Source organism: Pseudomonas sp. HK3 (genome assembly GCF_052920985.1).
In genome coordinates, this window is the sequence record NZ_JBREXD010000001.1 from 1,908,585 (window position 1) to 1,966,255 (window position 57,671).

Below are 57,671 nucleotides of genomic sequence, written 5' to 3' on the forward strand. Positions count from 1 at the left end.
ACCGACAAACTATGGACCTGATTTTAAATCAAGTATTTGAGTATTATCAAAACACTGGGGTTGCGTGTGAAGATAAGCGCTCTTGGGTGGCCCTTTTAGATATTGATTATTTTAAGTCGGTTAATGATACCTTTGGTCACCTTTATGGTGACGAAGTGCTGATTCTCTTTGCTGGTCTAATGGAAAAAACGTTTCGTCACACCGATTTTCTGTTTCGTTTCGGCGGTGAAGAGTTCCTTGTCATCATTAACCGAGTATCTAAAGAAGGCGTGTCGCAAGCGCTTGAGCGTTTTAGGCAAGAAGTTGAGCAGTGTGACTTCCCATTTGGCAAAATTACCGTCAGTATTGGCTATACATTTGTGAACCCGAATGTTGATCAGCGCAGTTTATTAGAATATGCGGACTCAGCATTATATTCAGCTAAAACAAAAGGTCGTAATCGCATTGAGTATGAAGATCAAAAACAGCCATCGGTAAGCAATGCCAATGATATTGAGTTCTTTTAGGTTACCAAAACAATAAACTCCCCCGTATAATCCTCGTCAGTCTATGGCAACCTGTTTCATTCATCGCGCACTTTAATTTGGATTCTTTTATGTCTAATACGCTTCGAGCTCATTTTGCGTTGCTGATTGCCATGATTTTATGGGGCAGCTCTTTTATTGCTTTAAAAATAGCCGTGACGGATATGCCACCCATGATTGTGGTTTTCTTGCGTATGCTGGTGGGTTCCATCGCATTTTTGGTATTAGCCATCTGGCTGCGTCCTCGTATTCAATATCAAACAGGCGACTGGAAGTATTTGCTGGGGATGGCGTTTTTTGAACCCTGTTTATATTTTTTGTTTGAGGCCAAGGCATTGCAATACACCAGTGCAGGGCAAGCGGGTATGGTGACTGCGCTATTGCCGTTAATGGTTGCGGTTGCTGCTTTTTTTATATTTAAAGAGCGCAATACAGTAAAGCAATGGTTTGGATTTTTAATCGCACTCAGTGGCGTGTTATGGATGAGCCTTACCACCGAAGAATCGGATCAAGCATCAAATGCTCTATTGGGTAATTTTTTAGAGTTAATGGCCATGGTCACCGCGGTGGGGTATACCTTGCTCGTTAAACATTTAGTGCAGCGCTACAATGCATTTGTGTTGACGGCGATGCAGAGTTTTATGGGGGCGATATTCTTTTTTCCTTTAGCGCTTATGTCTGATTGGCCAGAGCAGGTGGCGTTGTCCAGCGTGGGGATGATTGTGTATCTTGGGCTGGTGGTCACGTTAGGCGCATATGGGCTTTATAATTACTCATTAAAATTTGTTAAAACAGCCACAGCCGCGGCCTATGTGAATTTATTACCCGTGATGGCATTACTGTTTTCGATGTTATTCCTAGGTGAGCGTTTAGTCATGGTGCAATGGTTGGCAATCGGAGTGATATTCATCGGTGTCTATTTTAGCCGTGAGCCAAAAAGTATTGTAAATAAAGAAATTCCACCGGCCGTTACTGGTTAAATGAACATAGATATCTATTAAGGAAATAAGCGTGAAATTAACATTGAATTGTTTGTTGTTACTATCGTTGAACGCGATTTCTTTTAATGCCATGGCCCAAGAAATTGTCTTCCCCAATTCAGCCGTAGTGGCTGAAGATGATCAATATTTTATGCAGGAATCACCCAATACACGGTTGATTTATACGCAAGAAACGAAAACCCATGCAGAGCATGCTGCTGCCATGGAAAAAAAATTACAGCCGTTATATGACGCAACGTTTGGTTATCAGCTCGATACCCCTTTGTCTGTCGGCTTGATCTCTTCAAATAATCAAATTGCGAATGGGTTTTCCACCCAATACCCAACGAATCGTCAAATTAATTATATGGGCGGCGCGCAAATACCAGACTACTTTTCGTCAAGTTCATGGTTAGACACTCTGCTACTGCATGAAACGGCTCATAACTATCAAACCAATGCGAAAAACAATCCTGTTTCCCGTGGGGTTTATAGTGTGTTTCGCAATGGGAGTATCTTTTTGCCGTTTTTCCCCGCGGTGACGCCTAATGTTTTTGAATCCAGTTTTATCTTAGAAGGGAATGCGGTACTTAATGAGTCATGGCATGGCCGTGGCGGGCGACTTTATAGTGGTCGTTATCGGGCTATGACAAATGTACAAGCCAATGCAGGTCACTTAAAAAAAGAAAAACTATATAACCAGTCGCTGTCTTTTCCATATGGTGAAGGGCATTATATTTTTGGTGGTCACTACCAATACTTTCTTGCTGAAAAATATGGCTTAGATAAAACCAATGAATATTTTAAGAACCGTTCTAAGAATTGGTATTTTCCGTTTAGTGTGAATAAACCCACACAAAAAACATTTGGTCAAAACTTTGATACAACATTTGATCAGTGGGTGAGCGCTACCAAAGCCTCAGCTAAATCAATGGTTTTAGCCGGTGGTGAGGTATTGGGGCGTTCTAAATATTATTCGGATATGAATACTCAGCAAGGTAACGTACTTTTTTTAGCGGCACCAGAGGGAGTAAGGGCACCATTGCTACATCAATATAATATTGCAACACAATCAGTTAGCAGTGAACGCAAAGCACTGGCGTATGGGCGCGTCTTTTTACAAGATAATGACGTTTATACGGTTAATGGTCGTGCAACATCACCATGGCATATTACTCAAGGTTTATTTGATGATGCAGGCATGATTAAACCGGGTACTGAAGGGAAAATTATTCAAGGGTATATGAATGATGGGCGAGCGGTTTATTTTGATGTGCCATCATCGTTTGTAAGCCCACAATTATATATTGATGGCGAATTTTACCAATCAGTTAACTCATCGGTTATCGTGAAAGATGATCATCTTTACTACTTCAAACAAGACGGTAAAAAGCGAACGCTTTACCGTGACCAAGACGCGCTGTATACCCTAGAGGGTTTTTATAGCATCGTGGCTGATATTGATGAAAGCGGTGCGGTTTACTTTATTGCTAATAGCCCATTAGGCAGCTCTATTTATAAAGTAAAAGATAATAAAGTGAGTCGGGTTAATCATGGCGATAATATTGTTTCTGCAAAGCTTGCGGGCAATAATCAATTACTTATTGAGGCGATCTCAGCCGATGATTATTACTATGCACTAACGCCCTTGGTTGAAAAAGAAGAGCCTCCGTTTGTGGTAACACTCATGTGGGATAGCCCTGATCACCCGCTTCATTCGCAGTTAAGTTATTTTGATGATGTTAAAAAAGCAAATTTAGAGAATGAAGAAGCGTATGGTTTTTTCAATACGCTCGATTACACCGCCAGCAATGTATTGCTAACCAAGAATGATGACGATGAATCCGTTTATGATGTGTCGGTTGTATTCGCAGACCCGCTAACTTATCACGAAGTAACCTTAAGAGCGCAGCGTGATAAAGAGCAAAGCATATTGCTAGGGGCACGCTACAGCAATAATGAACACTTTTTGTTGTATGGTTTTGAAAGTTTTTATGTGGCCAAAGATGGCCTAGAAGAATATACCAACTTGAATACTCGTGATTACGGCGTGGCCGTTGATTTAAAGCTGCCCTTTTTAAGGTCTGGTTTTTGGAATGCATCACTGGATGCCGGATATTATCAAGATTATAAAAACGTCGACAGAGAGCCCTTATCACTTAACCTTGGTTTAAGCCGAACACAAGCATTTGGCCACAGCTTTTATTTTAATGAGTTGTTTACATTGAATGCTTACGGCACTGAAGATCGAGGTGATCATATTACCGGTGGCGCTTTAAATGTCAGTACGTCCTTTGCCCATGAATTTTTCGCAGGTTTTAAAGCTAAGTACTCTGAAAGTGATGGGGATACATCACCGAGTCAACGACGTGGTGTTGAGCTGAACGATGAGGTTTCTTTTTTAGGTAAAGACCCTGGCGCATTTGTTATTACCTCGCTTAAAGGTGATGTTTATGCACAGCGTGTTCAATTTGCAGAGGTGAATGTTTCAAAGGTTTTTAATCTTTCTAATTATTATTTTAAGTTTCCATTATCATTGCAACGCGAAGCGGTCACTCTGGCTTATCGTCATTATAATATTGATATAGCATCAAACTTTAAACCGATCGAAGTCAATCAAACGGCGGTAAAACTAAGCTTCGATTCTGTCTTGATGAATATTCTTCCTGTGCGCTTTGTGCTTGAATCGGTATATAACGATAATGATGTTATAACCGATGAAACCCGCACTACGTTTGGGCTTGAGGTCTCGCTTTAGGTGGTATAAAAGTCTCAGAAACGCATCATAACGTGATTCAAAAAAAACGCTCATATTGAGCGTTTTTTTATGCACACAACTATCAGGTGTCGGCTTTTATATTCAAATAATCAAATGGAGTATATGAGAGTACTGGTTTTTTCTCATTGGCCGTTTTCACAACATATTTTGATTAAGGGAATGTGGATGATTATTGATTGATCTATCAAATTTTAAATGGTAAATTATCACAAATGATAATCATTAGCATTAGCAGGCATGAAAGGTCTGTATGACGGAGTTAGGTCTATGGCCGCCTGTGACGAAAATAGCATGAATCTATTTGTCAGCGAAAATCATGGATGGTTAGTACGGTTTTTAACAGGCCGTTTAGGCAGTGCACAAGACGCACAGGATATTTCACAAGATACATTTCTGCGCATTATTAGTGCTTCGGTTGTATTACCCGATGTTCGTGAATCAAAGGCTTATCTTGCGACCATTGCCAACCGTCTTATTATTGATAAGGCTCGTCGTAAAAAGTTAGAGCACGCTTATCTTCAGCTGCATATGCATAGTGATGACGTGGCTCCATCCGCTGAAGAAATTCACGTTAACATCGAGCGGCTCGAACAAGTGGCGAGTTTATTAGAAGGCCTAGCGGACAAACCGCGTAAAGCATTTTTAATGGCGCGCATAGATGGCCTAGCATACAAAGACATTGCTCAAGAGCTGGGTGTATCAGTCAGTATGGTTAAAAAATATATCGCTCAATCGTTATTGCACTGCCTTACTCACCTTGATTTAGACTGACGAGAGCTCATCGGAAACACTATGACGTTTCTTCATCGCAAGCAAAAAGCCACCCCAAGACAAGAGCAAGCGGCTTACTGGTTTGCGGTTATATCGTCTGATGAAGCAACAGATGTAGAGCAAGATGAGTTCAAATGCTGGATGAATGAAAGCGAAGAAAATCGGCATTCCTATCAAAAAATCCAACAAGTTTGGCAATGTTTTGATGACATTGACCAAAATAACCAATCCAACAATAGTCAAATACTTAACCAAGCGCTAGACGGCTGTGCGGACTCCAAAAAATACGCGTCTACAATTCGCAATAGCGCTATCAATTTATGTTTACTGTTTGTGTGCTTATGGATAGGACTAGATAGTAATATTTATTACAAATTTACTTCTGATTTATCCTCATTTGATGGTCGGTTATCCACGCACATCTTAGAGGATGGCAGTCAAATTATTTTGGATGCCGGTTCTGCGATTGATATTCAATATAGTCAAAAAGAGCGACGACTCTTTTTATATCGCGGGCGAGTGCATGCAACGGTTGCAAGTAATCCTAATCGGCCATTTATTATAGAGACAACATCGGCTGTGGCCACGGCTTTAGGCACTGCATTTTCTGTGTCTACCGAGTCTGATGGTACTCAACTGGCCGTTACTGAATCAAGGGTGAAGTTTTGTTCGTCAGCTGATGACAACCAAAGAACAACAGTTCATTGTGTCAAAGCCATAGAAGGCGAAGGCAGTAATGTAAACAAAGGTTATTTATCGTTGGCTAAAAATATTGACTTGTCAGTTGAAACAGCCTGGTTAAACAATCGGCTTGTTGTAAATGATCAGCCGCTTGCGTCTGTATTAGATCAGCTAGATAAATATAAGTCTGGGCTGCTAATTTATAATAAACATAACTTAAAAGGCGTGAATATCTCAGGTGTTTTCCCCACCAATGACATTACCACTGTCATCAGCATGTTGAGTCAAAATCCCAATGTGAAAACCATTCGTCTGAGTGGTGTTTCAATTATTGTGTCAAAAATTTAAATTTAAATTTTTCTTTACTGTCCCTTTCTTATTTCACTTCGTCTTACTAATACATAAAAAATAAACAAGAATCATTCGTATTATGAGGCCTGTGTGAAAAGACAAAAAATACTCAGTTTGCATGTGCTGATCGCATTGCTGCTATACGCAGTCGTGTCGTTTGCTGAGCCCATGTACCAGTTGGATATTCCTGCGGGAAAACTTTCACAAGCATTAAACACGCTCGCTTTGCAGGCGGGCATTGTTCTGCACTATGACCCCGAGAGTGTCGGGGATTTAAAAACGCCAGGCTTGCGCGGTGAGTTTAGTCTACTAAGCGGGTTTGATGCATTGCTTGTCAATACACCATTGGTTGCCGTGCAAGGTGAGCGTGGTGAGTTTTTGGTGAAATCTAAAGTGGCGTTGAATGATGTTGATGGGTATTTATTAAATTCACTGGATGTCATTGCAAAAAATACCAAGCAAGTTGAGGTGTACCAACAAGCGCAATCCATTGCATACATACCTTCAGAGCAATTAAATAAAATCACACCGCGTAATACATCAGATGTGTTTAGTAATGTGACAGGTGTTAGTGCAGGTCAAAGTCGTCAAAACCCAGGAGTCGCGGTGAATGTTCGTGGCTTGCAAGACTTTGGTCGAATCAACGTCATGATTGACGGTGCTCGCCAAAATTTTCAACAAAGCGGACACGGGGCTAATGGTGTGGTCTACATTGATCCGCAATTACTCTCAGGGGTATCGATTTCAAAAGGCCCTGTGGCAGGTAAAGACGGCGCAGGGGCCATTGGTGGTGTTGTAAACTTTAATACATTGGCGTTTGGAGATCTTGTTGAAAAAAAGGATGAAGTGTCCGGAAAAAAAGAAGGCGGCCGTGCAAGCATAACAACAGGCACAAATGGCTATGACTTTTCTGGACACGTGGCTGGGGCAATAAAACTGAACGAGGACATCGATTTAGTAGTGGCCGCTGGACGTAAATCTATTGGCAACTTTGATAAAGGTCAACATGGTGGTAATTCTGGGCATGGTGGATATTTTGAAGAAATAAGCCAATTCACAGGACAAGACCAATGGTCTGCATTATTAAAAAGTAATTGGAAAATAAATGAAGCATCTTCTTTAAAGTTTAGTTTTGTCGGGTTTCAAGCTGAATTTGAAGAAGGCAGCAGCACCAGTACAGAAGGGATTGCGGCATCGACCAGTGAGGTAACCAATGAGGTTTACAAAATTGATCACGCCTATCAGCCAGGTGGTGACTTAATTGATTTATCATCTTATGTGTATTTCACACAAACGAAAAACAAGCAGCATCAATACGATTCATCAGAGGGATATGGTGAATTTGATTTACGTTATGAAATAAACACAACGGGTATAGGGGTTGATAACGCAAGTAACTTTGTATGGGAAGATGCACAATCATTTTTTACCATTCAAACCGGAATGGAATTTTTCATAGATAAAACCGTACCTAAAGCAACTAAAACAACGGTCGGCAGTGGTAATGCGGACTGGTATTTAGGGGGCACACCAGCTGGCGAGCGCAGTTTATTGAGTCTGTACACCACTAGCGAGTGGCTACATGATTCAGGATGGTCGTTGTTGACAGGTATTCGTTACGAACATTTCTTTTTATCAGGCGATGGTGAAATTTTGTCTGGCAAGATCAAAAATCCAACCGGTATTATGCCAGCCGTGACGGATGTCTATAGTGATTTTGATGTTTCAAAAAATGAAGGGTTTTTCCTTCCGTCTGTGCGTTTGTCTTATCCCATCAATAACATGATTCAAGTTTTCATGAGTGCTGCCAGTGGTGTGCGCCCGCCCTCTATTACTGAAACATTATTATTTGGCGCGCATGTTGGTGATTCGTTTCCGTTTTATCCTAACCCTGGGTTAGATGCAGAAAAATCCGTAAATGTAGAAGTCGGATTTAATTTTCAAAAAAATAACATATTGACTGAATCAGATTCATTAATGTGGCGTTCGGTTATATTTCAAAATACGGTCGAAAATTTCATTGTTCAAGGTTTTGTTATGAGCCCAACAGCCGTAAGTGATAAGGACATGATACTCAGCTATGTGAACCTATCAGATCGAATGGTTTTTGAGGGTTGGGAGTGTCAGTTTGATTATGACGCGCTTCATTTTTTTACCACATTATCTTATACAAGAAACGCAATAGATAAAGGCGATGGTGGTTATGACCCTTACCCATTAGGCAGTGTGGTGGGTTACCCAGAAACGTCTTTGGGAAAAATAGAAACGGGAGGCACACTTTATATTCCACCACCTCTTCACAGCTCCGCACTGACAATAGGCGCGAAGTGGTTTGACTCATCTTTGAATGTGGCGGCTCGCATGCGCCTTGAAGATAACAATGGACGAGGAGGGCAATCCTATGAATCCGTGGTCGATTGGAGGGTGTATGACAGCTGGGTGGAGTATAAACCGAGTCATGCAATTAAGTTACGTTTAGCAATTGATAATCTTACAGACTTAAATTATGCGGAATCCAATGGCACATCATACTGGATTGCTCCGGGGCGTACGTATACCGCCACTATGGCATTTAAATTTTAATTAATAAGGAGAAATAATAATGTTTTTTCAAACATCTAAAAAAATACTGTGCGCGAGTGTTACGGTTTTAAGTGTCTTGTCTATACATGCTCAGGCGGATACAGAAATTAATTTCATACATAAATTTGCAGGCGGCCTACAAGAATTCATGGCGGGGAAAAAAGGTATGGCGCCCGCTAAACCGCCCGTTTTTATTCCCTCTAAAAATGCACTATTTGGCTCCGTGACAGCCGGTGGTGGGACGGTAACCAACCCGACTGATATTTCAGATATCTATAAGAAAATGCAAAAATCAGGCTTTGTATTGCTAGAAAACCTCGGGCAAACCGAGCAAATTATTAGTGTGACAGAAAATCCACTGACGACAGAAAACATGAGTTTTGATTCTACATCGGTGGTTGATAGTTTAGGCAATGTATATGGTGCAAGTAAACGTGATGCGCGCGGTGATTTAAGCGGAGTCTCCACATTATATAAATGGAATGCAGCCGATGGCATAGTGGATTTGCTAACGAATGTTGATCTGACAAATTTTAATAATGGCGATTTTAATATTTCAGGCCAATTAGCGATTGACGATAACGATGACATTTATTTCTCTGGTTTAAACCATGTTAGCGGTTATTACGCACTACTTAAATTCAGTGCGGCAGGTGAGCTATCAACGGTTGTTGATTTTACGCTTGATGATTACACCTTAGGTGATGGTGATGAGGTTGTGTATTTAAAAGGGCAGGCGCCTGCTGCAATTATTTTTAGTGCGCAAGACCAAGCTTTATACGGGTTAGGGCAAAAAAATACAGGGACGTTTGGTTCTGGTAATCCAGAGGATTTAGACGCAGGCGATACGGCATCAGGTACTGTGTTTAAAGTAGCGTTATCCACTATGACTAACGATGGCACGTCTCCGGTTGATGTATTAGGCACTTTTTCTGCTAACAATCACGGGCCTATTGATGATCATATAATTAATACACACAGTTTGGCTGAAGCAGGTGATTGGTTATATGGCACATCACCTAAAGCCATTTGGAAAGTTAAAAAATCAGATGCGTCTACCTTCGCGTCATTACATACTTTTGGTCAAGGTGAAAATGGTATAGCGACCGTTGATGATGGCAAAGAACCTATAGGCCCTGTTGTATTCGCGGCTGATGGGAATATTTATGGCACAACACGCTCAACTAATACGCAAAATTTATCCGGCACGTTATACCGCATAAATGTCAGTGCCGATACGGTGAGTGATGCCGAGCGAAATAATGACAGTATTGAAATATTAACCGCGTTTGCACCGCTAGCGAGTGTGACGCCGATGGGATTATCACTGGGGGTAACCAGTGACCATATGCAAACACTTTATGGTGTAACGGCAGGGAATAATAAGGATGAACTAGGTGCTTTTTTTAGTTTCAGTGTCGAGCCGCAATCACTACAGTTATCAGCATCGAACACCAACATCACACTAGGTGAAACATTGGTATTGAACTGGAACACAGTGAACGTATCAGGTTGCACGGCTTCTGGTGATTGGTTAGGTGAAAAAACGGTCGACGCCAGTGAAGCGATAACACCGGCTAACACAGGTGAAAAAATATTTTCATTACATTGTGAGAATACCGCCGGAAAAATTTTCAGCCATTCTGTGCGCGTAACCGTTGAAGAAGACGATGCTAAGAATATACCTGACACCGACACCGACACCGACACCGACACCGATACTGGTACTGGTACTGGTACTGGTACCGATTCAGTCAAAGGTTCTGGTAGTTCAGGTGGATCAAACAGTCCTTGGTTATTATTAGGGCTAGCCTTGCTGGCAATAATCCGCCGTGAAACGCATTAAGCCCACGTTAGTTTGTGGCAAAAATATTGATTGGGTGTGAATCCTAGGTTGTTTTAAGCACCTAACCAGTATAACCAACCTCAACTTTTAAGGAGACAATTATGTCTATTGACGTAACGTACAGCGAATCGTTTTTTAATCTTGATTTAAATGGTTCAACCGACCAAACAGGTAACGTATATACGTTAGGGAATTTTTTCACTTGGGCCGACGGTATCTTGACCTCAACCGACTATGACAAAAGTGTGGGTGATTTTGCTGGTGAAGAAAACCCAGATCCAATTGTAGACCTTGGTTTCTGGGGCGCATTTGGCACCTTCTCTGGCACACAATACACGTTTAGTGGGACAGATAGTGCCAGCGATACAGAACTTGGTTTCATTATCGAAACCAGTGATGGAAGCTATTTGGATTACACCTTTTTTGCGGGCCCAACTCACACACTTTATGGCGAAATTACGTCTATTACATTTGGTTCTGGTTTGGTAAAAGACGCAAATGGTGAGTATTCATTCAGTGATGAGCTCGTCACGATTGATGGGTTAGACACCATTGGTTTAAACAATGGCGTAGATGCAAACGGTGATGTGATTGGTCGTAATGATGCAACGCAAACAAATGATACTCATGAAATTGTAAATGCATTAATGAACACAGATGTGAGTACATTAATCGATGCTATTGATGATTTTGTGGGTCTGAATGACGTAGTCACACCAGATGTCAGCGCTGATCTATTGCTAGCGGCTTAATCCATTAGCACTTACGTCTTTTGGCGTAAGTGCGTTTTATTTTAGGAGTACATGGTGACATTTATCTTACTTATAAAACGTATGTTTATGGCCGGTGTGATGGTGTGTGGTTTTATAAATATGACCATGGCAACCACATTAGTGGATGATATTAAAGTGAATTATCTCACGTCATTTCACACATTACCTTCAACGAGTCAATGGCCTGCTCCTGGTACAGGCTATCCTTTAAGCCCCCCATGGTATGACAATGAGCGAGAACAAATTATTGGGCTGGCTGGTGGCAGTATTTACACGATGCCGCCCACAAGGGGGCACCATACTAAAGTTGATGGTTTTGCTATGTCTGCGCCTTCAGGTTTTGTAAGGCATCCATTAACACATGAAATTTATGTGGTGGGCTCAAAAGGTGATGTGGCCAAAGCGAATCCTGATGGCGCGTCTCCTCAAATATTATATAAGGATTCTGAGAGCGGTAATATAATTAACGACGTATACGTCTTACCTGTTTTTGATGACGTAGGGCGTTTGTATTTTATGGATTCCAATGGTGAATCGTTATCACGGCTTTGGCGGTTTGAAACAGACCAAACATTCACACTCGTATATGAATTCCCTTCTGGCCCTGTGGGGCAATACAGCCATGCTAATGGATTTATGATTAGCAACGGCGTTATTTATGGTTTATTGGGTTATCGTCGGGGTATCCCTTATTTTGATACGTTATCTGCGGCGGATGATTTTGTAGTTGGGGCGTTATATCGGCTAGACCCCAACAGTAGTGCAATAGATAAAGGGTTTACGCTTTTACATGAATTTACGTTAGATCAAGGGGAGATACCTTGGGACTTAAATAATAATTATATCAGTGCGTATTTGAAAGAAGATGATCAAGGCTACTTATACGGTGGCACCTCAGTGGGGACATGTAACACCAAGGGCGTGACTCCCTTGGGCACGATAATGACTTACTTGAACGGTGTATGCGGCGGTAAGTATCAGTTTTTTTCATTTAAGAATGCTCACCTTATTCAGACACCTTACCCGCATATTGATGGTTCTAATCCTCATGGGTCCTTATACCGCATTAAAAAAGACGGCACAGACTTTTCAATTTTACATACTTTTTCTGATAGTGATGGTAGCCAGCCTCGCGGACCCATGACGATTGCTGATGGCTACCTGTACGGCACCACGATGGGCGGAGGTGATCATAAAACATATATTAGCACCAGAACAATAGAAGGGAATGAGTATCCTAAAAAACCCTTAAACATGACCTTAGATGGAACCATTTATCGGTTAAAACTGGCCGACATTCAAGTGGTGAACGGTGCCGTGATAAACAGTGGTTTTGAACATGTGCATAATTTTAAAAGCGGCCCCGGTGACGATACAGACGGTAAAGTCCCCTCAGGATTAATGTTGGCAGACAACGGTCGCCTGTATGGAACAAGTCGATTTGGCGGTCGTGGCTATGTTTCAAATAATTTTAAAAAATATCAGTTTGATATCCATGGCACGTTGTTCGAAGTGGATTTAAATGCCCGCGTAGTCGGTGGCAGCGTGAATATAAGTGGTACACCTACCTCTATTAAAATAGGTGAAAGCACCGAATTGGTTTGGAGCTCGGTCAATACATCGGATTGTATTCCAACAGGCGGAGCACAGGGGGATGGCTGGGCGCAAGACGCAACCATTACACCATTTGGCTCTTTAATATTGACGTTAGAAGCCGGCACGTATTATTACACCTTAAACTGTCATGATGATATTAAAGGTGGCCGTATTGGTGCTGTGACCACCATTAATGTCAGTGTTGAGGGTAAGGTTTCTAATTCAGAGCGCTTGTCATATGGCAACGGAGGCTCAATATTTTATCTTTTATGCATAAGCCTCCTTTTGCTTAGGCATAAAAAAGGATGCACTCATGATATCGAGTGATCCCTTGCGCCCTGTTCTTGATATGGCGCTTAAGCATAAATCAGAGTTTATTCATGCTGCGGCATTTAGCGCATTAATTAATTTGCTGTTATTAGCGCCTGCGATTTACATGTTACAAGTTTATGATCGTGTATTAACATCGGGCAACGAAATGACCTTGTACATGTTGAGCGTCATGGTGATTGCGTTACTTTTTTTAATGGGATTTTTAGAGTGGATTCGCAGCCAAGTCATGGTGCGTATCGGCGGTGCATTTGATGAGCAAATAACTGAAAAAGTATTCAGCGCATCTGCGGCTCATCAAATCACGACAGGGCAAAATAATGCAACGGTGTTATTAAACGATACGCAAACATTGCGTAATTTTATGACGGGCAGTGCGGTGTTTGCATTCTTTGATGCGCCTTGGGTTATCGTCTATTTACTTTTATTATTTTCATTCAATGCACTGTTAGGTGGTGTGGCGTTAGTAGGGGCCGCATTGTTATTTTTGTTGGCATTTGCGAATGATTTGTGGGTAAAAAAACCACTCACGCAGGCCAGTAAAAAATCCGATGAGTCTATGAAACAAGCGGAAAGTTATATTAGTAAGGCGAATACCGCTAAGTCATTGGGCATGCTGGGTGTGCTGCAACGTCGCTGGCAAGACAATTATCAATATGGCCGCCAGCAACAAATATTAGCCAACGAACGCAGTGGACTATTAGTGGCAATGGGGCGTTTTTTAAGGGTGTTATTACAGTCATTAATTTTAGGTTTGGGGGCTTGGCTTGCACTTCAGGGTGATATTACACCGGGTATGATGATCGCGGGTACTATTCTGATTGGTCGAATGCTGTCCCCGGTTGAACAGCTTGTCAGTAGCATGCGACAGTGGGAAGGCGTTAAGCGATCGGCTAATCGTCTCAATACATTATTGGTTACGTACCCGCCTGAAAAAGAAAAATTACAATTGCCAGAACCAACAGGAAAATTGGTAGTAGAAGGGGCCACCGTGCTGCCACCTAATGCACAAAAACCGACATTAACCAGTATTAATATGACGATAAACGCTGGTGAGATGCTAGGAGTTATTGGCTCGTCAGGATCAGGAAAAAGTTCATTAGCTAAATTATTGTCAGGGGTTTGGCAGCCACGTTTAGGTCGTGTACGTCTAGATGATGCCGACCTACAGCAATGGCAATCACAGCAGTTAGGCTCACACATCGGTTACCTTCCGCAAAATGTAAACTTATTTGCTGGCACAATAGCCGACAACATTTCACGTTTTGGCGATCGCAATGACGAGCAAATAATAGCGGCGGCAAAATTAGCCGGCGTGCATGAAATGATTGTCGGTTTGACACAAGGGTATGACACCATTCTTGGGGATAACGGCAGCGGTTTATCTGGCGGAGAACAGCAACGAATAGGATTTGCTCGTGCGTTATACGGCAGCCCTAAATTACTTATTTTAGATGAGCCAAATTCTAATCTTGATGATGCAGGTGAAGCGGCGCTTATGCTTGCGCTAAAAACGTTAAAGCAATCAAAGACAACGGTTGTACTGGTTACGCATAGGCGCGCTGTTTTGAATGCAATGGATAGAATTTTAATTCTAGATAACGGCATGGTAAAAGCGTGCAGTACTAAGCAACAAGTTTTGGATGTGATGCAACAAGCATCAAATGCAGTAAAGACAACGGCTCACATGCCATTGGCGGTTTAGATATGAAAAATATGGCAACACTTAATAGCACCAAAAAAACCGTTTATTTAGGCTGGCTCGTAGTTGGTATGACCTTTGGTATATTCATAGTGTGGGCATCGTTCGCACCTTTAGATAAAGGTGTTGTTGTGGATGGTAATTTAATAGTTGCAGGTAACCGCAAAATTATTCAAGCGCAAGAAAAAGGAATTGTGAGTGATATTTTAGTAGAGGATGGGCAGTGGGTTAAAAAAGGGCAGTTACTGGTGCGCTTGGATGGCTCTGCAACTCAAGCAGAATATGATGCGGCTAGGCTTCAATACTATTCTAATATTGCTCAAAAACTGCGTTTACAGGCTGAGCGAAACGGCACACAAATTATATTAAACTCAACGTTATTAGCTGTCATCGATAATGATGACTCTGTCAAAGAAGCATTGCAGTTGCAAGAACGATTTTTATTGGACTCAAAGCGAATAATAGAAAGCGATAAACAGGTTTTCGTGGAATCCAGACTCAGTACCTCAGCAAGAATAGCGGGATTAAAAAATGTCATAAATAGCTTAGATGAACGCTTAGCACTTTATGATAAACGCATAAATAATGTGAATGAATTAGTCCAACAAGGTTTTGCAGCAAAAGATAAATTAGATGAATTGCAACTTATCGCATCCGAGGCGCGTACTGAGCGTGCAAGTGCACAAGCAGACTTACAGTACCAAGTCGCAAGAATTCGTGAGATTAATGCACAACTTACGCAATTAGTTTCCAATCATAACCATCAATTAAGTAAGCAGTTGATAGACAGTCAGATGACACTGGATGCCTCATTTCAAAAGTACAAAGCGGCTGAGTTGATTCAACAAAGTCGTGATGTTGTTGCCAGTGTGTCAGGTCAGGTGGTTAGTCTGAATATCCATAGCCAAGGAGGCGTGGTTAAACCCGCTGAAATACTCATGGAAATTGTGCCTCATAACAAGCAGTTGGTGGCTGATGTTCAAATCCCTGTTGATGTGATTGATAGTATTCACATGAACCAAGTGGTAGAGCTAATGTTTACGTCGTTTAATCGTAGCCAAACCCCAAAAGTAGACGGGAAAGTAGTGAAGCTGGCCACAGATCGGCAAATTAATGAAAACACAGGCCAGCCGTATTATGCCGCGAGTATCGCATTTGATAGTGGTCCAACGAATCAACTAGTGTTGCAGCCTGGCATGCCTGTGCAGGCATTTATGAGCAATGGTGAACGTTCTATGCTGAGTTACTTGTTTAAGCCTGTATTTGATCGCATTCCTAAGGCATTGGCTGAAAATTAAATTTTCAATAAAAAACGGTACTTTTATCAGTGCTGTTCGTCTTATATATAAATGGATAATTTAATATAGGAAATATCATGACTCAAGATGCTGTAGAGCACTTGTCTGAAGTGACTCATCCCCTTACGGTTCGATTGAAAATGAGCACACATGACAGCCATGAATCTCTTGATCAACTAATCATGAAAAGTAAGCCGTTTGCTAGCTTGGGTAATTATGCGCGATTTTTGCGTATGCAGTATTGCTTTCATTGGTTGGTGCAACCTTTGTATCATAACGAAACGTTAAATAAACAGCTTTCTGGATTAGAAGGTCATTGCCGTCTTGAGCAAGTCATTAATGATTGCTTAGATTTAATGAAAGACCCAGCCGAGCTACCTCTTTTCGTCAAAAATATTCCTGTCCTTAATATAACCAATGCACAGGCTCTTGGTTGGCTTTATGCAATAGAGGGTTCAAATATTGGCGGTGCATTTTTGTTTAAATTTGCTAAAGAGCTGGGTTGTCATGAAGAGTTTGGCGCGTCACATTTAGCGGGCCATTCTGATGGAAGAGGAAAACATTGGCGTGAATTCAAACACAAAATTGATGCTTTATCATTAAATGAAACAGAACAGCTACAAGCGTGCGAAGGCGCAGCGGCTGCATTTTCATTTGTTCGTGATCAGGCTCGCGCTGCTTTTTTGGAGTTCTAGTCTCGTGTTGAAATGGCCGTATTTATGCCTTGCCTATATTTGTATCGCCATTGCGTTTCTTGGTGTCGTGACACCAGGGTTACCAACCACAGAGTTTGTTTTAATCGCGGCATGGGCCGCGGGAAAAAGCTCTCCGCGACTTCAGCAATGGTTACACAGTCATAAATTGTTTGGACCCCCTTTGAAGGATTGGCATAACGATCGAGTTGTCGCGTTGAAATATAAAATTATATCTGCGTGTACAATGATTATTGGGTTAATCGGTATGTGTTTATTTGTTACACATATACCATCTGTTGTGTTGGCCGCATGTGGCATGGGAATAGGTGCTATCTGGATTTGGAGTCGCCCGAGTCGTTCGTCATCGAATAATGAGAATCAAAAATGTCAGTAAAAAAAATATCATCACTGCTAGTACTTTTCTTATGTGTGATCTCAATGGATGCGTTTTCAGAAAATAGTAGCGGTGAATTGAGCATAGATGCACTGCTAAACCAAGCTGATTGGGTTGTAAAAACTGTGATGGGCGCATTGATGTTTGCATCTGTTGTATGTTGGAGCATTTTATTTGTCAAACAAGTAGAGCTGACATCGGCCATTAAAAACAGTAAGGCGTTAAATATGAGCATCGTTAATGCCCAGCAGCTTGGTGAAAGTGTCATGATGAATAAGAACACGCCGGAATATGAATTATTAAGTGCAGCCAAGCAAGAATACGATTGGACAGTCCATCACACGGGGGATGATGAAAAAGCGAAGTCCCGCATTATAGAAAGATTAAATACAATCACCGTCGCACTTGTTTCTGAGCGATTAACCGGGACGGGAATTTTAGCTTCCGTGGGTTCGGTTGCACCATTTATAGGCTTGTTTGGTACTGTATGGGGGATCATGAATAGTTTTATTGGAATTGCTGAAAATGAAACGACTAATTTAGCCGTGGTCGCACCAGGGATAGCTGAGGCGTTATTAGCAACTGCATTTGGCTTAGTAGCCGCAATACCTGCCGTCATTTTTTATAATTACTTTAGCCGTAAAGTAACTGGATATCAAAAACATTTAGATGTCATATCGTCAAATATATTATTAATAGCAAGTCGACAATTAGAATTGCATTTAAAACAATATCACGGTTCTTTGCTTGACGATAATGCCGCTATAGCAGCGGTTAAAAAATAAATATGATGCCAAGTCCTTCACGTCAATCCAGTAGCCCAATCGAAGAGATATCAGAAATAAACATGACCCCCTTTATTGATGTTATGTTGGTATTGCTTATTATTTTTATGGTGGCGGTTCCGCTTTCTAAAGTCGAAATTCCACTCGAATTACCATCCTCATCGTCTGATAAAAAGGTAGAAGAAGACGATCCAATTGTTATATCTTTAACACCAGAATTAGATGTTTACATTAATGATGATAAAATAAAGACAAAGAAAGAAAATTTATTATCTGAAATTATGACGATGACGAACAATGATACTGGGCGTGTTATTTATATCCGAGCAGATAATAAAGTGGATTATGGCAATTTTGTAACCTTGCTAGATGACATTCGGTCTGCAGGTTATACAAAAATATCGTTAATCAGCAATAAGGCAGAGTAATAGCATGCGAATAGGAGGTCATTCGGTTCGTATGCTGTGGCCGATATCGTTACTGATTGCTTTTTTATTACACGCTGGTGTCTACTTTATGGCGATTCATTCATTTGAAATTTCGGTAATTCAGCCAATAAAAAATACGGCCCCTATTGCGATTACTATTGCACCGGCATCTTTTAATAACAGTATAGCGAATGACATATCAGAGAAATCTAGGCTATCAAATAAAAAGCAAGAAAAACCAGATAAAACACATGATATTCATGTTAGTCAGTCTGATAACGGACAACTTAAAAAATATATTGTAAAGAAAAAAGATGCCGTCATTGATAAAAAAGAAATAAATGAATTAGAGCTTAATGATCAACCGGACGTAAAAGAAGAATTTAGAGCAGTTGAAATTAAAGAAGAAAAAAATGAAAAAGAAAACAGTCAAGAAGTCCAAGGTGATAGCGCACTTGCGAATACAAAAATAGTTGCTGATTGGCAGGCAAAAGTACTCGCACATTTAATGCAATACAAGCGCTACCCAATAGCGGCTAGAAAAAAATATCAGCAAGGTAGTGTTTTGGTCAGTTTTGATGTTGATGTTTCTGGTTTTGCAACCAATATAAAAATTTTAGATGAATCTAAATTCCCGCTATTAAATCGGGAAGCGAAGGCGGTGATCAATCGAGCATTGCCCTTACCTTCGCCTCCTCATGTCTTTATTGCAAGTAATAAGAATGTGGTTGTACCTATTAATTTCTTTTTACTTTAATATTTTATTCTATGTTTTCATGTGCACTTTGTGCTTGAATCGGTATATAACGATAATGATGCTATAACCGATGAAACCCGTACTACGTTTGGGCTTGTGGTCTCGCTTTAGTATGAATGTAATACGCTCAATTATTTGATTGATATAATTAGGCTGCTTTTATGCGAGTAGAGAAGGCCAATAATAGTTTCCTATATACTCGGGTATATTGACTTTTGGTAATTATCTATTTTCTGACTGTGTTTCATGGTTCACTCTTCTAGATCTAAGTAAACCAATTATTCTGTTACCCAAAACGCGACTTATTTAGGGAATTATGTCGATATCATTGCTAATTTAGGGGATTCTGCCTATTTCATCACGAACGACGTTTATATTGTTTATTTAAAATACAGCGTATGTATAATCCGCCAACTTTTAATTTTGCAAAGGAATATTTGTGAATACGTTGTTAAGAATGTTTGTTTCTTGTTTGGTGCTTTCTAGTTCGTTTAGCGTAATGGCGGATGAAGATAATGATCACATATACTTGGGTTTTGGGTTTTCTACTGGCTCAGGTACGATTGAGGCAGAATCACGTGGGATGATGACTGACACTGATGTTGATCAAGATCAAACTAGGCTTATAATCGGATATCAATTTCGATCCCAAAAACGTGTTCAGTTAAGTTTTACCTCTATTGATCTCGAAACGAAATCTTCTGGTGGGGAAACAGAATACTCTGGCGTTGATATCGATTGGCACTTCCCTTTTCTAAAGGATGCTACAGTACAGCCTTATTTAGGTGTGGGTTTTGGGTTGTATGAATATGAAGATACTGGCGAGCTTTTTTATAATAACGGTGATTTAGAAGGTGTGGCTTTCAATGTAATGGCGGGTCTATTGATCCCTGTTAATGAGCACATAGAATTTGAAGTGGCTTATCAGGTTAAAGTGATTTCATGGCAAACAATCGAATATCAGAATAACTATAGCTATGATTATGGTTATTATAGCGGTACTGAGGAGATTGAACTCACTTCAGTGTTAAGTTCTGTTGCTCTGTCTGCCCGTTATAAATTTTAATTTGTAATTTTCAATAAAAAAACCGCTCAATGAGCGGTTTTTTTATGCCTACTTATTTTTAAACTAATGTGTTTAAGGGTTGTGATTAATTACACTTGCTTTGTTTTGCGCAAAGGCATTAAAAGCAAAGTCATCTACCGTTAACATTTCCAGTACATTCGCTTCATATTTTGCCATGAATTCGGCTTCCCCTTCGCTGTAGATTTTAGCCTTGAGTGCTTCACTAAAACGTTGCTCTGGGTGAAGTGCTTCCATAGGAATATCCCCTTTGGCATAGGCTTTATTGGCTCGGCGATACAGCTCTTCTGCTTTTTCGTAGTCTTTTAATAGCTCGTTGTATCTTGCAACAGGGTTATCGACTTTGTCATTGCCGGGCGTGGTCCAACATCCGGCTAATATTTTATGACGAATGGCAGTATCGTTAGAGCAGCTAACAGCAATTTCACGCGTTAAGTCATCATGGGGTTTGTCCCAGCGACGACCTAGCGGCATGGTGAGTACGCGTAATGTTTGGGCGACGATTCGGTTGGGTAAGTTTTGTAAAAACTCATCTAATGAATTTTCCATGTTATATAACAGCAGATTAAGACTGTATTGCATGAGCGCTTTTTCGCCGTCTACTTTGTCTGATTCGTGCCAGTTTTTTAACACCATAGAGGCCAAATACATATTTGAAAGTATGTCGCCTAATCGAGCTGAAATAAGCTCACGCATTTTAAGCTCGGCGCCAAGTGTGCTCATGGCGGCGTCGGCACATAAGCCAAAGGCTGCGCTAAAGCGAGCAACGCCCTGAGCATAAGGTTTTGCGGCGTCATCAAATGGCACTTGTGCTTTACCAATGCGTAAACCAAGGGTGAGTGCGCGAGCGGCGTTACCAAAAATTAAACCAGCGTGTTTGAAGAAGGCGATATCAAACGCTTTGATATCATCATTATTTTTAGCGACCAGTTCATCCAATACATATGGGTGGCAACGAATGGCACCTTGACCAAAAATCATCAATGAGCGAGTCATGATGTTAGCCCCTTCTACCGTAATCGATACAGGGTTGCTGCTGTAACCAATGCCAAGATAATTACGAGGCCCAAGGGTAACGGCTTTGCCACCATGTACATCCATGGCGTCACTCAAAATACTGCGCTGCATTTCGGTTAAGTGATACTTTAAAATGGCAGAAGGTACCGATGGTTTTTCATCGTTATCGACCATGTTTGCGGTGTGTTTAACTGCGCTTTGGGCAATATAGGTATTGGCCATAATGCGAGCTAATGGTTCTTGTACACCTTCCATATCGGCGACGGGGGTATTGAACTGGCGACGTACTCTTGTAAAGCCACCACTGGTGCCGACCGCATAAGCGCCGGCGCCAGCGGCACCAGAGGGCAGTGTAATACAGCGGCCGACCGATAAGCATTCGACCAGCATGCGCCAGCCTTCCCCCGCCATTTCTTCACCGCCAATGATGTACTCAAGCGGAATGAACATGTCTGTGCCTTTAATAGGGCCATTTAAAAATGGCCCACCGATAGGGCAATGACGACGGCCAATTTCCATGCCTTTTGTATTGCGCGGAACCAGTGCGCAAGTGATGCCGCGGTCTTTGCCTTTGCCTAGTAAGTTGTCAGGATCAAGCATGCGAAACGCTAAGCCGACAACGGTGGCGATGGGTGCTAGGGTGATCCAGCGTTTTTCAAAATTGAGTTTTAAACCAAGCACTTCTTTGCCTTCAAATTCGCCTTTACAGACAACGCCAGTATCAGGCAATGACGTTGCATCTGAGCCAGCGCGAGGGCCGGTTAAACCAAAGCAAGGAATCTCACGGCCATCGGCTAAGCGTGGCAGGTAATGATCTTTTTGTTCTTGGGTGCCGTATTTTAACAGCAGTTCACCGGGCCCTAACGAGTTGGGCACGCCAACGGATACCATTAAGCTTTCATTGGTGGCGAGCTTTTGTAATACCGCGGATTGGGCTTTTGCTGAAAATTCTAAGCCGCCATAGGACTTAGGAATAATCATGCCAAAAAAGCCTTCTTTCTTTAGGTAGTCCCATACTTCTTTTGGATAAGTCGGCGCGTTCAACGGCCACATCCCAGCTGTTGCATTTTGAGACAACTTCAGTGCACTGCTTGTCTATAAAAGCTTGTTCTTCTGCGCTGAGTTCACCACATGGGTTCTCAAGTAATTTATTCCAGTTTGGTTTGCCTGAAAATAACTCGCCATCCCAACTGACGGTTCCGGCATCCAGTGCCACTTGCTCGGTGGCCGATACTTTTGGTGCCACACGTTTGAACATATTAAAAAGACTGGGTGTTAGCCATAAACGCCTAAAAGGCACTAAGCCTGTTAGTGCGGTTGCGGCCGCACCTAAATATAAAACAAATCCTAATAATTTGTGACCAACGGCGGCACTTGCCAACCCCATGGCGATAAAGACAGCGATCGCTGCGATTGCCCCTGCTTCTTTGCGCATGACGGTAATCAAGCCAGCAACGGTAATAAGTAATAAAAGCCAAAACATAGTAGATCCCTAACTGTGAAAGGTGGGTTAATCCTAGCGGGTTTGTAATCTGTTTTGTAAGGTTAGACTGAGACCTTATAAATAGCCTGTTATTACTATGGTTAATGGCGTGTACTATATTGATTTGCATCAGGTGAGATGGCGCTCTAAGCGTCTAGAATTGTAGGGATAAGGTTTTTTTATGTGGATCATTCACTCAGCCGAAGGCATTAATTTTTACTCATGTGCTAGAAAAAGCGATGACGCTGGCACAAATTTTTTTGCATGTACTTGTTTTTGAAGAAAATAATACAAATTGAGTTCAAATATTAACGCAACAATTTAGATGTAATTTAGACGCAATGATGAGTATAAACGGCAAGGCTAAGCTCACAACTGACGTATTTAATCCGGACAAAGAAAAAACGGCTAGAGGATAAAAATTGGAAAAGACAAATTAAGTGTACAAGGTACTCAGTGTGTGATCGGTGAGTGTACTCAGCAATATAAGCTTAATCTCTTTGTTTATGTAAAGGCTTTAGCGATCGCCGCATACTTGATGCTCAATTGCATTTGAGGAGACTCATCGCAATTTCAAAAACAAGTACCATGACCGACATAGCTGAAGCGCTTTTATATGTGCGCTAAAAAGGGCCATGCGATTAAAACTAAGTTAAACGATGACGTGAATGCGAAAATGCCGGTAATTAGTTTTTAGCGTATGTGACAACTGGAATGCCTTATCACAAGACTCCTTTGGTTGTGAAAAAATCGGCAGTAACTAACAGTAGATGCCTGTTAGTTACGTAATAATAAAACATTAACGGTGATTGAATATAAATGGCCGTTTGGTTTTTTAGATGGGATTTAAAATGATAAAAGCAAAACCGTTTATGACACCATTAAAAAATTTAGTGGATCAATTTGACCAACTTATTCATGGGCGGCTATGGCTTAAAGTGCTTATTGCACTTGCGCTAGGCGTAATGTTTGGTGTGTTGTTGGGCCCTGACTTAAATCTGGTTTCACCACCGTTAGTGAAAACCATTACCGCATGGTTAGCATTAACCTGGGCAAGTATTCTTGGCCATTATTCAAATGATCGTAGTGCCATTGGTGATGGCTTCTATTGTGAGAGGATTGGCGGCAAATAATAATCCAGAAGCCATGAAGAAAAATGGGTTTATCGCACTTATCTTTATTTTTGCATCCACAGCATTAGCCGCTGCAGTGGGTATTTTATTGGCGCTTAATATTCAGCCTGGGCATTTTATTGATGCAACTGCGCTGACCGATATAGACGCAGGTTCTGTTGTGAGTACGGTTGCTAAAGGGTTTCCAGAGGTATCGGAATTACCGGCAAAAGTATCTGGGTTAATTCCTAAAAACCCGCTTGCTTCAATGGCATCGGGTGAAATGTTACAGGTGATTTTATTCTCAGCGGTATTAGGTGCTGCGTTATTGTCGATTCCTGCGTCTCAGTCTAAACCGTTATTTGATTTGTTGGGTGCATTGCAAGAAGTCAGTTTACGGATTGTGTCTTGGGCTATGTTATTAGCGCCTATTGCTGTATTTGGGTTGATCACCCGATTAGTGGCTAATTTAGGCATTGATGTATTAGCGGGTATGGCCATTTATGTGTTGACCGTTTTATTAGGGTTATTGATTGTTGCGATTTTATATTTTGTTGTGGCAAAGCTGACGCTTAAACACAGCCTTAAATATTTCTTTGTCAATATACGTGAATTACTTCTATTGGCTTTTTCAACCAGTAGCTCGGCTGCAGTGATGCCAATCACGCTACAAGTGACAGAAGAAAAACTCAATATAAAACCTGAAATATCACGTTTTTTAGTGCCGCTAGGGGCCACTATTAACATGACGGGGACAGCCCTTTACCAAGGGGTTGCCACTGTGTTTTTAGCGCAGGTCTTTAATGTGGATTTAAGTCTGTCTAGTTATGTCTTTATTGTCACAATGGCGGTGGCGGCTTCGATTGGTTCACCTGCAACACCGGGTGCCGGCATTATCATTTTAAGCATGGTGCTAGAAGGGGTGGGGATTCCCGCAGCAGGTATTGCGTTGATTTTAGGGGTCGATCGAATATTGGATATGTGCCGTACATCCGTAAATGTATTAGGCGATGTGGTGACGTGCAGTACGGTTGAATATTTTACACAAGACAAGCATATGGATAACAAACCAGATGCTGAAAAAATCGCGCTTGAATAAGCAAAGCCTTAAAAGACTTAGTGATTAGGCATTAAGTTTGAAGGTATGAGCTGATACCCATGTGTCACGTTATCGTGACAGGCGATGAACCAAAGGGTTTAGGCTAACATTGGTGCGCTTGTAGTATTTTTTATCATGGCTTCTTGGTTAATTATTGATTAATCAAGTTAGCTCGATAAGCAGGGATATTAGATTGAGTGCTCTTGAGCGGCTTTAGCGTGGTGCTCAGAATATAGTGCTTTTATTAACCTCATCATAATTAAAGGCCATCATAAATAGCATGACCAATTTAGTTAAGTAATTAACTTGTACTAAGGGTTATAATGCCAGGTAACTGATTTGGAGGTTGTGAATGGCAAGTATTCAAAAAATTATTGCCCATGCTGAGCAACATTGTAAAGAGCATGGCACCCGCTTTACGGAAAAGAGAAAAAAAATATTCTCAACGCTTTTATCGTCTAAAAAAGCCACTTCTGCCTATGAGCTGGCAGAGCTTTATAAGGTTGAATTCGGTGAAATCATACCGGTAATGTCGGTGTACCGAATCTTAGATTTCCTGCAAGAAGAAAGATTGGTGCATAAGCTAAGCCTTGCGAATAAATTTGTTGCTTGTGCTCATATTACTTGCAGCCACCCCCATGAAGTCCCTCAGTTTCTAATCTGCAGTGAATGTCAGAAAGTTGAAGAGATCAGTATCAAGCAATCAATTATTGATGAAATGCAGCTTAATGCAGACAAAGCTGGCTTTATGTTGGTGAGCCCACAGTTTGAAATGAGCTGTGTCTGCAAGAGCTGCTTCAAAGCCTAAATAGACCTGCACGGGTTAATCCCCATGCACTATCCCATCCTATCGAAATGATACACCATAACTTTTATTTGTAATAATTATGATATGTTGTAACATATCTATTGATTTGTCTTGGATCAGGTGTCGTTTATGTCTGCTGAGAGTGAATCAATGTGCGTTCAAATATTAAAACAATGGCGTGACGCGTCTAGATAGCGACGCTGTTATCGAAAAGATGAATACACCTAAAACGTAAATATCATGCCACGTTATAGCCATTTTTATGGCAATGAATATATCTAAAACAAGTGATAGAGAGTGCGTTTTAACTATTCAATATTACGTTATTTGCTGTCTGTGATATCAGCCCTAATAAAGAATGAACGCTTAAAACTAACTGAAAGAGATTTTATGATGATAAATAAAATAGTGGCCCTACCAATATTGATGGCCGCAATGAGTTTGGTCGGCTGTAACGATAGTAAGTCTGGTGGGTCTAGTGAAAAATCAAAAAGCGAAACAACAGCCAGTGGTCGTTTATTGGTTTCTTCTGCAGACTCAGCTGAGTTAGCTGTGGTTGACTTAAAAAAAGGGGCCGAGCTAGATCGCATCAGTCTGAATAATATTGCGAGTTCGTTGTATTCATCGCCCAAATATCGATTTGGTTTGGTTGCTGAGCGTGAGCAAAATATTGTACAAATTGTTGATGGCGGCGTGTATCAAGAAGACCATGGTGATCACTTACATGACTATAAAAAAGATGCATCGCTATTATCAAAAACATTTAATGGTGTAAAGCCAACGCACATTCGAAATAATGACGGGCAGGTAGCCATATTTTTTGACGGCGATAGTAAGACATCATTAATGTCCTCTGTTATCAGCTTCGATGGCGATGGTATTTTAACTAATAACGAGCGGTCGTTAAATTTAGATAATTATATGCATGGCACAGCAGAACCTCGCGGTAATTTTTTAATAACCACGTACCGACCTGCCGAGCTTAAATCAACATTACCTAACCAAGTAGAGTTATATGAATTTAATGAGTCATCAAGCAATTATGATTTTGTCGAGCGCTTCGATTTAAATTGTCCGGCATTGCACGGTAGTTTCTCTACACATAATGCAAGTGTATTTGGCTGTTCAGATGGCGTATTAATCATTAAACAAGACGGGACATCATTCTCTGCCCATAAGATTGAAAACCCGACAACGATGCCTGAAGGTGATCGTATTGGCTCTTTTTCAGGAGATGCCAAAGCGAATGTTATAGCGGGGTGGGCAAATGGTAAATTATACGCTCTTGATATTAATGAATCTAAGATCACAGCTGTAGATTGGACAAATGGTGATAACTCTGAGTATTTAAGCTCTAAAGTTGAGAGTGACGCTTTAATTGTGCTGGATAAGTCAGGTTTTGTTCACGTTCTAAATATTGCGGATAACTTTAGCCGTTTAAATAAAGTAAAAGCATTAAATAAACTGCCTGAATTAACAGGTCATAGTCGAATTGCATTTATTACAAACCCTGTGAGTGACGATATTTACATCGTAGACAGTATTGATAAAAAAATAGTGGTTATTGATTCGAGTAGCGGAGTATTGAAAGATGCAATAACGCTCGACTTCACACCAAAATATTTATCATGGGTTGGTGTTGTTAGCGAGGAATGATTGTTTTTTCTTGGGTGGTTGTTGATTCAATCATTCAAAATAACATGGTAGATGAGTTGTCTCCATCTTAAGCTAAGTTGAAAATTCACCAGTAAAAGAAATGCTTTAGCATGGTGAGGAGTGAGGAGTGAGGAGTGAGGAGTGAGTTAGGGTGATTTGATATTTTATGCGTGTGTTACTAAATTACTTCGTGAATTCAACTTGTAAGTGCAACATCAGGTCGGAATAAAGAGCAAGCTGGGGTAACCTCTCTGCTTTTCGTTCCGGCAAGAATGATAGGCACTATGAGAAATTACACCCAGCTCACAGAAGATCAACGATACCAAATTTACGAAGATCGCACACTTGGTTTGACACAAAAATAAATCGCTCAAAAATTAGGCGTTCACAGGTCAACTATTTCAAGAGAGTTAAAACGCAACACTGGGCTTAGAGGTTATCGGCCTAGGCAAGCTCAACAGTTATCAGAAAATAGAAAGCAGCAGCGTACGTCAACGCGTATTCCCTCGCACCATTGGCTGCGTGTGGAGGCGCTAATTGAGGAAGACTGGAGTCCAGAGCAGATCAGCGAATGGTTAGCGATCAACGAAGCCATTTTTATTAGCCATGAGTGGATTTACCTGCACATTTATCAAAACAAATCTGATGGAGGGAGTCTGCATCAGCACCTGCGTTGTCAAAAGAAACGACGAAAGCGTTACGGTACAAATAGCCGCCGAGGACAGCTAAAAGACAGGGTTTCGATTGATGATCGCCCCAGCATCGTTGATTTAAAAACGCGTATAGGTGATTGGGAAGCGGATACCGTGACAGGTTTGCAAGCAGGGCCAAGATTGGTCACGCTAGTTGAACGAAAAACACGATTTACGTTAATAGGGCTGGCCAAAAATAAAAGTGCAGAAGCGGTGACTGATACAATCAAAGAGATGCTCAGCGGTTACCATGATGTGGTTAAAACCATTACGTATGACAACGGAAAAGAATTCGCTGGCCACATGGATATCGCTAAGGAGAGTGAATCAAAATCGTATTTCGCTCATCCCTACAGTTCGTGGGAACGAGGATTAAATGAAAATACAAACGGATTAATACGCCAATATTTTCCAAAAGGATCGGATTTTTCATTGCTGAATAAAAGAGATATTGAAATTGTTATTAATAAACTCAATAATCGCCCAAGAAAATGCTTAGAATTTAAAACACCGAATCAAACGATTTTTGGAATCAACCCACCGGTTGCACTTGTGAGTTGAATTCACGCATTTTAGCGCGATAGAGTATTAATTTTATGAGGCGTCTACTTTTAAAAACAAAAAAGCCCAGAACCTAAATTAGGCCTGGGCTTTTTTGATGGTATTCGATTAATTGAACACACCTGATCTTGGATGTGAGTTAAACAATCTAACTCTGTATCAAACTATGCTAACGCGTTAGCAAAAATTTGGTGGAGACGGCGGGGTTCGAACCCGCGTCCGTCAACACTCCACTATTGGTCCTACATGTTTATTCTCTCTATTAGTTTAGCCCATCACCGCCCGAGAGACAGGGTGCTTAGGGTGAGCCTAATACTATTTAGCAGTTTGGCCTTAGGCGAGCCTCCCGTGCGAGCTTATTCTGCGATGCTCTCATTGTCTGTTTATAAGCATCCAGACGCCGAGATTAGCGGCAATTAAGCCGCTAGTGCGTAGTTTTCGTCGTTTGCGACTATTAAAATGTACAACGGGGATTTAGGTGATCGTTATACCCTCACCACATGCACCTCAAGCTTCATCATCGACGTCGAATCCAAAATCGTCCCCAAAAGCTTTTTGGTTAAGCCAATTGTATGCCTGCATTGCGGTTAATACAAGTTAAGACATTGAATATAGGCTGTTTTGTTGCGTTGTCTATCGTGTGATTTAGATTGGTTTGAAAGCGAAAATATAGGATCTGTGTTGTCATTCATAGTTGGGTCAGACTGTGATCATAAAACATACAAGCTGGGACAAATGTTTAAGTAAAATTAAAATATCAGTTGCCAATTATTATATTTGGCTATTTCATAGAGTTATTGCAAAATAATTACTGATTTACAGTGTTTGCTTCTATAGAATGCTGCCTTTTTATTTGACTGAATAGTCAGCTGAATTCCAATCAATTATGTATTTGGTGAAAATATGAAACTTACACATACTGTAGGGCGTGCGTTGCCTTTAGTACTTGTCGCGGCGATAGCATCATCTGTTTCTTATGCTGAAGAGAAAGGCGACATTGAGAGTAGACTCGAGGCGTTAGAGAAAGTTCAAATTACGGGTAGTTATCGTTTGAACTATACCGTTAAAGATTGGGACGAGCGCCAAGAAGATCGTGGTGGTGACTTCCGTTTCAACCAAATCAACCTAGGTGCAGAGACAGAAAAGAACGGCGTACGTTTGTCATCGCAATACCGTTGGTATGATGGCCTTTCTATGGTTCACCATATTTATTTTGCTACAGATATCGGTGATGACTCTGAAATTCAAGTGGGTATCACCAAGGTGCCTTTTGGTATCCTGCCATACGAGTCTCACAACGATTGGGGCGACAATGCTTTGGTCATGGGCTTTAACGATGACTATGATGCGGGTGTTAAATATATCACTCAGCGTGATGCGTTGAATGTTCAGGTTGCTTATTTCTCTAATGGAGAGCAAAGCCCTTCTAATGCAGAGCGTTTTTCTGCGGACGTTGTGTCGTCAGCAGGGACAAACGGGCAAGCAAACGAAGAAGCGCATCAGTTAAACTTTCATGCTAGCTATAAAGTAGGTGGTAGCGAATTTGGTGGCTCTCTACAGCTTAATGGATTATACAATAATGTTACCAAAAAGATGGGTGATGCTTGGGCAGCAGCCGTATTCCTAAATGGTAAATACGATGCATTCGGTGTGCAATTGCAAGCGGCTCGTTATGAATATAACCCTGAAAACCAAGATGGTGTGAGCGAAGACTCTGTTCAATTAGGTGCGTTTGGTACAACTTACCTAATGGCTTCAGAGGCTAATATGTATGTTGCCAACTTCCATTACGACCTACCTTATAAAGGTGGTATTGTTGATCAAGTACGTGTTTATACCGATTACAACTTAATCGATAAAGATGAGTCTAGTTTTGATGATTCACAAATGCTTTCTGTTGGTACTATGTTTGTGACTGGTGATCTGTACACATTCGTAGACATTAATGCCGGTAAGAATGCCTTATTCTTTGGTAATGGCAGTGCAGTTAATGCACTTGCAGCTGGGGATGGTGACAACGACTGGAATACCCAGTTTAACATCCAATTTGGTTATTACTTCTAACCAATAAAAAAGCCCAAGTATCAAATGGTACTTGGGCTTTTTGTTAATTAGATAAAACTGTTTAGGTAAGGGTAAAAAGATTTAACAAATTAGCGCACGTTATGTTTCATGATACGTTCTTTTTGTTTGTTCCAGTCTTTTTCTTTGTCAGACTCACGTTTATCGTGGGCCTGCTTACCTTTACCCAAGGCAATTTTGCATTTTACGTAAGGGCCTTTCCAGTACATTTCTAAGGCAACTAATGTGTAGCCTTTGGCGTTAGCTGCCATTTCGAATTTATCGAGCTCTTTGCGTTTCAGCAATAGTTTTCGATTTCGTCTTGGGTCGCAGATAACGTGGGTACTGGCAGTATTAAGTGGTGTGATGTTCGCTCCGTGAAGCCATGCTTCACCTTGGTGTATCACAACAAAAGCATCCACAAGCTGGGCTTTGCCCGCACGGATACTTTTTACTTCCCAACCTAATAATGCAACGCCGCATTCGGTTTTATCATCAAGCATGTAGTCATGACGCGCGCGTCTATTCTCACAAATGCTTGAACCGCTGTTTTTGGTTTTTTTATTACTCTTAGCCATAGCAGCGATTATAGGGGCGAATTCGCCAAAAAGATATGCGGGAAACGAGGGTTTCAAATGGTTTTTTATGGTTATTTAAGCCATTTAATTCGATCATGACGGATTCTCTTGAGATAGCTCTCATAATTACAGACAATAACAGCAACATCTTTTATACACAGGAAGGCACATGGCTGAGCAAAAGAGCATTCATGGTTTATGGCGTAGTCGCTGGCTATTTATTTTAGCCGCAACAGGTTCCGCTGTCGGTTTAGGTAACATTTGGAAATTCCCATATATAACAGGCGAGAATGGCGGCGGAGCTTTTGTTCTTGTTTACCTGGCTTGTATTTGTGTGATTGGTATTCCTGTCATGATTGCGGAGGTGACACTCGGTCGCTTAGGTCGTCAAAGCCCTATTAATTCAATGGCCGCGATATCGAAAGATCAGCAATTACACCGTGATTGGGCTGGTATTGGTTGGATGGGCGCCGTTTCAGGTTTCTTAATTCTATCTTTTTACTCAGTGATTGCAGGTTGGTCACTGGATTACATCTTCCTTATGGCCAGTGGTGCATTCGATGGTGCTACGGCAGAAAGCGTCGGTACAACGTTTGGTGATTTATTAGCCGATCCTTGGAAATTACTAGGATGGCACACCTTATTTATGATTTTGACAATTAGTATTGTTGCTCGAGGTGTGAACAAAGGTTTAGAGCGCTCTATTAGCATTCTAATGCCGATGTTATTTTTGATCTTAATTATATTGTTAGGTTATTCAATGAGCACTGAAGGTTTTGGTGCGGGTTTTGATTTCTTATTTAGTTTCGATTTTTCTAAAATTACAGGTCAAAGTATTGTTGTGGCCCTGGGCCATGCCTTCTTTACATTAAGTTTAGGTATGGGTGCGATCATGGCTTATGGCGCGTATATGCCGCAAAACACGTCTGTAGGTAAGACGGTTATGACCGTTGCGTTCTTGGATACTCTAATCGCATTGGTTGCTGGTCTTGTTATTTTCCCAGTTGTGTTTAGTAACGGTCTTGAAGCAGGCGCAGGTCCTGGTTTGTTGTTCCAAACATTGCCTCTAGCATTCTCTCAAATGCCAGCGGGTACAATCTTCGGCACATTGTTCTTTGTATTGGTTGCATTTGCAGCATTGAGTTCAGCTATTTCACTGGGTGAGCCGGTTGTTGCTTGGGCTGTAGAGAGCAAAGGCGTTAGTCGTGTGGTTGCTGCCTCTGCAATTGGTTTTGTGATTTGGTTGCTTGGTATTGGTACTATTTTGTCTTTCAACGAATGGGCCGAGTTTAAGATTTTTGGTAAGACTATTTTCGATACATTGGACTTCCTAACTGCAAATATCATGTTGCCACTTGGCGGCTTACTGATCGCAGTATTTGTATCTTGGAAAATGAAAGAAAAAGATGTTCGTGACGAAGTGAAAATGCAGTCACCAATATTGTTCGAAATTTGGCGCATAATCTTGAAATACGTTGCGCCAGTGGCCATCGGTATTGTACTGATTAATGGTTTGGTGAAGTAAAGGTAGTTTATGGCTCGCATAGAACGTTCTGCGCTGGTTATGCACAGTGCAGAGCGCATGTTTGCATTGGTGTGTGATGTGCAATCATATCCTCAGTTTTTGCCTTGGTGTGTTAATGCACACCTTGTATCGGAAACAGAAACTGAGTTGGTTGCCGGTATGACAATACGCAAAGGTGGTATTGAGCAAACGTTCACCACGCGCAATGTAAAACAGGCGCCCCAGTGGATGACGCTGGAGCTAATTGATGGGCCATTTAGTAAGCTCAATGGTAAGTTTACATTTAAACCGCTTAATGACGAGGCGTGTAAAGTGATTTTAGAATTGGACTTTGAAGTGGCGGGTAAAATATTATCCCTGACCTTAAGTCCAATTTTTAAACAAGCCGCCAATACGATGGTCGATGCCTTCGTAAAGCGCGCTGATGCAGTATACGGAGTGTAAAATGACGCAAATTCAAGTAGAAGTGGCGTATGCGACCCCGGAAAAGCAACGCATAATTGTGTTGCAAGTAGAGCCGGGGTGCACGGTTTATCAAGCCGCTGAGCAATCTGGTATTTGCAGTGTTTTTCCTGAAATTGTTTTAGACGATGCAAAAATGGGTATTTTTGGTAAGACAGTGCGTAATCCAAAAGATGAAGTGTTGAAAGAAGCGGATCGGGTCGAAATTTACCGCCCGCTAATTATTGACCCTAAAGCAGCCCGTGCTAATCGAGCAGCAAAAGCGGCTAAAAAAGCTTAGCAACTCTGCATTAAGACAATAAAAAAGGCCCATCGGGCCTTTTTTATTGTCTTAATTTTAAGGGTTACTTAATCCCCAAAGACTTTTAGCGGCTTGTCATCTGCTTTTTGCAGCTCTGGTGCCGTCGACTCAGGAAGCTTGCCTTCAAAGTGAGTGTATTTTTGAGTTTGGTCAAAATGTACACGAATATGATAGCTTTTTACTTCATCTTCGCGGCGCTCAGTGCGATAAGTGTAATCCCAGAAGCGAGAACTAAAGGTGTCTTTCAAGACAGGATTGCCCATAATATAGGCAACTTGTCCTTTGCTCATACTGGGTTTAAGCTTATCAAGCATGTCTTGCGTGACAATATTGCCTTGCTGGACATTGAGTTTGTACACTTGCATAGAACAAGCGCTTAATAATATTAAAACTGTGGCTGTGATAATAAATCGAAACATGTAGAATAACCGTCACTTAAAAGTTGATTGCATAATACCTGAAGTTGCGTTGCTCGCAACGACCAAAGAGCATAACCCCATGGCAGATGAAAACTTAGAATTACGCAAAGCAGGTCTTAAAGTGACACTGCCTCGAGTAAAAATACTGCAAATACTTGAAGCAGCGTCCGAACCGCACATGAGTGCGGAAGATGTGTACAAGGCATTGATGGATGCCGACGAAGAGGTGGGTTTAGCCACGGTTTACCGTGTACTTACCCAGTTTGAAAGCGCAGGCCTTGTGGAACGCCACAACTTTGATGGCGGCCACAGTGTGTTTGAACTTGACCGTGGTGACCACCACGACCACATGGTATGTGTAAAAACAGGCCAAGTGATTGAGTTCGTAAACGAAGAAATTGAAAAACTTCAGCATTTGATTGCCGAAGAATATGGTTATGAATTGGTAGAGCACAATCTTGTATTGTACGTGAAGCCAAAAGGCGAAAAGTAGCCTCGACCGTTTGACCATAAAAAAAGCCAGCTATGCTGGCTCAGACTGCTGACAAAGTCCTCGCCTTTTTAGGTGAGGATTTTTTATAATAGGGCCATGCTAAATGACCGCCCCCAAACACAGTCGCAACTTGAGTTCGTTTCCATTGACGAGCTTGTGCCTAATGACCATCTTCTGCGCAAGATTGAGCAGAAAGTGGATTTCAGTTTTATTCACGATTTAGTCAAAGACTTTTATAGCCCCAATAACGGCCGACCGGCGTTAGATCCCACTTTGATGATTCAAATTATTATTCATCGGCTATTTATTTGGCGTGCGCAGCGAGCGCCAATTAATCCGCGAGGTTCAGGTTAACGTGGCCTATCGGTGGTTTTTAGGTCTTGGGTTAACCGACAAGATTCCCGATGCCTCCACCTTAAGCCAAAACCGTATTCGACGGTTTAAAGAATCCGATGTCTATCAGCAGATTTTTGATGAAATCGTGCTGCAAGCCATGAAGAAGAAGCTGGTGGGCGGAACCACCCTTTATACCGACTCTACTCATTTGAAAGCCAACGCCAATAAAAACAAGCACATTAAAGTGCAAGCACAAGCTGAACGCCAAGCGTATATGGATGAGCTGGATAAAGCGGTTGAGCAAGACAGGCTAGATCACGGAAAAAAGCCCTTGGCGTCGCGGTCAGAGACGCCCAATAAATCGAGAGACATCAAACAAAGCACCACAGACAAAGACAGTGGCTACATGGTGCGTGATAACAAGCCAAAGGGGTTTTTCTATTTAGACCATCGCACAGTTGATGCACGCTGCAACATCATTACCGACGTACACGTCACAGCGGGTAATGTTCACGACAGTGTCCCGTATCTAGCAAGACTCGACAGACAGGTGCAACGTTTTGGATTTAATCTTCAGCATGTGGGTTTGGATGCTGGGTATTTTACCGCAGCGTTATGCAAAGGCATCGAAGATAGAAACCTTTATGGTGTCATGGGCTACAGACGACCCACGCATAAAAAAGGGTATTTCTACAAAAACCAATACGTTTACGATGAAACACAAGATCTCTACACCTGCCCACAAGGACAGAATGTTTTTTATCGCACCACCACTCGAGAAGGCTATCGCCAATATCATAGCGACGCAAACGCATGCCAACACTGCCCAGACTTAACGCGCTGTACCAACAGTCAAAATCACACAAAAGTGATTACGCGGCATGTTTGGGAAGGCAGCAAGGATAGAATCAACGAACACCGCTTAACAGACAAAGGCAAACTACTTTACGCAAGGCGAAAGGAAACGGTGGAAAGAAGTTTTGCAGATGCCAAACAATTACACGGCTATCGCTACGCGCAATTTCGAGGCAAACACAAAGTGCAAATGCAGTGCTTAATGACGGCCGCTGCGCAAAATATGAAAAAGATCGCATTAATGGCAGCGTAAAGCGCTTTGCATTAAAAATGCCTGTCAGAAAAGCCTTATCAGGCCAAACTAAAGCTCGATAAGTGTGGGTGGAATATTAAATTGAGATATATGAGGTGAGAATAAATTGAGCAAGGAGGCGCTTAAATTGCCCTGAAATGAATAAACCCCAGTGAAAACACTGGGGTTTATCAGCAGTCTGAGCCAGCTATGCTGGCTTTTTTTATGTCTGCTTTATACTCGACAGTGTGTCGATATTAATATTGCCTGCCTTACCCATTCCATTGGGTATTAGCAGGCTACGGCAAGTTTTATGCTGGGGTTGCCGTGTCTCCCATCCTTGGGCTCTCCGTCCACACAGAGTCTTTACCGGCGGCTTATACCTGTGCCGCCATTAACATGTCTTTGGCATGGGCAAGCGTGAGGTCGCTGATCTCTAAGCCTCCCATCATGCGTGCCAGTTCTTGTTGTCTTTGATCGTTATCGAGTTTGCGAATTTGGGTGCGTGTTTGCTGTTTACCGCTCAACTTGTTTACCAGTAAATGCTGGTGAGCAAGTGCCGCTACTTGCGGTTGATGAGTTACACTTATAACTTGTTTTTTGCTGCCCAGTTGTTTGAGTAAGCGACCCATTCTTTCTGCAGTTGCACCGCCGACACCTACGTCAATTTCATCAAATATGAGAGTGTCAGGGCCTTGCTGAATTAAAATTTGCAGTGCCAAACTGATGCGAGACAGCTCACCACCGGACGCCACTTTTTGTAATGGTTGCAAGGACTGCCCAGGGTTAAAGCTAACCAATAATTGAATTTGGTCTGCGCCATACTTTGTCGCTTTGTGAATGGGCTGGTTGTCCACTTCAAATTTAATCTGGGTTTTATCAAGGGCCAGTTGTTTTAATAGCTTCAATAATTCGCTGCGCAGTTTTTCAGCCGCTTTGTTACGTGCTTTGTTTAGCGCGTTGCTGTGCCCACAGAACACGTCCTCTGCTTGCTCTAACGCGATGATTAACTCATCTAGCGACTGGTCTTGCCCTTTTAGTTGAGCAAGGTCTTCGGCCAAGGTGGTGTGCAGTTGGCTTAATTCTTCAGGGCGCACCTTATGCTTGCGAGCAAGTTCATAAATGGCATTTAAGCGCTCCTCTACGTGCAGCAGTTGTTCAGGGCTGACTTCAAAGTTATCAATATAGCTTGCTAATTCATAGGTGGCTTCACCCATTACCACATAGGCTTGATTCAGCAATTCATGTGCGCTGGCAAGAGCGGGGCTGCTATCAATGAGCGGATCAAGCTTTTGCAGGGCTTGCTGTACAGCTTGATAAGCGTCACCTCGGTCATCATCGTTCTGACATAAGTGCAGCGCTTGCTGAGCACTAAGTAAGTGGGTTTCGGCATTGGCCAATCGCTTTTGTTCAGCTTCAAGGCTTTCGACTTCTTCTGCTTGTAGGTCTAGAAGATCAAGTTCTTGAACTTGGTATTCCAGTAGCTGAATACGAGCCAATGATTCATCTGTTTGATTTTGCAGGTGATCAACTCGTGTTTTTAGTGTTTGCCAATGTTGATAACTGCTTTTTACGTCTTTAAGTAAATCGTTATATTGGCCGTAATTGTCCAGTAACTGACGAGGCGCGTCTTTGTGCAATAGCATTTGATGGGCATGCTGCCCGTGAATGTCTAATAGCTGCTGGCCGAGTTCTTTTAATTGTTGCAGCGGTGCTGGGCGGCCGTTGATATAGCCTCGACTGCGGCCTTCGTTGGTAATAATGCGTGATAGTATGAGCTGTTCTTGATCATCAGCCATGTCGTTGTCAACGAGCCAAGCTTGCAGCTTCGGCTTCTGCTTTAACTCAAAGCAGGCATATATCTCAGCTTTATTTGCCCCAGGACGAACATGAGAGCCTTCGGCTTTGCCGCCCGTTGCCAGTGATAATGCATCCAGCATGATGGATTTACCTGCACCGGTTTCGCCGGTAACGGCACTAAAGCCCGACTTTAGGTCGAGTTCTAATGTGTCAACGATGGTGAAATCTTTAATTGAGATATGTGCCAGCATGGTTAATTTTACCTGTATATTCATACATGTGTTTATTTATACAGTAAAAATTGTGTTTGTAAAGTTCTTGAAACTGTTTTTTCCATCCCCATATAGGGCATACATTATTTTTATTGATCTGTGTTTTGGAGAGACGAATGTCTGATCAGGAAAACATCACTCCCGAAGTGGAAAACGAAGAGCAACTGGCGCAAGAGCAAGTTGATGGCCAAGCAATCACTGAAGAAGTGGCTGATGACCTCGTAGCTGAGCTTCAAACCGAAGTGGCTCAACTCAAAGAAGAAGTACTGCGCGCCCAAGCGGAAACCCAAAATGTACGTCGCCGTGCAGAGGGTGACGTAGAGAAAGCGCATAAATTCAGCACCGAGAAGTTTGCTCGCGAGCTACTCAATGTTGTTGATAACTTAGATCGTGCTATGGCCATGAGCCCAGACGATGACGTGGTTAAGCCTTTCCTTGAAGGCATCGAGATGACCCACAAAAGCTTCATTGATACGTTAACGAAGTTCAATGTTGAAGCAATCAACCCAGAGGGTCACCCGTTTGACCCTGAGTTGCATCAAGCTATTTCAATGGTCGATGCGCCAGATGCCGAACCAAATACTGTACTTAATGTTGTACAAAAAGGTTACACCAATCATGGCCGTTTATTACGCCCTGCAATGGTTGTCGTGTCGAAAGCAGCACCAAAAGTAAACGAACAAGCTTAAGATTTTTTACGCATAAAGGCTTGAAATAAAAATAGCCATACCCACATTAGGGTTAAGCAAACGATTAACGCTCACTGAGCAAAGAATAGAGCCAGCGCTCTTACGAATTGAGATTGGAGAAATATTATGGGTAAAATCATTGGTATCGACTTAGGCACCACAAACTCTTGTGTGTCTGTATTGGATGGCGAAAAGACTCGCGTAATTGAAAACGCGGAAGGCGATCGCACAACCCCGTCTATTATTGCATACGCAGAAGACGGCGAAATTTTAGTGGGCCAACCTGCAAAACGTCAGGCAGTAACCAATCCAACGAACACGCTATACGCTATTAAACGTCTTATCGGTCGTCGTTTCGAAGACGACGTTGTACAAAAAGACATTAAAATGGTGCCGTACAAAATCACTAAAGCCGACAATGGCGATGCTTGGGTAGAAGTGAAAGGCGAGAAATACGCGCCACCACAAATTTCTGCTGAAGTGTTGAAGAAAATGAAAAAAACCGCCGAAGATTTCCTAGGCGAAAAAGTAACAGAAGCGGTAATCACGGTTCCTGCATACTTTAACGATGCACAGCGTCAAGCAACAAAAGATGCGGGTAAAATTGCGGGTTTAGAAGTTAAGCGTATTATTAACGAACCAACAGCAGCGGCACTTGCTTATGGCATGGACAAGACTGGCGGCGACCGCACCATCGCAGTATACGACCTAGGTGGCGGTACATTCGATATCTCTATCATCGAAATTGCGGATGTTGACGGCGAAATGCAATTCGAAGTACTTGCGACTAACGGTGACACCTTCTTAGGTGGTGAAGATTTCGATATGCGTTTGATCGAATTCTTAGCGGCTGAGTTTAAGAAAGATTCCGGTATGGATCTAACGGGCGACCCACTTGCTATGCAGCGTCTAAAAGAAGCCGCTGAAAAAGCAAAAGTTGAACTGTCTTCAGCGTCTCAAACCGATGTGAACCTTCCTTACATCACGGCTGATGCCACTGGTCCTAAGCACTTAAATGTAAAAGTGACTCGTGCCAAGCTTGAGTCTTTAGTTGAAGACCTAGTTAAGAACTCGCTTAAGCCTTGTGAAATGGCGCTTAAAGATTCTGGCCTAAGTGCATCTGAAATCGACGAAGTTATCTTGGTTGGTGGTCAGACTCGTATGCCTTTGGTACAAAAATCAGTAACTGATTTCTTCGGTAAAGAGCCACGTAAAGACGTGAACCCTGACGAAGCGGTTGCCATGGGTGCAGCACTTCAAGGTGCCGTACTATCTGGTGATGTTAAAGATGTACTTCTTCTTGACGTAACGCCTCTAACGCTAGGTATTGAAACAATGGGTGGCGTTGCTACTGCATTGATTGAGAAAAACACCACGATTCCAACTAAGAAATCTCAAGTGTTCTCAACGGCTGACGATAATCAGTCTGCTGTCACCATTCACGTGGTACAGGGCGAGCGTAAGCAAGCGGCACAAAATAAATCATTAGGTCGTTTTGACTTATCTGATATTCCATCTGCGCCACGTGGTATGCCACAAATCGAAGTAACGTTTGATATTGATGCCAACGGTATTTTGCATGTGAATGCGAAAGATAAAGCGACAGGCAAAGAACAGTCAATCGTGATTAAAGCGTCTTCTGGTTTGAGCGATGAAGAAATCGAACAAATGGTACAAGACGCCGAAGCAAATGCTGAAGCGGATAAAAAGTTCGAAGAAATGATCACAGTACGTAACACTGCTGATGGCATGGTTCACGCGACTAAGAAAACATTAGAAGAAGCAGGCGACAAAGCCACTGAAGAAGAGAAAACAGCAATTGAAGCGGCTATCGCTGATGTTGAAGAAGCTCTGAAAGGTGACGACAAAGACGCAATCGAAGCGGCTACTGCTAAGTTAACGGAAGCGTCTTCTGGTCTTGCTCAAAAAATGTATGCCGAACAAGCGGCTGCACAACAAGCCGGTGAAGCTGGTGGTGCAGAACAAGAAGCAGGCAAAGACGATGACGTTGTTGATGCTGAATTCGAAGAAGTAAAAGACAACAAGTAATAAAACGCTAGATGGGAGACGGGAGACGCGAAGTAATTTGCGCCTCCCGTCTTGCGTCTCACATCTAACGGAATAACTATGTCAAAACGTGATTTTTACGAAATACTCGGTGTCGATAAAGGCGCGGACGCAAAAGAAGTTAAGCGAGCGTACCGTAAGCTCGCCATGAAGTATCACCCGGATAGAAACCCGGATGATAAAGATGCCGACGCTAAGTTTAAAGAAGCAACCGAAGCGTATGAAATATTAAGTAACCAAGAAAAACGTGGCGCTTATGATCAATATGGCCATGCAGGAGTAGATAGTTCTGCCGGCCAAGGTGGTTTTGGTGGCGGTAACGGAAACTTCAGCGATATTTTCGGTGATGTATTCGGTGATATTTTTGGCGGCGGTGGTGGTCGTGGTGGTCGTAACGGCCCGCAGCGCGGCAGCGATTTAAAATACAATTTAGAGTTAACACTTGAGCAAGCGGTTAAAGGCGCGGAAGTTAAAATTCGCGTACCAACCCTTGTAAATTGTAATACCTGTGACGGTTCTGGTGCGAAAGATGGTTCAAGCCCCGTCACATGTAATACCTGTCATGGTCAAGGCCAAGTGCGTATGCAGCAGGGGTTTTTCTCTGTGCAGCAAGCGTGTCCAACTTGTCATGGTCAGGGTTCTATTATTAAAGATCCGTGTGGCTCATGTCGTGGCCAAGGCGTAAAAGAAGAAACCAAAACCCTTAATGTGAAAGTGCCTGCCGGTGTTGATAACGGCGATCGCATTCGTTTAACGGGTGAAGGTGAAGCAGGCGGCCGTGGTGGCCCAGCTGGCGATTTGTATGTTGAAACGCATATCAAAGCGCATTCTATTTTTGAGCGTGACGGGCGTAATCTGTACTGTGATGTACCAATTAGCATTGCGGATGCTGCACTGGGTGGCGAGATTGAAGTGCCAACATTAGATGGTCGCGTGAACCTTAAAATTCCAGCTGAAACCCAAAGTGGTAAGTTATTCCGCTTGCGTGGTAAAGGTGTGGTGCCAGTACGTGGCGGTGCAACAGGTGATTTATTGTGCCGTGTAATGGTTGAAACGCCAGTGAAACTGACGGAACACCAGAAGAAAATCTTGAAAGAATTTCAAGCCAGTTTGAAAGGCGGCGACAAACATTCGCCAAAAAAGAAAACTTGGTTTGATAATGTGAAAACGTTCTTCGAGTAAAACCTAAGGTTTAATGCTTAGGTGTCATAAAAACCTCAATGTGAAAGCATTGAGGTTTTTTTATGGGCGGCTCAAAGCGGTCATTGAGGCTGAGTATGGTTACTTACATATAATTAAAAAGATTAAGGAATAGGTTTTATACATATGTTTGTTCAATAAGTGGTAATGCTAAATGTTGTGGGGTTTTCTAAACGTTGACTATGCTGATAAATCAAGGTTTGCCATAAAATGGTTATCGACTATGAGTAACGTTTCAGTAAAAGCACGGCATTTTTTGATTTTGATCGCAGTGATTGTTGGCATGGGGCTGTCTGGCTCAATTAATGTGTGGTCATTGAATAAAATGTCTGACATTGAGCGCCTAAGGGCCAGCTATTTTCAATTTGATGCATCTCTACTCATGTTACGCCGACATGAGAAAGACTTCTTATCTAGAAAGGATATGAAGTATGTTGATAAGTTTTCTCAGCAAACACAGCTTAGTCGTGATCTTTTAGCCGAAATTCAGGCCGTCGAAAGTATTTTAGGTTTGCAGCAAGACAAACCACTCGAAGGCTATTTAAATGCGTATGCATCGAGTTTTGAAAAGATCGCCAAACACCAATTAACCATAGGACTTGATTCAACTGACGGGTTATATGGCGAGTTACGTAAATCCATTCACGATGTTGAAGAGCAGGTACAGACGCACCCTGAGTTGCTCGTGGATATACTGATGCTGCGCAGACATGAAAAAGATTTCATGTTGCGTTATGACAATAAATACCTTGATCGTTTTAATCAGACAGTGACGGAGCTAGAGCAGACAATTGAAAGCAAAGGGTTTAGTGCTTTATTACCTGGAGTGAAATCATATCAAGACCACTTTGGTAAGTTGGTCCAAGCTGAGATGTTGAAGGGCTTAGATCACAATGAGGGGTATCGTGGAGAGATGCGACAATCGGCTCATACACTATCCGGCATTTTCAAAGATAAAATAGGCGCTATCTCGGTGTTTATTAGTAATGAATTAGAATCCATGTACTGGGTATCGGCATTATCGCTCATCATTACCGCTATATTTATTGTAACTTTGGTAAGCATTACCAGTCGTTCAATTATTGAAGCCCTTAAGACTTTGATCGCAATGACGTTATCCTTGGTCACAAACGAAGACGATAAAAAAGAAATCCTCAACGCCAGTAATGAATTACAAATACTTGATAACGCGGTGAACTATCTTCACTCAAATTTAGAAACCGCATTCTCTAAATTTAAAGATGCGGCCAGTCGAATTGATAATGTGGCCAAAGAAATGTTGGCAATGACATCTGATGTGCAGCAAGCCACAGAGGATGAACACAAAAAGATAGAGCAATCAGCTGTGGCCATTCATGAGATGAATTTATCAATCCAAGACGTTTCAAAAAGTGCACAAGAGTCGGCTGATTTTGTGAAAGAGGTGAATAACCGTTTAACAAAAAGCACGCAAATGAGTGCTTGTGCTCAAGATGCGATCAGCATTTTACAAAATGAGTTAAATCATGCGGTGTCATCAATCAGCGAATTAGAAAGTGCGAGCCAAGGAACAGAAGCGGTACTGGACTCCATTGAAGACATTGCTTCACAAACAAACTTACTCGCGCTCAATGCCGCGATTGAAGCTGCCAGAGCAGGGGATCAAGGCCGAGGGTTTGCTGTGGTGGCGGATGAGGTGAGGTCATTATCACTGCGTACGGCTAAATCAATCGAAGAAGTACGCCATACCATGCGCCGCTTTCAGACGGTTATTCAAGGAGTGGTGTCAGCCATTCAAGAATCCAATCAAAAAGGTGAAGAAGGCAAAGATCAATCCAGTACGGCACTTACGTTAATGCGTGAGATGGCACAAAGCATGGCAGAGGTGAGCATGATGAATATCCAGATCGCCTCGTCTGTGGAGCAGCAATCAGCGGCGTCATCTGAAATTGACCGTCATATACACAGTATTCAGACGTCTTCAGAAAGCGTGAGAGAGAAAGCAGACCGAACACAGGAAGAGAGTAACAAGCTACGCTCGGTGGTGGATATTATTTCTGAGACCGTTGCCTCTATCAAGCTGTAATCTGTGCTGGGCTTGGATAAGCTCGCAACGAGGTTATTCAAGGTGTCTCGCATGCCTTTGCTTTTGTTGAACGCTTAGCTTGATACTCACCTTGGGTGTCTTGTTATTAGGCTGCATGTAGTAGAGTGCATTTATTAGGCCGAAAAGTCAGGTAAGGTTGCCCTCGCTCGCTCCATTAAACGCTGATCATTGTTTCCCCAAGTATCCAAATTGTTTAAAAAAGTGATACACCTATGCCCTTAGAATGGTTAAGCTAAAACGCTTCGGTCTCTTCTATCTGAAATGATGCATATTCCAGAATATACAAACTTAAAATAGAGACCCTTGTTAATTTATCTAGTTATAAAATAAGAGAGGCCGCATGGATTACCAATTAATAGACAGTGTTGCACAAATTTGTATCGACGATGGTAAGGCGAATGCTTTGAATCATGAGTTCATTGATGCCATGAACGAATCGTTAGATAAAGCTGAGCAAGAAGCAAAGGCCGTTATCATTATTGGCCGTGAAGGTATGTTCTCTGCTGGTTTCGATTTAAAAGCATTAGCAAAGGGCGGGCAACAAGCAACCGACCTGTTGGAAAAAGGTATGGTATTGGCGACACGTATTTACGGGTTTCCGCTACCTGTGATTGCCGCCTGTGAAGGTCATGCAATCGGCATGGGTGCATTTATCTTAATGGCGTCTGATAACCGTATCGGTGCGAATACTGAATATACCGTTAACCTGCCAGAAACGGCCATTGGTATGCCATTTACGCCAGTATTAATGAGCCTGATAAAAGATCGTATTGTGAACACACAGCAAACGATTGCCGTGATTCAATCGAAAAAATACACACCAGCTCAAGCGGTAGGCGCGGGCTTTTTAGATCAACTTGTTGAAAAAGACCAGCTACAGCAAAGCGCAATGGACTTAGCTCAAGAGTTAATTAAGCTACCAAAAGCGTTCTATAAAGCGAATAAGCTTGATCTACGCGGTGATCGACTTAAAGTGATGAAAGACTCTTTAAAGTAATCCCCTAAGTCGTTTTCCCAAAACCCCAGTTTGGCGCTTGGCAAACTGGGGTTTTCTTTATGTGTCATCGTCACAGCCTAAGAGGCGACGGCGTCTAATTTCATGTACAATCCCCAACCAATATAGACACCCAATTTAAGGTCACCCTCATGACTACACGTATTGCCATCATTGGTGCCGCTGGCCGCATGGGCCGCATTTTAATTGAAGCCACCGAACTAGCCGAAGGCGCAAAACTCGGTGCAGGTATTGTTTTACCGGATGACAGTCTAAAAGGCAGTGATGCGGGCGAAATGGCTGGTCTAGGTAAAAAATTAGGCGTAGCGCTTGTGGGCAGTTTAGATGAAGCCGTAAACGATTTTGATGTACTGGTTGATTTCACGTCGCCAGACACAACTATGAGTAATATCGAATTTTGCAAAGCGAACGGTAAAGGCATTGTTATCGGTACAACGGGTTTAACCGATGAACAAAAAGCCACGTTACAAGCGGCTGGCCAGGATATGAAAATCGTATTTGCGCCAAACTATTCAGTGGGTGTGACGTTATGCCTTAACTTACTTCGCATGGCCGCTAAAGTGATGGGTGACGAAAGTGATATCGAAGTGATTGAGATGCACCATAAGCACAAAGTAGATGCGCCATCCGGTACGGCACTGCGTTTAGGTGAAGTGATTGCAGAAACCATGGGTTGGGATCTAAACGAAGTGGCGAACTACGGCCGTGAAGGTCAAACCGGTGCGCGCCCGCATAAAGAGATTGGTTTCCAAACCATTCGTGGCGGTGATGTAGTGGGTGATCACACCGTGATGTTTGCGACAGAAGGCGAGCGTGTTGAAATTACCCATAAAGCGCAAAGCCGTATGACCTTTGCGAAAGGGGCAGTGCGCGCAGCAGCTTGGTTAAAAGCACAAGACAATGGCGTGTATGACATGCAGGATGTTTTAGGGTTTTAAGCGTCACTATCTACATATAGATTGTGCTAGAAAATTCAGCATCCGCTTGGATGTTGAATTTTCTAATCTGTTATTTTCAAAGTCTGTTACTTTAAGAGTCTATTCTTCACTAATCGATCAATAGAAATCATGCCCGGCCCCCAAATAAAAACTTGAGCCAATAACAATCCCCACAGAACGTGTAATGTATAGGCAGCAGGCGCGATCTCTTCCAAGCTAATAACCGCAACGATATTTACAATAAATAAACCCAGTGCTGAAAAGCGCCCTAATAAACCAAATACTAATAATACAGGTAGAATCAATTCACCAGCGGTGCCTAGCCAAGCGGCCACTTCAAAATGAATAAAAGGCACAGAATATTCTTCTTCAAACAAAAAGAGTGTGCTCTCCCAATCTCGCAGTTTAGTTAAACCGGACGCAAAAAATACCCAAGCCACATAAAGTCGTGCAGCTAATAACGCTAATGGCTGAACTTTATTGATCGTATTGGCAATAACGTTATAAAGGCTTGCGATGTTTGAAATGGGTTCGTTATTTATATTCATGATTATGTTCTCTGTTATTAATGTTTAGGTTTGATTCTGGCCTGGGTTTTAAATTCAGTGGTTTAGGTGTGGTGGATATGGGTCATTATGTTTTCTTGAATCGCTTGAGGTAGCCATTGTTCAAATGAAAATGAACGGTTTTTATGACCAAATCTTTCTTCCATTTTGTCTAGCGCACGACCAATCGAAAAGCCATCTAATATTAAATTAAGCCAATATCTTTCTTCGACACGTTGTTCACGAACAAGTGCTTTAAATTGAGGTCGGTACAATAAAACGTTCTGCCCTAAGCCTTCTGCAATTTTCATTTTTGCATGGTTTAAGTATTCATCATTTTCTTTTGGTGATAGTGATGTATTGTTAGCTTGATAGATATCAAATATAGGGTAAGCAGACGCTAGCATGCTAACACTAGGATTAAGTGCAATACTTAGCGTATCAATGTCATGGCGAGTTAATAACGAGATAGAATCAATATTAACGGTAGAGTCTTTTTCTCGACTTAATATATGTAACGAGTAATCCAGTTTTGCAATATCCACAACGTATGGGAAATCATCTAAAGCGGCTGTTTTTGCTAATACACGAGCAAAACCGTTTCCCCATAAGCCCCAATCACCGAGTTTTGGCGGGTCACATAATAATAAGGTTTCAACACATTGTGAAAATAACGACTCTCCAATAAGGGCTTCAACTGTTGGAAAGCTAATCTTTAATGCTCTTGTTGAATTGGCTTTAAGGTTTCTTTTATAAACAGCTAAGCCTTTCTCATCTATTTTTGATGACTCGTGTGAGCCAAAAATGGCACTCATTAATGCTTGTTGTTCATTCATTATTGAAAACCTCATTAGCAATTGAGCGTGCTTTTTTGGCTTCATTTAATAGTGTATTCCAACTGGGTAGATTATTGTCCCATTCTATTAAGGTTGGAATTTTTCCAAAACGTTGAAGTGTAAATTGATAAAGTTGCCAGCCTATGTTGCTAATCGGTTGGCTGTGGTCATCAATGATAAACTCACCGTTATTAACAGGTGTATAACCTGCAAGATGAATTTCACCAATCAAACCTTGCGGTATATTCTCTAGCCAGTCTTGTGCGTACTCTAGTTCACTCTTTGATGAGAAATTATTTGCGTTAACAATTAAATTATTTAAATCAACCAGTAGCCCGCATTGCGTTAGGTCAGTTAATTTCACTAGAAATTCAGTTTCTGATAATGTTGAATTTTCAGGCTGTATATACGCAGACACGTTTTCAATGAGTATCTGGCGCCCAGTTGATTGCTGTAATGCATTAATATTATCAGCCATGGCCATTAATGTTTTTTGATTAAATTCAATGGGAAGTAGATCACCGCCATGGATGATGTCGCCATTTAATTCAGCCCAAGAAAAAGCCGCATGATCGGACATTAAAAATGGATTAACCACTTTAATTAACTCTTTTAACGAATCAAGATAGCCATTGGCCGCATGTGCATAAGAGCCAAGCCCTAAGGCTGTTGAGTGCAGGCTGATAGGGTATCGCTTTGCAATATCCTGAATTAATGCTCGGCTCGCACCACCTTGAGCAAAGAAGTTTTCAGAATGTACTTCGACAAAATCAATAATGTGATTGTTTTCAGGCTGATCGTAAGGTTGAGATAAGACATCAGCATAATGTTGATGCCGTAAACCGACACCAATCATCATTGACTGGTTGGCTTTCTTTTTATGATCATTGTCAGAGCGACTGCGAATATTGCTTGTGTCAATGGAGTCCATAAAAACCTCAACCTTACGATTATTTTGTATTAACGGTTTTCGTTGTAATGTTTTTTAGCGTCTGCTTTTTTCATGCCACCTAATTCTAGGCAGGTCCCTTTCGCAACAATTTTCCATTCGCCAGGATCATTATCAACGGTTGATTGGCCTGCACAGGAATGAGTGCCTGCTAAATTACCACAATCATTTTGGCCAGCCTTAGCTACGCCATAACATTTCTCTTTACCTGCCGCGTGTGCAGGGCCTGCTGTACTGACTGCTAATACAGCCAGTAAAGCAGCATTGGTAATGAGTTTTTTATTCATTACTGAGCTCCTTTACTGATAGATTGATTAATCTTCGCTTAATGCTTCTGCTGTTAGATTTTTGATTTCAGGCCAGTTGTGTTCAGATGTTTTTATGTTTCCAGGTACATCAGTTAGCCATTTCTTTTGTACCGCTTTGTTTAGGTTTAAGTACAACTTGTTGTTATCGATGTACCAAGCCGTCGGGTCAACGGTGAATTTTTTCTCTAGTGCAACACCCATGGCGCAATAACCACCGTACTGAGGGGCATAATATTCTGGGTTTGCACGAAATTTATTACGGTTTTCAGCACTTGAAAATTGATAAATAGCATTGTTATAGGTAGCGGTGTATTTTGAGCTACCTTGAGTTGGCTGACCTTTTGTGAAGTAAGAAACAGTGTCATAACCGCTGATTGCGATATCGTTTTCATCTGCGTTCATATCAATGTTTGCAGCAAATGTTAGGCTGCTTAATACAAGTGTACTAACCGCAAAAGCGGATTTAATTAAATGAGAAAGTTTCATTGTGTTGCTCCATTGCATTTATTTACATAGGTTTTGGTTTAAAAACGTATGCCAGTGACCCGTTCTTGATGAAGGGTGACTTGTGTTTGGCAGTGAGGCTAGATTACGGCTTTATGGGGGCTAAGTGGGATGATATAGTCCAGACTTTGATTCAAATCGTCCAGAAATGTGCGATTTTCAATGTTTTTATGTACCGAGGGCCATAAATGGATCGTTTATCAGAGATTCTTCTTCGCTTTTCTATGAATGCACAGGTCTTTTTTAGTGGCAATATGTGCGGTATTAAACCTTTTGGCTCGAGCGACAATAGCGAAGGCCACCTTCATTTACTTAAATCCGGTAAATTGACCTTAATGGACGATAAGGGTGAAAAGAGAGTATTTGAGCGCCCTACGGTTATTTTTTTTCCTCAAGCGACACATCATCAAATAATGGCGAGTGAGTCCGACCACGCTGAGCTGGTATGCGCCAGTGTTCAATATAAGGACAGCTTTAATAATCCTTTGGCGAGTGCACTCCCTAAGTTTTTATATTTCGATATCGAAGATTCTGATTACCTTGGGCAATCCGCAAGTTGGTTGTTTGAAGAAGCCTTTAATGAGCGTTGCGGGAGGCAACCCATGATAGACCGTTTAAGTGATATCTTTCTGATACAAGTATTAAGACAAGTATTAGAAGATGGCGAGGTTGCACACGGTATGCTTGCGGGCCTTTCTCATCCGCAATTAGCAAATGTCATGATAAAAATTCATGAGCACCCAGAAGAAAATTGGAGCCTTGCCTCGCTGGCTAATATGGCGGCTATGTCACGTTCAAAGTTTTCTGAACTGTTCAAAGAGGTGGTTGGTCAATCCCCGGGTGATTACATAACGGACTGGCGCCTATTTATTGCACAAGGTTTATTACGAAAAAATAAATCAGTTGGTCTAGCGGCCAATGAAGTGGGTTATGAAAATGGTTCAGCACTGGCGAGAGTGTTTCGCAAAAAAACAGGGCTGTCGCCAAAAGAATGGCTGGATAAGTTTAAATAGACAGTTGGGCTAAAAAATAAAAAGCGATCATTCTTTAAAGTAACCACACTTAAAGAATGATCAAATCAATGACAGTATTAAAGATGCTTGGCTAGCAAATCATTAATGGCCAACGCAAACTCGGTTCCTGAATCCTCTTGTAAAAAATGCCCACCCTTTAATGTTTGGTGAGGCATGTTTTTACAACCCGGTACACGACGTTGAAATTCTTTGTCGAAGCCGCGCATGATCGGGTCACCATTACTAAAGAGCGTTAAAAAAGGTTTGTCCCATTTCTCTAGAATATGCCATGCATCGAGATTGGCCTGTGATGCTGGGTCATCAGGTGTGGTGGGCACTAATCGAGAGAACGCGCGAGTACCCACCATTGTTATGTGTTTATTTAACGTAAATGTAATGGAGTGTTTCATATCCGCCATGGCATATTCCATCACCGTATGCATATCCAACAGTACCTTTTGAAATGAATGTGGCCATTGAAACGCTGATTAAAGTGCTTTCAAGGTCAGAATCTTTTGGTATAAAGAAAGCTTTTGTCCCTGCTGTAGAGCATTCAGTTTCTGAACTAGACCAATCACCAGAGCCTTCCATCCAGATGTATGTACCATCTCGCCGTACATCTAGTTGAATTCCTGTAATAGAGCAATTTTTACATACCGAAACAGCATAGGAAGCATTGGAAATAAATAGTGCTATAGCAGTAATTTATAATTTAAAATTCATATTTTTCACATAACGGCTCTCATCATCCCGTATGGGATGCATGAGTTTGTTATATTTTAATTTATTTAGAAACTGAAATCGCAGTTATTGTACAAAGTCCCCAGCCGGCATAATCAGAAGCTACATCGTTCAGGGTGTAATAAACCCTTAGTCTTTTATCAGCCATCTGGGCCGCAAGAAGAGTTGAATAAGCCGCCTTTGCCGAAGCTTCAGATGTAACAGGCATATATGCACCTGTATTCCCATAACAGCCTGGTAATGTATTTGCTTCAAAGTTTACAAATGGAGTACCTGATATTGGCGCATAGATACTAAGGACGCTTGTATCTAAACTTGTTTCCGCAGAAAAAGAATTCATAGATGCAGAAGCTAGTGACAGTAGTAAAATTTTTTTAATCACTTATAAAACCTTTATTAGCTGGTAATACATAACGCCCAATTAACGGGCAAAAAATTGTTTGCTAAAATTGTTGAGGCACGAAACAGCAAACTGTTTTTTGTCCCTGTTTAATTACTTGTTAGGTTTCCCTTTCAATTAACCGTGACATAACATCGGAAACTAATTTACGCCCTTTGTCTGTTACATCATCCACACTCTTGGGGTTTTCTGTTAATAAAAAACCAAACTTCTCTAGATCTCTTCGGAATATAATTCCTTTAGACATATCTAATAAATTTAAAAGTAATTCATCTGGTTTTAGCACTACCGCATCATCAATTCCATATTCAGATATTCTTCTCTTGAGATAACTTTTAATACTAAAGGTTTTCTTAGCTTCAATTTTTGCTTGCTCTTCTTTCAATGTACTTAATTCTGCATTTTTTCGTTTTAATTCGGTTTCTAATTTTAGTTTTTCTTCAGGTTCTATAGTTGCTGAATTCAAAATTTTATCTAAAGATTCTTGCCACTTATTTTGAATATCCTCAATTTGCTTTTCATTATCTGCTGAGCTTTGCTCATCATCACCGTTCGATGAATTCAAATAACTTTTGTCTATCCTGTCTCCTAATTCTTTTTGACGAGTATTTACGTGTTTAAGTTGCTCATCTAACCTGCCCAATAACTCTGAAGTGTCTTTATTGAATTTGTTTATATTGTCATAAAATTTATTACTCGCATTAGTTGCAGCAAAATAAAATGCAGCAGATAAAGATATCGAGAAAAAAGCTAGTAAAATGCCAACCAATTCTGTTGGGGATAATTTAGTAAAATCCAGGCTTAACCCCCCACTAAATACATTAATGCATAAAAAAGACAGTACACCGATGATAGCGACTTCTCGTATAAATCGAATAATATGTTCAAAAGTTAGTTCTGTAATTTTTACATTTTGAAGATTCACAAATCCCTCCAGAGGAAACCTAACAATTTGGTTATTCGGATGGATCTTGATAACCAGTTATATACAAGAAGGGGAATGACCAGCACTTTCCCTTTGCTATCAGTGGTTTGTCGCGTCCATGTTAATTGCTCGCGAATACTACCGAATCGAAAAAATAGTTCAATTAAATAAACTGATATATTTCCGTATATCACCATCTGATTTTTTGAATGATCCTACAGCCCTTTAATAGCATGGGCTGTAGTGATTTGTAAGAGATATCTTAAAATCGGGATATACAGATCAACCTTGATAATCTAGTGGATATACATACAATAAAATAGAATTTGGGGTTTATCAGGGAGGGTGAACCGTGGCTAAATTACAGGCAGAATTTCATGATAAGATGCACCAAATAATTCAGACACCATAGTTGGTTATATTAACTAGATGTTGAATTACATACAGGAAACTACATCACAAGTTAATTTCTACACGAGTATGCGTGATGTTGCTCGTTGGCTTGAGATTAAGCTTGAAGATTATGACTGCTGATATAGAGGGAGCTTGGCCTGAATTGAATGATCCATCATGGGTGCGCGGTGAGGATCTAGCTTTGAAGCTAAAGGCATTTGATTATCAATTTGTATGGGCTGTTATTTCAGCTTTTCCTAAAGGTACTGAGCCCTTTACTACTGGTCAACCTATGCTGAAGGAAATCCAGGTTTTTGGGAAGGTGAGCCAGATAAGCAGCTCGAAAACGCCTATTTTGAAATTGTGTGTTGGGATAGCAGTGTAACCCTATTTATTGGGTTGCCTGACAACTTAGGTAGAAAACTTGTAGCAAATGCACCATGTGTCAAAACCTAAATAAAGAAAATAATCAGCGTCAGTACTAACTCATAAAGGCTGTGGATGAACGTTTCTTTGAGAGTAAAAAACCCGAAGATCCATAACAACCTTCGGTTTTTCTTATAAAGATTCCCTAAAGATAGTTAGCAACCAAATCGTTAATCGCCAACGCAAATTCAGTCCCTGAGTCTTCTTGTAAAAAATGCCCTCCCTTTAATGTTTGGTGAGGCATGTTTTTACAACCCGGTACACGACGTTGAAATTCTTTGTCGAAGCCGCGCATGATCGGGTCACCATTACTAAAGAGCGTTAAAAAAGGTTTGTCCCATTTCTCTAGAATGTGCCATGCATCGCGATTGGCCTGTGATGCTGGGTCATCAGGTGTTGTGGGCACTAACCGAGGGAACGCACGGGTGCCTGCTTTGTATTGAGAGGACGGAAACGGTGCATCATATGCGCGGCGCTCACCTTTGCTAAAGCTTTTAAATGAACCCCCTTCGATGATACGGGCAATAGGAAACCAAGGGCTGTATCGTGCAAATGCGCGCCAAATTTTAAACACGGTAGGAACCTTACCCGCATCCCCTGTTGGTAGCATGCCATTACCAATGGCGATGGCACTAAAGCGACTGTCATTTTCGGCCGCCAAGCGTAAACCAATAAGTGAGCCCCAGTCTTGGCATACAAGTGTGATGTCGTTTAGGTGTAATTGATCAATAAAATGTTGCATCCAGTTCATATGTTTTTTATACGAATAATCATCAATCTCGGTCGGTTTATCTGATTTCCCAAACCCGATTAAATCCGGCGCAATGACGCGGTGCCCAGCAGCAACACACACTGGAATCATGTGGCGATAAAGGTATGACCAGCTTGGCTCGCCATGCAGCATTAAAATAATTTTGCCGTCTCTTGGGCCCTCATCAACGTAATGCATTCGCATGCCATCTACTTCAATATAGTGTGGTTCAAAAGTATAATTGGGCAGGTTTTTAAAACGTGCTTCAGGTGTGCGAATCGATTTCATTTTATTTTTTTACTCTTCGATTTTAAGGTTATGGGAATGTTCTAGCTGCTGAATAAACGCGTCGACTGTTGGGATAAGCGTGCGAGTATCTTTAATATGTTTGGCGGTCATTAGTAAACCTGTCATAAACACGTTTACTTGTAGTAACTTCGACTGTAGTGCCACAGTAGGTGGCGCTTCTTTTTTTGAATCTATTGCGATGAGAACTTTTTTGATCGCATTTGTAATATAGCGATTGGCTTTATCGATAACGTGATGAATAGGGGTATCACCTATGCCTAATTCGTTTTTAGAATTAATCAATAAACACGCTTGATATGCCACTGACGTAGGCAGCCCGTGTACGCTTGAAACTAAGAAGTAATGAATGCGTGAGAGTCCAGTATCTAGTGTATTTGCTTTTAGAAAAGCAGGGTGCTCGGCCAGTAAAATAGTATCGACACGAGGCTTTATTACCTGAGCGAAGTAGTGCTCAAGCGTGGCTGCATACAAGGCCTCTTTGCTGCCAAACTCATTGTAAAGCGTGCCCGTTGTCAGGTTTGCTACCTTAGCCACATCTCTTATGGATGTTGTCTGATAGCCCTGACGCCAAAATAACCCAACAGATTCAGCGAGAAGTGCGTCCATATCAAATGACTTTGGTCTGCCTGTCATGCTTGGTTATCTCATTGAGGTTTTTTTAAAACACATGTTATATAACAGGTGTTTTAAAAGTGCAAGGCACGCTCTGTTATTGGCTTGCTAATGTGCTGTTAGCAGATATAACAATGTATGGTGAAGACATACCATTCTTGCTCAGCGTCATATTTTAATGAGTTGTAGCGGGTTTTTCTTTCGAGCGGGTCGTTTGCTGATTTTTCATAGGCTTGTTCATTATTGAGCTGCGAAAGATAATCAAGCCAATCTTCAGGGGCCATTGAGTCGGGTAAGTTGAATTTCACCCTAAGGCGGTTTTTCATCGATTCTTTTTTATAGCCTATATATTTACTTGTTACGATATTTGACATTTCTGGGATATGTAGCTGCTCACGTTTTAAACCGTCAATACCTTCTTCTTTGCTGGCACTTTCCCAATTAAATTCTGAACCACAACCTTGTAATAGGCTAAGTATTAACGTGGCTAAAATTATTTTATAGCAATAATTAATACTTATTTTTCTCGAATCGTATTCTTGTTCTCAAAAATACTAGTTGATAAGGCGCGTTATCATATATTAATTCAAGGGGGTAAATTGAATATATTTAGCGACTGCGTTAAATAAACATTGAACTTAACGCACTGTGTTTAATCCACGTGCGCAATATAAACCGAGTTAGACGACTGCTCACCTGTATACGGATTATCAAAATAGACCATGTGAGTTTCGACCGATGGGAAGACCGCTTTTAACACATTTACAAAGGTTTCATCCGGTGCTTCGTCTGACCATAAACCAAATACGCCGCCACTGTGAATTTTGGCTTTCATTGCATTCAGACTATCCGTTGTATAAAAACGGCTGTTTTCAGGATTTAACCAGTAGCTAGGAGTATGGTCGATATCGAGTAATACAGCGTGCACTTTGTCATCACCAGATGAGCCATCAAAGCTCGTGTTTGGGGCGGTGGCAAATTCAAAAAAGTCACCAAGGGCATAACGACAACGCGGATCGTTTGTGAGCTCGTTACCCAGTGGCACCAAGCCTTGTTCATGCCAGCGAATAACCGGCTCCATCACATCGACTACACAAAGAGATTGTACGTTTTCAAAATCCAGTGCCGCTTTGGCGGTGTAGCCTAAACCGAGGCCGCCGACGACGACATCAATGTCTTGCCCTGCAAATTTGGCAAGGCCCAGTTTAGAGAGCTCAACTTCAGCCTCAACAAATAAACTCGACATTAAAAATTCGTCATTCATTTTTACTTCGTACAGCACCTTATGATTTAGGCGTGGCTCTGAGCGTTTGCGTAAGCTAATCGCGCCGCGCGGGGTGACTTGATAGTCGAGTTCTTCAAATACAAATGTCATGTTCAGAGCCTTTTAGGGTGCATGGCTATCATACGGACAAAGGCAAATACAGGCGAGGCTGTATCATGTTTATTTTAGTCAACCACTTGTCATAGTATGTGGTTAACTTAGAGGCTTTAACGTAAGTGAAAATAGAATCATGAAATATCTCATTCTCAGTGTTTTTTTGGTGGCGGTTATCAGCTGCTCCAGTAATGATATTACGGCGGCTGGCGTGGTTGCCTACGCAGAACATGACGGCGTGCATTATGTGCTGTTAGCGGATCATACCGGCTTGGCCTCTTATCGGGGTTATGCCGCATTTGGTGGTGGCCTAGAGGCGAATGAAACACTAGAGCAGGGTGCATTAAGGGAGTTTCATGAGGAGACGGGTTGCTATTTTTTAGGACAAATACAATCAATTTCTAAAGAGTATGTACGCAATGATCACTATGTGAGTTTTGTGGTGCGCATCCCTTTCATACCCAGTGACAACTTAAATCAGCCGTCACAATCAAACGGTTGTGACGGTGATGTTTATTCGGAAAGAGAAAACTGGATTTGGGTTGAAAAAGCGGCACTATTGCAGCAGTTAGAAAAAGGCGATCACTTTAAAAATGATGTTGTGGATATTTCGCTTTGGGATAAATCCACGGTGATCATTAAGCAGGCCCAGTCACAAGGGCTCTTGCCATAAAATAAAGTGAATCAGGTTTTCGGTTTAAGCTCAACGATTCCCTGTGCCATGACTTCACCTAACTGCCAAAGACGCCATTCACCGGGCTGGTAAATGTGCCAGTCTTCATCTGTTGTGAGCGGTTCGGTGGCAATAATACTGACCACATCATTGGGTGTGGTTTCGCCTGCAAAGTCTACCGTGACATCGGCATCCTTGAGCTGTGCAGCACCAAATGGCGCGCGACGGGTGATGCAGGCAAGTTTGGTACTGCAAAAGCTGAACAACCAATCCCCATTACTTAACAAACAATTAAAGACGCCTTGGTTCGCGTATGTTTGCGCAAGTGAGGTAAGCGTTTGGCTTAATTGATTCGGCATCGCATCGCGAGGAATGGTTTGGCGAACTTGATTCATGATATCGCAAAAAATACTTTCGCTGTCGGTTTCGCCGATGGGTTCATACATGCCAATACGGTGTGCAAAGTTTTCTATTTGACCGTTGTGCGCAAACACCCAGTTGTGTCCCCAAAGCTCACGTACAAACGGGTGAGTGTTGGCAAGGCAAATATTGCCCACATTAGCTTGTCGAATATGGCAAATTGCAGTTTTACTTTTGATGGGCAGTTTTTGTATGAAGTTTGCGACTTCTGAATCGGAACTGGCCGCCGCATCATGAAACGTACGAATGCCTTTGCCTTCAAAAAAAGCCACGCCCCAGCCGTCGGCATGAGGGCCAGTTTTACCGCCCCTTTGTGTGAGACCGGTAAAGCTAAAGCATAAATCGGTGGGTGTGTTGGCACTCATGCCTAACAG

Annotated in this window: 52 protein-coding genes, 1 other RNA gene and 2 pseudogenes (2 of these 55 cut by a window edge); 37 read left to right on the plus strand and 18 right to left on the minus strand. The window is 41.8% G+C overall.

Annotation, left to right across the window (positions count from 1 at the left end; genetic code table 11):
• The 17 genes from ACU6U9_RS08950 to ACU6U9_RS09030 all read left to right on the plus strand — a co-directional run.
• On the plus strand, window positions 1-506 hold the 3' portion of the coding sequence (locus ACU6U9_RS08950; protein WP_446734690.1) for a GGDEF domain-containing protein. 484 nt of this gene lie to the left of the window's left edge; 506 of the gene's 990 nt are visible here — the last part of the coding sequence; the start codon falls outside the window, past its left edge; it ends in the stop codon at window positions 504-506.
• An 89-nt stretch (window positions 507-595) separates the two neighbouring features.
• Window positions 596-1,504 (plus strand): DMT family transporter, encoded by a 909-nt coding sequence (locus tag ACU6U9_RS08955; RefSeq protein ID WP_446734691.1) that lies wholly within the window; start codon window positions 596-598, stop codon window positions 1,502-1,504.
• A 31-nt stretch (window positions 1,505-1,535) separates the two neighbouring features.
• Window positions 1,536-4,262: a hypothetical protein gene (locus ACU6U9_RS08960; RefSeq protein WP_446734692.1), complete on the plus strand. Its 2,727-nt coding sequence runs from the start codon at window positions 1,536-1,538 to the stop codon at window positions 4,260-4,262.
• 288 nt (window positions 4,263-4,550) lie between these two features.
• On the plus strand, window positions 4,551-5,054 hold the full coding sequence (locus ACU6U9_RS08965) for a sigma-70 family RNA polymerase sigma factor (RefSeq protein WP_446734693.1): 504 nt from the start codon (window positions 4,551-4,553) through the stop codon (window positions 5,052-5,054).
• A gap of 21 nt (window positions 5,055-5,075) precedes the next feature.
• Window positions 5,076-6,083 (plus strand): FecR family protein, encoded by a 1,008-nt coding sequence (locus tag ACU6U9_RS08970; protein ID WP_446734694.1) that lies wholly within the window; start codon window positions 5,076-5,078, stop codon window positions 6,081-6,083.
• A 93-nt stretch (window positions 6,084-6,176) separates the two neighbouring features.
• Complete coding sequence (locus tag ACU6U9_RS08975; protein ID WP_446734695.1) at window positions 6,177-8,669, plus strand: TonB-dependent receptor domain-containing protein; 2,493 nt, start codon at window positions 6,177-6,179, stop codon at window positions 8,667-8,669.
• A 19-nt stretch (window positions 8,670-8,688) separates the two neighbouring features.
• Window positions 8,689-10,515 carry a hypothetical protein gene (locus ACU6U9_RS08980; protein WP_446734696.1) on the plus strand — a complete coding sequence of 609 codons (1,827 nt, stop codon included), beginning with the start codon at window positions 8,689-8,691 and terminating at the stop codon, window positions 10,513-10,515.
• A 101-nt stretch (window positions 10,516-10,616) separates the two neighbouring features.
• Window positions 10,617-11,267 carry a heme acquisition protein HasA gene (locus ACU6U9_RS08985; protein ID WP_446733044.1) on the plus strand — a complete coding sequence of 217 codons (651 nt, stop codon included), beginning with the start codon at window positions 10,617-10,619 and terminating at the stop codon, window positions 11,265-11,267.
• A gap of 51 nt (window positions 11,268-11,318) precedes the next feature.
• Window positions 11,319-13,211 carry a hypothetical protein gene (locus tag ACU6U9_RS08990; RefSeq protein WP_446733045.1) on the plus strand — a complete coding sequence of 631 codons (1,893 nt, stop codon included), beginning with the start codon at window positions 11,319-11,321 and terminating at the stop codon, window positions 13,209-13,211.
• A complete protein-coding gene (locus ACU6U9_RS08995; protein WP_446733046.1) occupies window positions 13,198-14,919 on the plus strand; it encodes a type I secretion system permease/ATPase in 1,722 nt (573 codons plus the stop codon). The genes ACU6U9_RS08990 and ACU6U9_RS08995 overlap by 14 nt, the downstream gene beginning before the upstream one ends.
• A 2-nt stretch (window positions 14,920-14,921) precedes the next feature.
• Window positions 14,922-16,214: an HlyD family type I secretion periplasmic adaptor subunit gene (locus ACU6U9_RS09000; protein WP_446733047.1), complete on the plus strand. Its 1,293-nt coding sequence runs from the start codon at window positions 14,922-14,924 to the stop codon at window positions 16,212-16,214.
• Window positions 16,215-16,291: 77 nt separating this feature from the next.
• Complete coding sequence (locus ACU6U9_RS09005; RefSeq protein WP_446733048.1) at window positions 16,292-16,909, plus strand: biliverdin-producing heme oxygenase; 618 nt, start codon at window positions 16,292-16,294, stop codon at window positions 16,907-16,909.
• A gap of 4 nt (window positions 16,910-16,913) precedes the next feature.
• Window positions 16,914-17,303 (plus strand): YbaN family protein, encoded by a 390-nt coding sequence (locus tag ACU6U9_RS09010; RefSeq protein WP_446733049.1) that lies wholly within the window; start codon window positions 16,914-16,916, stop codon window positions 17,301-17,303.
• Window positions 17,294-18,088: a tonB-system energizer ExbB gene (gene exbB, locus ACU6U9_RS09015; RefSeq protein ID WP_446733050.1), complete on the plus strand. Its 795-nt coding sequence runs from the start codon at window positions 17,294-17,296 to the stop codon at window positions 18,086-18,088. The genes ACU6U9_RS09010 and exbB overlap by 10 nt, the downstream gene beginning before the upstream one ends.
• A gap of 2 nt (window positions 18,089-18,090) precedes the next feature.
• The gene (locus tag ACU6U9_RS09020; RefSeq protein WP_446733051.1) at window positions 18,091-18,516 is read left to right on the plus strand and encodes an ExbD/TolR family protein; all 426 of its coding nucleotides are present in this window, start codon (window positions 18,091-18,093) and stop codon (window positions 18,514-18,516) included.
• Window positions 18,517-18,604: 88 nt separating this feature from the next.
• Complete coding sequence (locus ACU6U9_RS09025; RefSeq protein ID WP_446733052.1) at window positions 18,605-19,273, plus strand: energy transducer TonB; 669 nt, start codon at window positions 18,605-18,607, stop codon at window positions 19,271-19,273.
• Window positions 19,274-19,712: 439 nt separating this feature from the next.
• Complete coding sequence (locus ACU6U9_RS09030; RefSeq protein WP_446733053.1) at window positions 19,713-20,339, plus strand: outer membrane beta-barrel protein; 627 nt, start codon at window positions 19,713-19,715, stop codon at window positions 20,337-20,339.
• A 72-nt stretch (window positions 20,340-20,411) separates the two neighbouring features.
• Here the strand turns inward: ACU6U9_RS09030 and ACU6U9_RS09035 are convergent.
• Window positions 20,412-22,857: pseudogene (locus ACU6U9_RS09035) on the minus strand (acyl-CoA dehydrogenase).
• 851 nt (window positions 22,858-23,708) lie between these two features.
• Here ACU6U9_RS09035 and ACU6U9_RS09040 point away from each other — a divergent pair.
• The 5 genes and pseudogenes from ACU6U9_RS09040 (at window position 23,709) to ACU6U9_RS09060 (ending at window position 28,785) form a co-directional block, all read left to right on the plus strand.
• The gene (locus tag ACU6U9_RS09040; RefSeq protein ID WP_446734697.1) at window positions 23,709-23,990 is read left to right on the plus strand and encodes a hypothetical protein; all 282 of its coding nucleotides are present in this window, start codon (window positions 23,709-23,711) and stop codon (window positions 23,988-23,990) included.
• Window positions 23,920-25,068, plus strand: a complete 1,149-nt coding sequence (locus ACU6U9_RS09045; RefSeq protein WP_446734698.1) for a dicarboxylate/amino acid:cation symporter — start codon at window positions 23,920-23,922, stop codon at window positions 25,066-25,068. The genes ACU6U9_RS09040 and ACU6U9_RS09045 overlap by 71 nt, the downstream gene beginning before the upstream one ends.
• Before the next feature lie 352 nt (window positions 25,069-25,420).
• Entirely contained in the window at window positions 25,421-25,876 is a 456-nt protein-coding gene (locus tag ACU6U9_RS09050) for a Fur family transcriptional regulator (protein WP_446734699.1), read from the plus strand.
• Window positions 25,877-26,266: 390 nt separating this feature from the next.
• Window positions 26,267-27,532 carry a hypothetical protein gene (locus tag ACU6U9_RS09055; protein ID WP_446734700.1) on the plus strand — a complete coding sequence of 422 codons (1,266 nt, stop codon included), beginning with the start codon at window positions 26,267-26,269 and terminating at the stop codon, window positions 27,530-27,532.
• A gap of 284 nt (window positions 27,533-27,816) precedes the next feature.
• A pseudogene (locus ACU6U9_RS09060) lies at window positions 27,817-28,785 on the plus strand (IS30 family transposase).
• A gap of 189 nt (window positions 28,786-28,974) precedes the next feature.
• On the opposite strand, the gene ssrA reads toward ACU6U9_RS09060, so the two are convergent.
• Window positions 28,975-29,331, minus strand: a transfer-messenger RNA (tmRNA) gene (ssrA, locus tag ACU6U9_RS09065).
• 357 nt (window positions 29,332-29,688) lie between these two features.
• On the opposite strand from ssrA, the gene ACU6U9_RS09070 reads away from it, so the two are divergent.
• The gene (locus ACU6U9_RS09070) at window positions 29,689-30,849 is read left to right on the plus strand and encodes a hypothetical protein (RefSeq protein ID WP_446734701.1); all 1,161 of its coding nucleotides are present in this window, start codon (window positions 29,689-29,691) and stop codon (window positions 30,847-30,849) included.
• Between the two features lie 89 nt (window positions 30,850-30,938).
• Here the strand turns inward: ACU6U9_RS09070 and smpB are convergent, their stop codons facing one another.
• The gene (gene smpB / locus ACU6U9_RS09075; protein WP_446734702.1) at window positions 30,939-31,424 is read right to left on the minus strand and encodes an SsrA-binding protein SmpB; all 486 of its coding nucleotides are present in this window, start codon (window positions 31,422-31,424) and stop codon (window positions 30,939-30,941) included.
• Between the two features lie 169 nt (window positions 31,425-31,593).
• Here smpB and ACU6U9_RS09080 point away from each other — a divergent pair, with 169 nt between their 5' ends.
• Genes ACU6U9_RS09080 through ACU6U9_RS09090 form a run of 3 tightly spaced genes read left to right on the plus strand, consistent with a single transcriptional unit; the run spans window position 31,594 to window position 33,691 of the window.
• Entirely contained in the window at window positions 31,594-32,949 is a 1,356-nt protein-coding gene (locus ACU6U9_RS09080; protein WP_446734703.1) for a sodium-dependent transporter, read from the plus strand.
• Between the two features lie 9 nt (window positions 32,950-32,958).
• Window positions 32,959-33,393 (plus strand): type II toxin-antitoxin system RatA family toxin, encoded by a 435-nt coding sequence (locus ACU6U9_RS09085; RefSeq protein WP_446734704.1) that lies wholly within the window; start codon window positions 32,959-32,961, stop codon window positions 33,391-33,393.
• A gap of 1 nt (window position 33,394) precedes the next feature.
• Window positions 33,395-33,691: an RnfH family protein gene (locus tag ACU6U9_RS09090; protein WP_446734705.1), complete on the plus strand. Its 297-nt coding sequence runs from the start codon at window positions 33,395-33,397 to the stop codon at window positions 33,689-33,691.
• A 68-nt stretch (window positions 33,692-33,759) separates the two neighbouring features.
• On the opposite strand, the gene ACU6U9_RS09095 is transcribed toward ACU6U9_RS09090, so the two are convergent.
• Window positions 33,760-34,131 (minus strand): outer membrane protein assembly factor BamE, encoded by a 372-nt coding sequence (locus tag ACU6U9_RS09095; RefSeq protein WP_446734706.1) that lies wholly within the window; start codon window positions 34,129-34,131, stop codon window positions 33,760-33,762.
• A gap of 79 nt (window positions 34,132-34,210) precedes the next feature.
• Between ACU6U9_RS09095 and fur the strand changes: the two genes are divergently transcribed.
• Together fur and ACU6U9_RS09105 are read left to right on the plus strand one after the other, a co-directional pair.
• The gene (gene fur / locus ACU6U9_RS09100) at window positions 34,211-34,624 is read left to right on the plus strand and encodes a ferric iron uptake transcriptional regulator (RefSeq protein WP_446734707.1); all 414 of its coding nucleotides are present in this window, start codon (window positions 34,211-34,213) and stop codon (window positions 34,622-34,624) included.
• A 96-nt stretch (window positions 34,625-34,720) separates the two neighbouring features.
• Window positions 34,721-36,068 (plus strand): IS1182 family transposase gene (locus tag ACU6U9_RS09105; protein WP_446734535.1). Its coding sequence is split into 2 segments (ribosomal slippage): window positions 34,721-34,903 and window positions 34,905-36,068, totalling 1,347 coding nucleotides; the frame shifts between segments, so codons are not numbered across the junction.
• Between the two features lie 356 nt (window positions 36,069-36,424).
• On the opposite strand, the gene recN is transcribed toward ACU6U9_RS09105, so the two are convergent.
• On the minus strand, window positions 36,425-38,122 hold the full coding sequence (gene recN, locus ACU6U9_RS09110) for a DNA repair protein RecN (protein ID WP_446734708.1): 1,698 nt from the start codon (window positions 38,120-38,122) through the stop codon (window positions 36,425-36,427).
• 113 nt (window positions 38,123-38,235) lie between these two features.
• On the opposite strand from recN, the gene grpE reads away from it, so the two are divergent.
• From grpE to dapB, 6 genes are all read left to right on the plus strand, one after another.
• A complete protein-coding gene (grpE, locus tag ACU6U9_RS09115; protein ID WP_446734709.1) occupies window positions 38,236-38,808 on the plus strand; it encodes a nucleotide exchange factor GrpE in 573 nt (190 codons plus the stop codon).
• Window positions 38,809-38,934: 126 nt separating this feature from the next.
• Window positions 38,935-40,857: a molecular chaperone DnaK gene (gene dnaK / locus ACU6U9_RS09120; protein WP_446734710.1), complete on the plus strand. Its 1,923-nt coding sequence runs from the start codon at window positions 38,935-38,937 to the stop codon at window positions 40,855-40,857.
• A 78-nt stretch (window positions 40,858-40,935) separates the two neighbouring features.
• Window positions 40,936-42,057 carry a molecular chaperone DnaJ gene (gene dnaJ / locus ACU6U9_RS09125; RefSeq protein ID WP_446734711.1) on the plus strand — a complete coding sequence of 374 codons (1,122 nt, stop codon included), beginning with the start codon at window positions 40,936-40,938 and terminating at the stop codon, window positions 42,055-42,057.
• Window positions 42,058-43,528: 1,471 nt separating this feature from the next.
• Complete coding sequence (locus ACU6U9_RS09130; protein WP_446735077.1) at window positions 43,529-44,140, plus strand: methyl-accepting chemotaxis protein; 612 nt, start codon at window positions 43,529-43,531, stop codon at window positions 44,138-44,140.
• Between the two features lie 361 nt (window positions 44,141-44,501).
• The gene (locus ACU6U9_RS09135; RefSeq protein WP_446734712.1) at window positions 44,502-45,158 is read left to right on the plus strand and encodes a crotonase/enoyl-CoA hydratase family protein; all 657 of its coding nucleotides are present in this window, start codon (window positions 44,502-44,504) and stop codon (window positions 45,156-45,158) included.
• A gap of 149 nt (window positions 45,159-45,307) precedes the next feature.
• Window positions 45,308-46,114 carry a 4-hydroxy-tetrahydrodipicolinate reductase gene (gene dapB / locus ACU6U9_RS09140; RefSeq protein WP_446734713.1) on the plus strand — a complete coding sequence of 269 codons (807 nt, stop codon included), beginning with the start codon at window positions 45,308-45,310 and terminating at the stop codon, window positions 46,112-46,114.
• A gap of 86 nt (window positions 46,115-46,200) precedes the next feature.
• Here dapB and ACU6U9_RS09145 read toward each other — a convergent pair whose 3' ends face one another.
• From ACU6U9_RS09145 to ACU6U9_RS09165, 5 genes are all read right to left on the minus strand, one after another.
• The gene (locus tag ACU6U9_RS09145) at window positions 46,201-46,662 is read right to left on the minus strand and encodes a DoxX family protein (protein ID WP_446734714.1); all 462 of its coding nucleotides are present in this window, start codon (window positions 46,660-46,662) and stop codon (window positions 46,201-46,203) included.
• Between the two features lie 62 nt (window positions 46,663-46,724).
• Window positions 46,725-47,495 (minus strand): HvfC/BufC family peptide modification chaperone, encoded by a 771-nt coding sequence (locus ACU6U9_RS09150; protein ID WP_446734715.1) that lies wholly within the window; start codon window positions 47,493-47,495, stop codon window positions 46,725-46,727.
• On the minus strand, window positions 47,488-48,426 hold the full coding sequence (locus ACU6U9_RS09155) for a DUF692 domain-containing protein (RefSeq protein WP_446734716.1): 939 nt from the start codon (window positions 48,424-48,426) through the stop codon (window positions 47,488-47,490). The genes ACU6U9_RS09150 and ACU6U9_RS09155 overlap by 8 nt, the downstream gene beginning before the upstream one ends.
• Before the next feature lie 29 nt (window positions 48,427-48,455).
• On the minus strand, window positions 48,456-48,731 hold the full coding sequence (locus tag ACU6U9_RS09160; RefSeq protein ID WP_446734717.1) for a BufA1 family periplasmic bufferin-type metallophore: 276 nt from the start codon (window positions 48,729-48,731) through the stop codon (window positions 48,456-48,458).
• A 27-nt stretch (window positions 48,732-48,758) separates the two neighbouring features.
• Window positions 48,759-49,238: a YHS domain-containing (seleno)protein gene (locus ACU6U9_RS09165; protein ID WP_446734718.1), complete on the minus strand. Its 480-nt coding sequence runs from the start codon at window positions 49,236-49,238 to the stop codon at window positions 48,759-48,761.
• 206 nt (window positions 49,239-49,444) lie between these two features.
• On the opposite strand from ACU6U9_RS09165, the gene ACU6U9_RS09170 reads away from it, so the two are divergent.
• Window positions 49,445-50,269, plus strand: coding sequence for a cupin domain-containing protein (locus ACU6U9_RS09170; RefSeq protein ID WP_446734719.1), 825 nt, complete (start codon window positions 49,445-49,447; stop codon window positions 50,267-50,269).
• A 77-nt stretch (window positions 50,270-50,346) separates the two neighbouring features.
• Here ACU6U9_RS09170 and ACU6U9_RS09175 read toward each other — a convergent pair whose 3' ends face one another.
• The 3 genes from ACU6U9_RS09175 to ACU6U9_RS09185 form a co-directional block, all read right to left on the minus strand.
• Entirely contained in the window at window positions 50,347-50,712 is a 366-nt protein-coding gene (locus ACU6U9_RS09175; RefSeq protein WP_446734720.1) for a hypothetical protein, read from the minus strand.
• 341 nt (window positions 50,713-51,053) lie between these two features.
• The gene (locus tag ACU6U9_RS09180; protein WP_446734721.1) at window positions 51,054-51,392 is read right to left on the minus strand and encodes a hypothetical protein; all 339 of its coding nucleotides are present in this window, start codon (window positions 51,390-51,392) and stop codon (window positions 51,054-51,056) included.
• Between the two features lie 118 nt (window positions 51,393-51,510).
• Window positions 51,511-52,335: a hypothetical protein gene (locus ACU6U9_RS09185; RefSeq protein WP_446734722.1), complete on the minus strand. Its 825-nt coding sequence runs from the start codon at window positions 52,333-52,335 to the stop codon at window positions 51,511-51,513.
• 523 nt (window positions 52,336-52,858) lie between these two features.
• On the opposite strand from ACU6U9_RS09185, the gene ACU6U9_RS09190 reads away from it, so the two are divergent.
• Window positions 52,859-53,113, plus strand: a complete 255-nt coding sequence (locus ACU6U9_RS09190) for a hypothetical protein (protein WP_446734723.1) — start codon at window positions 52,859-52,861, stop codon at window positions 53,111-53,113.
• Window positions 53,114-53,299: 186 nt separating this feature from the next.
• Here ACU6U9_RS09190 and ACU6U9_RS09195 read toward each other — a convergent pair whose 3' ends face one another.
• The 4 genes from ACU6U9_RS09195 to ACU6U9_RS09210 all read right to left on the minus strand — a co-directional run bounded on the left by ACU6U9_RS09195 (window position 53,300) and on the right by ACU6U9_RS09210 (window position 56,201).
• A complete protein-coding gene (locus ACU6U9_RS09195; RefSeq protein ID WP_446734724.1) occupies window positions 53,300-54,193 on the minus strand; it encodes a haloalkane dehalogenase in 894 nt (297 codons plus the stop codon).
• 9 nt (window positions 54,194-54,202) lie between these two features.
• Complete coding sequence (locus ACU6U9_RS09200; protein ID WP_446734725.1) at window positions 54,203-54,820, minus strand: TetR/AcrR family transcriptional regulator; 618 nt, start codon at window positions 54,818-54,820, stop codon at window positions 54,203-54,205.
• Window positions 54,821-54,945: 125 nt separating this feature from the next.
• The gene (locus ACU6U9_RS09205) at window positions 54,946-55,152 is read right to left on the minus strand and encodes a hypothetical protein (protein WP_446734726.1); all 207 of its coding nucleotides are present in this window, start codon (window positions 55,150-55,152) and stop codon (window positions 54,946-54,948) included.
• 326 nt (window positions 55,153-55,478) lie between these two features.
• Window positions 55,479-56,201 (minus strand): spermidine synthase, encoded by a 723-nt coding sequence (locus ACU6U9_RS09210; protein ID WP_446734727.1) that lies wholly within the window; start codon window positions 56,199-56,201, stop codon window positions 55,479-55,481.
• Between the two features lie 139 nt (window positions 56,202-56,340).
• On the opposite strand from ACU6U9_RS09210, the gene ACU6U9_RS09215 reads away from it, so the two are divergent.
• Entirely contained in the window at window positions 56,341-56,877 is a 537-nt protein-coding gene (locus ACU6U9_RS09215; protein ID WP_446734728.1) for an NUDIX hydrolase, read from the plus strand.
• A gap of 11 nt (window positions 56,878-56,888) precedes the next feature.
• On the opposite strand, the gene ACU6U9_RS09220 is transcribed toward ACU6U9_RS09215, so the two are convergent.
• On the minus strand, window positions 56,889-57,671 hold the 3' portion of the coding sequence (locus ACU6U9_RS09220; protein WP_446734729.1) for a class II glutamine amidotransferase. It continues 9 nt past the right edge of the window; only the last 783 of its 792 coding nucleotides appear in the window; the start codon falls outside the window, past its right edge — the gene reads right to left on this strand; its stop codon occupies window positions 56,889-56,891.

What these genes read in the sequence shown, in the direction of transcription:
- ACU6U9_RS08995 (WP_446733046.1), top strand. Translation starts at nt 13,198, where the DNA reads ATGATATCGAGTGATCCCTTGCGCCCTGTTCTTGATATGGCGCTTAAG.
- ACU6U9_RS09210 (WP_446734727.1), bottom strand. Translation starts at nt 56,201, where the DNA reads ATGACATTTGTATTTGAAGAACTCGACTATCAAGTCACCCCGCGCGGC.
- exbB (WP_446733050.1), top strand. Translation starts at nt 17,294, where the DNA reads ATGTCAGTAAAAAAAATATCATCACTGCTAGTACTTTTCTTATGTGTG.
- ACU6U9_RS09200 (WP_446734725.1), bottom strand. Translation starts at nt 54,820, where the DNA reads ATGGACGCACTTCTCGCTGAATCTGTTGGGTTATTTTGGCGTCAGGGC.
- dnaK (WP_446734710.1), top strand. Translation starts at nt 38,935, where the DNA reads ATGGGTAAAATCATTGGTATCGACTTAGGCACCACAAACTCTTGTGTG.
- ACU6U9_RS09050 (WP_446734699.1), top strand. Translation starts at nt 25,421, where the DNA reads ATGGCAAGTATTCAAAAAATTATTGCCCATGCTGAGCAACATTGTAAA.
- ACU6U9_RS09170 (WP_446734719.1), top strand. Translation starts at nt 49,445, where the DNA reads ATGGATCGTTTATCAGAGATTCTTCTTCGCTTTTCTATGAATGCACAG.
- dnaJ (WP_446734711.1), top strand. Translation starts at nt 40,936, where the DNA reads ATGTCAAAACGTGATTTTTACGAAATACTCGGTGTCGATAAAGGCGCG.
- ACU6U9_RS09025 (WP_446733052.1), top strand. Translation starts at nt 18,605, where the DNA reads ATGGCGATTCATTCATTTGAAATTTCGGTAATTCAGCCAATAAAAAAT.
- ACU6U9_RS09215 (WP_446734728.1), top strand. Translation starts at nt 56,341, where the DNA reads ATGAAATATCTCATTCTCAGTGTTTTTTTGGTGGCGGTTATCAGCTGC.
- ACU6U9_RS08965 (WP_446734693.1), top strand. Translation starts at nt 4,551, where the DNA reads ATGGCCGCCTGTGACGAAAATAGCATGAATCTATTTGTCAGCGAAAAT.
- dapB (WP_446734713.1), top strand. Translation starts at nt 45,308, where the DNA reads ATGACTACACGTATTGCCATCATTGGTGCCGCTGGCCGCATGGGCCGC.
- ACU6U9_RS09165 (WP_446734718.1), bottom strand. Translation starts at nt 49,238, where the DNA reads ATGAAACTTTCTCATTTAATTAAATCCGCTTTTGCGGTTAGTACACTT.
- ACU6U9_RS08970 (WP_446734694.1), top strand. Translation starts at nt 5,076, where the DNA reads ATGACGTTTCTTCATCGCAAGCAAAAAGCCACCCCAAGACAAGAGCAA.
- ACU6U9_RS08980 (WP_446734696.1), top strand. Translation starts at nt 8,689, where the DNA reads ATGTTTTTTCAAACATCTAAAAAAATACTGTGCGCGAGTGTTACGGTT.
- ACU6U9_RS09000 (WP_446733047.1), top strand. Translation starts at nt 14,922, where the DNA reads ATGAAAAATATGGCAACACTTAATAGCACCAAAAAAACCGTTTATTTA.
- ACU6U9_RS09150 (WP_446734715.1), bottom strand. Translation starts at nt 47,495, where the DNA reads ATGAATGAACAACAAGCATTAATGAGTGCCATTTTTGGCTCACACGAG.
- ACU6U9_RS09070 (WP_446734701.1), top strand. Translation starts at nt 29,689, where the DNA reads ATGAAACTTACACATACTGTAGGGCGTGCGTTGCCTTTAGTACTTGTC.
- ACU6U9_RS09175 (WP_446734720.1), bottom strand. Translation starts at nt 50,712, where the DNA reads ATGCATACGGTGATGGAATATGCCATGGCGGATATGAAACACTCCATT.
- ACU6U9_RS09080 (WP_446734703.1), top strand. Translation starts at nt 31,594, where the DNA reads ATGGCTGAGCAAAAGAGCATTCATGGTTTATGGCGTAGTCGCTGGCTA.
- ACU6U9_RS09085 (WP_446734704.1), top strand. Translation starts at nt 32,959, where the DNA reads ATGGCTCGCATAGAACGTTCTGCGCTGGTTATGCACAGTGCAGAGCGC.
- ACU6U9_RS09135 (WP_446734712.1), top strand. Translation starts at nt 44,502, where the DNA reads ATGGATTACCAATTAATAGACAGTGTTGCACAAATTTGTATCGACGAT.
- ACU6U9_RS09040 (WP_446734697.1), top strand. Translation starts at nt 23,709, where the DNA reads ATGATAAAAGCAAAACCGTTTATGACACCATTAAAAAATTTAGTGGAT.
- smpB (WP_446734702.1), bottom strand. Translation starts at nt 31,424, where the DNA reads ATGGCTAAGAGTAATAAAAAAACCAAAAACAGCGGTTCAAGCATTTGT.
- ACU6U9_RS08985 (WP_446733044.1), top strand. Translation starts at nt 10,617, where the DNA reads ATGTCTATTGACGTAACGTACAGCGAATCGTTTTTTAATCTTGATTTA.
- ACU6U9_RS09095 (WP_446734706.1), bottom strand. Translation starts at nt 34,131, where the DNA reads ATGTTTCGATTTATTATCACAGCCACAGTTTTAATATTATTAAGCGCT.
- ACU6U9_RS08990 (WP_446733045.1), top strand. Translation starts at nt 11,319, where the DNA reads ATGGTGACATTTATCTTACTTATAAAACGTATGTTTATGGCCGGTGTG.
- ACU6U9_RS09205 (WP_446734726.1), bottom strand. Translation starts at nt 55,152, where the DNA reads ATGAAAAACCGCCTTAGGGTGAAATTCAACTTACCCGACTCAATGGCC.
- ACU6U9_RS09090 (WP_446734705.1), top strand. Translation starts at nt 33,395, where the DNA reads ATGACGCAAATTCAAGTAGAAGTGGCGTATGCGACCCCGGAAAAGCAA.
- recN (WP_446734708.1), bottom strand. Translation starts at nt 38,122, where the DNA reads ATGAATATACAGGTAAAATTAACCATGCTGGCACATATCTCAATTAAA.
- ACU6U9_RS09055 (WP_446734700.1), top strand. Translation starts at nt 26,267, where the DNA reads ATGATGATAAATAAAATAGTGGCCCTACCAATATTGATGGCCGCAATG.
- ACU6U9_RS09005 (WP_446733048.1), top strand. Translation starts at nt 16,292, where the DNA reads ATGACTCAAGATGCTGTAGAGCACTTGTCTGAAGTGACTCATCCCCTT.
- ACU6U9_RS09155 (WP_446734716.1), bottom strand. Translation starts at nt 48,426, where the DNA reads ATGGACTCCATTGACACAAGCAATATTCGCAGTCGCTCTGACAATGAT.
- ACU6U9_RS09195 (WP_446734724.1), bottom strand. Translation starts at nt 54,193, where the DNA reads ATGAAATCGATTCGCACACCTGAAGCACGTTTTAAAAACCTGCCCAAT.
- ACU6U9_RS09020 (WP_446733051.1), top strand. Translation starts at nt 18,091, where the DNA reads ATGATGCCAAGTCCTTCACGTCAATCCAGTAGCCCAATCGAAGAGATA.
- ACU6U9_RS09145 (WP_446734714.1), bottom strand. Translation starts at nt 46,662, where the DNA reads ATGAATATAAATAACGAACCCATTTCAAACATCGCAAGCCTTTATAAC.
- ACU6U9_RS09160 (WP_446734717.1), bottom strand. Translation starts at nt 48,731, where the DNA reads ATGAATAAAAAACTCATTACCAATGCTGCTTTACTGGCTGTATTAGCA.
- ACU6U9_RS09190 (WP_446734723.1), top strand. Translation starts at nt 52,859, where the DNA reads ATGACTGCTGATATAGAGGGAGCTTGGCCTGAATTGAATGATCCATCA.
- ACU6U9_RS08955 (WP_446734691.1), top strand. Translation starts at nt 596, where the DNA reads ATGTCTAATACGCTTCGAGCTCATTTTGCGTTGCTGATTGCCATGATT.
- fur (WP_446734707.1), top strand. Translation starts at nt 34,211, where the DNA reads ATGGCAGATGAAAACTTAGAATTACGCAAAGCAGGTCTTAAAGTGACA.
- ACU6U9_RS09130 (WP_446735077.1), top strand. Translation starts at nt 43,529, where the DNA reads ATGAGTGCTTGTGCTCAAGATGCGATCAGCATTTTACAAAATGAGTTA.
- grpE (WP_446734709.1), top strand. Translation starts at nt 38,236, where the DNA reads ATGTCTGATCAGGAAAACATCACTCCCGAAGTGGAAAACGAAGAGCAA.